26 protein-coding genes and 3 pseudogenes (1 of these 29 running past the window's edge) are annotated in these 57671 nt (G+C 74.7%); 11 read left to right on the plus strand and 18 right to left on the minus strand.

The genetic code is table 11. The features are described 5' to 3' along the window. The first annotated feature begins 289 nt into the window (after positions 1 to 289). From ABZ495_RS18095 to ABZ495_RS18105, 3 genes are all read left to right on the plus strand, one after another. Positions 290 to 4585 (plus strand): HAMP domain-containing protein, encoded by a 4296-nt coding sequence (locus ABZ495_RS18095; RefSeq protein ID WP_359836779.1) that lies wholly within the window; start codon positions 290 to 292, stop codon positions 4583 to 4585. A 59-nt stretch (positions 4586 to 4644) separates the two neighbouring features. Continuing rightward, positions 4645 to 7095: a SpoIIE family protein phosphatase gene (locus ABZ495_RS18100; protein ID WP_359810079.1), complete on the plus strand. Its 2451-nt coding sequence runs from the start codon at positions 4645 to 4647 to the stop codon at positions 7093 to 7095. Between the two features lie 145 nt (positions 7096 to 7240). Then, complete coding sequence (locus tag ABZ495_RS18105) at positions 7241 to 7420, plus strand: hypothetical protein (RefSeq protein WP_359810076.1); 180 nt, start codon at positions 7241 to 7243, stop codon at positions 7418 to 7420. A 268-nt stretch (positions 7421 to 7688) separates the two neighbouring features. On the opposite strand, the gene ABZ495_RS18110 is transcribed toward ABZ495_RS18105, so the two are convergent. Beyond that, on the minus strand, positions 7689 to 8684 hold the full coding sequence (locus ABZ495_RS18110; RefSeq protein ID WP_359836780.1) for an iron-containing redox enzyme family protein: 996 nt from the start codon (positions 8682 to 8684) through the stop codon (positions 7689 to 7691). A 205-nt stretch (positions 8685 to 8889) separates the two neighbouring features. After that, complete coding sequence (locus tag ABZ495_RS18115) at positions 8890 to 9057, minus strand: hypothetical protein (RefSeq protein ID WP_359810071.1); 168 nt, start codon at positions 9055 to 9057, stop codon at positions 8890 to 8892. 339 nt (positions 9058 to 9396) lie between these two features. Here ABZ495_RS18115 and ddaH point away from each other — a divergent pair, with 339 nt between their 5' ends. Continuing rightward, a complete protein-coding gene (gene ddaH / locus ABZ495_RS18120; protein ID WP_359810069.1) occupies positions 9397 to 10284 on the plus strand; it encodes a dimethylargininase in 888 nt (295 codons plus the stop codon). A gap of 75 nt (positions 10285 to 10359) precedes the next feature. Here ddaH and ABZ495_RS18125 read toward each other — a convergent pair whose 3' ends face one another. Continuing rightward, on the minus strand, positions 10360 to 11451 hold the full coding sequence (locus ABZ495_RS18125) for a glutamate--cysteine ligase (RefSeq protein ID WP_359810066.1): 1092 nt from the start codon (positions 11449 to 11451) through the stop codon (positions 10360 to 10362). Between the two features lie 164 nt (positions 11452 to 11615). Between ABZ495_RS18125 and ABZ495_RS18130 the strand changes: the two genes are divergently transcribed. After that, positions 11616 to 12005, plus strand: coding sequence for an STAS domain-containing protein (locus ABZ495_RS18130; RefSeq protein WP_359810063.1), 390 nt, complete (start codon positions 11616 to 11618; stop codon positions 12003 to 12005). A gap of 95 nt (positions 12006 to 12100) precedes the next feature. Here ABZ495_RS18130 and ABZ495_RS18135 read toward each other — a convergent pair whose 3' ends face one another. Next, positions 12101 to 13108 (minus strand): PHP domain-containing protein, encoded by a 1008-nt coding sequence (locus tag ABZ495_RS18135; protein WP_359810060.1) that lies wholly within the window; start codon positions 13106 to 13108, stop codon positions 12101 to 12103. 335 nt (positions 13109 to 13443) lie between these two features. Between ABZ495_RS18135 and ABZ495_RS18140 the strand changes: the two are divergent. Together ABZ495_RS18140 and ABZ495_RS18145 are read left to right on the plus strand one after the other, a co-directional pair. After that, positions 13444 to 13707 (plus strand): annotated as a pseudogene (locus tag ABZ495_RS18140) (2Fe-2S iron-sulfur cluster-binding protein); the annotation flags it as partial. Positions 13708 to 13964: 257 nt separating this feature from the next. Beyond that, a complete protein-coding gene (locus tag ABZ495_RS18145) occupies positions 13965 to 14486 on the plus strand; it encodes a TerD family protein (protein WP_359836782.1) in 522 nt (173 codons plus the stop codon). A gap of 923 nt (positions 14487 to 15409) precedes the next feature. Here the strand turns inward: ABZ495_RS18145 and ABZ495_RS18150 are convergent. The 10 genes and pseudogenes from ABZ495_RS18150 to ABZ495_RS18195 form a co-directional block, all read right to left on the minus strand. Next, positions 15410 to 15565 (minus strand): annotated as a pseudogene (locus ABZ495_RS18150) (DUF4345 domain-containing protein); the annotation flags it as partial. 37 nt (positions 15566 to 15602) lie between these two features. Next, complete coding sequence (locus tag ABZ495_RS18155) at positions 15603 to 18032, minus strand: arylsulfatase (RefSeq protein ID WP_359836785.1); 2430 nt, start codon at positions 18030 to 18032, stop codon at positions 15603 to 15605. Next, entirely contained in the window at positions 18029 to 19783 is a 1755-nt protein-coding gene (locus tag ABZ495_RS18160) for an ABC transporter ATP-binding protein (protein ID WP_359836787.1), read from the minus strand. The genes ABZ495_RS18155 and ABZ495_RS18160 overlap by 4 nt, the downstream gene beginning before the upstream one ends. Next, positions 19780 to 20637 (minus strand): ABC transporter permease, encoded by an 858-nt coding sequence (locus ABZ495_RS18165; protein WP_359808331.1) that lies wholly within the window; start codon positions 20635 to 20637, stop codon positions 19780 to 19782. The genes ABZ495_RS18160 and ABZ495_RS18165 overlap by 4 nt, the downstream gene beginning before the upstream one ends. Before the next feature lie 5 nt (positions 20638 to 20642). After that, entirely contained in the window at positions 20643 to 21587 is a 945-nt protein-coding gene (locus ABZ495_RS18170; protein WP_359836789.1) for an ABC transporter permease, read from the minus strand. A 3-nt stretch (positions 21588 to 21590) separates the two neighbouring features. Continuing rightward, positions 21591 to 23177 (minus strand): ABC transporter substrate-binding protein, encoded by a 1587-nt coding sequence (locus ABZ495_RS18175; protein WP_359836791.1) that lies wholly within the window; start codon positions 23175 to 23177, stop codon positions 21591 to 21593. Between the two features lie 107 nt (positions 23178 to 23284). After that, the gene (locus tag ABZ495_RS18180; protein WP_359836793.1) at positions 23285 to 24595 is read right to left on the minus strand and encodes an ROK family protein; all 1311 of its coding nucleotides are present in this window, start codon (positions 24593 to 24595) and stop codon (positions 23285 to 23287) included. A gap of 101 nt (positions 24596 to 24696) precedes the next feature. Beyond that, the gene (locus ABZ495_RS18185) at positions 24697 to 25653 is read right to left on the minus strand and encodes a TauD/TfdA family dioxygenase (RefSeq protein WP_352291314.1); all 957 of its coding nucleotides are present in this window, start codon (positions 25651 to 25653) and stop codon (positions 24697 to 24699) included. A gap of 1189 nt (positions 25654 to 26842) precedes the next feature. Further along, complete coding sequence (locus ABZ495_RS18190) at positions 26843 to 27040, minus strand: hypothetical protein (protein WP_359836795.1); 198 nt, start codon at positions 27038 to 27040, stop codon at positions 26843 to 26845. Between the two features lie 105 nt (positions 27041 to 27145). Continuing rightward, entirely contained in the window at positions 27146 to 27655 is a 510-nt protein-coding gene (locus ABZ495_RS18195) for an ArsI/CadI family heavy metal resistance metalloenzyme (protein WP_359836797.1), read from the minus strand. An 87-nt stretch (positions 27656 to 27742) separates the two neighbouring features. Here ABZ495_RS18195 and ABZ495_RS18200 point away from each other — a divergent pair, with 87 nt between their 5' ends. The 4 genes and pseudogenes from ABZ495_RS18200 to ABZ495_RS18215 form a co-directional block, all read left to right on the plus strand. After that, positions 27743 to 28135 carry a metalloregulator ArsR/SmtB family transcription factor gene (locus ABZ495_RS18200; protein WP_359836799.1) on the plus strand — a complete coding sequence of 131 codons (393 nt, stop codon included), beginning with the start codon at positions 27743 to 27745 and terminating at the stop codon, positions 28133 to 28135. Then, the gene (locus ABZ495_RS18205; protein ID WP_359836801.1) at positions 28132 to 28881 is read left to right on the plus strand and encodes an MIP/aquaporin family protein; all 750 of its coding nucleotides are present in this window, start codon (positions 28132 to 28134) and stop codon (positions 28879 to 28881) included. The genes ABZ495_RS18200 and ABZ495_RS18205 overlap by 4 nt, the downstream gene beginning before the upstream one ends. Positions 28882 to 28914: 33 nt before the next feature. Then, the gene (locus ABZ495_RS18210) at positions 28915 to 29334 is read left to right on the plus strand and encodes an arsenate reductase ArsC (protein WP_359836804.1); all 420 of its coding nucleotides are present in this window, start codon (positions 28915 to 28917) and stop codon (positions 29332 to 29334) included. Continuing rightward, positions 29331 to 29573 (plus strand): annotated as a pseudogene (locus ABZ495_RS18215) (N-acetyltransferase); the annotation flags it as partial. The gene ABZ495_RS18210 and the pseudogene ABZ495_RS18215, both read left to right, overlap by 4 nt. A gap of 29 nt (positions 29574 to 29602) precedes the next feature. On the opposite strand, the gene ABZ495_RS18220 reads toward ABZ495_RS18215, so the two are convergent. From ABZ495_RS18220 to ABZ495_RS18235, 4 genes are all read right to left on the minus strand, one after another. After that, complete coding sequence (locus ABZ495_RS18220; protein WP_359836805.1) at positions 29603 to 30115, minus strand: GNAT family N-acetyltransferase; 513 nt, start codon at positions 30113 to 30115, stop codon at positions 29603 to 29605. Positions 30116 to 30226: 111 nt separating this feature from the next. Continuing rightward, positions 30227 to 30430, minus strand: a complete 204-nt coding sequence (locus ABZ495_RS18225) for an MbtH family protein (protein WP_359836807.1) — start codon at positions 30428 to 30430, stop codon at positions 30227 to 30229. 92 nt (positions 30431 to 30522) lie between these two features. Then, positions 30523 to 50541, minus strand: a complete 20019-nt coding sequence (locus ABZ495_RS18230) for a non-ribosomal peptide synthase/polyketide synthase (protein ID WP_359836809.1) — start codon at positions 50539 to 50541, stop codon at positions 30523 to 30525. Between the two features lie 13 nt (positions 50542 to 50554). Beyond that, positions 50555 to 57671, minus strand: partial view of a non-ribosomal peptide synthase/polyketide synthase gene (locus ABZ495_RS18235; protein ID WP_359836812.1) — the 3' end only. The gene runs 10103 nt beyond the window's last position; only the last 7117 of its 17220 coding nucleotides appear in the window; the start codon falls outside the window, past its right edge; its stop codon occupies positions 50555 to 50557.

Below are 57671 nucleotides of genomic sequence, written 5' to 3' on the forward strand. Positions count from 1 at the left end.
GGCGACGGTCTGCCGCCGACCGGCCTGCCCGAACTCCGGCTGGCCGGGCTCGCCGAGCCCGCCGCCGCCCTGCTGCCCGTGGGGGCGGGGGGCCCGACGTGAGCGGGGTCACGGCCCCGTCCCGACGGGGGAGTTCACCCTGGCGGAACAGGTGGAGTACCGTCCCTGACGGTACGGACTGGTGCCTTGCGCGGCCGTGTGGCCCGGCCCTCGGCCGGGTCCGAGGCCGGAGCGGGCGGTGACTGTGGCGGGCCTTCGGCCCGGCACCTGACGAGGAAGCGACGTCCCGATGGCGGGCACGACGAAGTCCCAGGCACAGCGCACGACGAGCGACACCGCGCAGGTCGGGGAACCGGACCTGCGGCGGCTGCTGGCCGGGCTGACCGCCGTACGCGACGGCGACTTCGGCACCCGGCTGCCCGACGATGCCGACGGGCTGCTGGGCGAGATCGCCACCGTGTTCAACGGCATGGTCGACCAGCTCTCCCTGTTCACCTCCGAGGTGACCAGGGTCGCCCGCGAGGTCGGCACCGACGGCCGGCTCGGCGGCCAGGCCAAGGTGCCCGGCGTGTCGGGGACGTGGAAGGACCTGACCGACTCCGTCAACGCGATGGCCGGCAACCTCACCACCCAGGTCCGCGACATCGCCCAGGTGGCCACCGCCGTCGCCAAGGGCGACCTGTCGCAGACCATCACCGTCGACGCCCGCGGCGAGATCCTCGAACTCAAGAACACCGTCAACACGATGGTCGACCAGCTGTCCGCCTTCGCCGGCGAGGTGACCCGGGTGGCCCGCGAGGTCGGCACCGACGGCCGGCTCGGCGGCCAGGCCGACGTCAAGGGTGTCTCCGGCACCTGGCGCGACCTCACCGACTCGGTCAACTTCATGGCCGGCAACCTCACCGCCCAGGTCCGCTCCATCGCCCAGGTGGCCACCGCCGTCGCCAAGGGCGACCTGTCCCAGAAGATCAACGTCGACGCGCGCGGCGAGATCCTGGAGCTGAAGGAGACCATCAACACGATGGTCGACCAGCTGAGCGCCTTCGCCGGCGAGGTGACCCGGGTGGCCCGCGAGGTCGGCACCGAGGGACGCCTGGGCGGCCAGGCCGACGTCCGGGACGTCTCCGGCACCTGGCGGGACCTCACCGAGTCGGTCAACGTCATGGCCGACAACCTCACCGCCCAGGTCCGCTCCATCGCCCAGGTGACCACCGCCGTCGCCCAGGGCGACCTCTCCCAGAAGATCCGGGTGGACGCGCGCGGCGAGATCCTGGAGCTGAAGGAGACCATCAACACGATGGTCGACCAGCTGAGCGCCTTCGCGGACGAGGTGACCCGGGTGGCCCGCGAGGTCGGCACCGAGGGCAACCTCGGCGGCCAGGCCACCGTCCGTGGTGCCTCCGGCACCTGGAAGGACCTCACCGACAACGTCAACGTGATGGCCGGCAACCTCACCGGCCAGGTCCGCTCGATCGCCCAGGTGGCCACCGCCGTCGCCAAGGGCGACCTCTCGCAGAAGATCACCGTCGAGGCCAAGGGCGAGGTCGCCGCGCTGGCCGGCGTCATCAACACCATGGTCGACACGCTCTCCGCGTTCGCGGACGAGGTGACCCGGGTGGCCCGCGAGGTCGGCACCGAGGGCACCCTGGGCGGCCAGGCCCGGGTCCCGAACGTGGCCGGCACCTGGAAGGACCTCACCGACAACGTCAACTTCATGGCGCACAACCTCACCAGCCAGGTCCGCAACATCGCCCAGGTCACCACCGCCGTCGCCAAGGGCGACCTCACCCGCAAGATCGACGTGGACGCGCGGGGCGAGATCCTGGAGCTCAAGACCACCATCAACACCATGGTCGACCAGCTGAGCGCCTTCGCCGCGGAGGTCACCCGGGTGGCCCGCGAGGTCGGCAGCGAGGGCCGGCTCGGCGGCCAGGCCGAGGTCGAGGGCGTCTCCGGCACCTGGAAGCGGCTCACCGAGAACGTCAACGAGCTGGCCGGCAACCTCACCCGCCAGGTCCGCGCGATCGCCGAGGTCACCAGCGCGGTCGCCGAGGGCGACCTGACCCGCTCGATCACCGTGGACGCCTCCGGCGAGGTCGCCGACCTCAAGGACAACATCAACTTCATGGTGGAGTCCCTGCGTGAGACCACCCGGGCCAACGAGGAGCAGGACTGGCTCAAGTCCAACCTCGCCCGGATCTCCGCCCTGATGCAGGGCCGGCGCGACCTGCCCGTCGTCGCCGAGCTGATCATGGACGAGATCACCCCGCTCGTCGCCGCCCAGTACGGCGCCTTCTACCTGGCCGAGGACACCGGCGGCGCCACCTTCCTCAACCTGATCGGGTCCTACGCCTTCCCCGCCGGCGCGAGCCCCACCCGGTTCAGGCTCGGCGAGTCCTTCGTCGGCCAGGCCGCCCGCAGCCGGCGCACGATCGCCGTCGACCGGCTGCCGGCCGGCTACGTGAGCGTCTCCTCGGGCCTGGGCCGGGCCGAGCCGACCTCGCTGATCGTGCTGCCGATCGTCGTCGAGGAGCAGGTGCTCGGCGTCATCGAGCTCGCCGCGCTCCAGGACTTCACCCCGGTGCACCAGGCCTTCCTGGAACAGCTGATGGAGACCATCGGCGTCAACGTGAACACCATCGTCGCCAACGCCAGGACGGACGAGCTGCTCGGCGAGTCCCAGCGCCTCACCTCCGAACTGCAGGTCCGATCCGCGGAGTTGCAGGCCCGCCAGGAGGAGCTGCAGTCCTCCAACGCGGAACTGGAGGACAAGGCCGCCCTGCTCGCCGCCCAGAACCGGGACATCGAGACCAAGAACCTGGAGATCGAGCAGGCCCGCCAGGAGCTGGAGGACCGCGCACACCAGCTCTCGCTGGCCTCCACCTACAAGTCGGAGTTCCTGGCCAACATGAGCCACGAGCTGCGCACGCCGCTCAACAGCCTGCTGATCCTCGCTCAGCTGCTCGCCCAGAACCCGACCCGCAATCTGACGGCCAAGCAGGTCGAGTACGCCGGGATCATCCACTCCGCCGGCTCCGACCTGCTGCAGCTCATCAACGACATCCTCGACCTCTCGAAGGTCGAGGCCGGGAAGATGGACGTCTCCCCGGAGCGCATCCCGCTGCGCCAGCTGCTCGACTACGTCGAGGCCACGTTCCGGCCGCTGACCAGCCAGAAGAGCCTGGCCTTCCAGGTCACCACCGCCGCCGGAGTACCCGCCGAACTGCTCACCGACGACTACCGGCTGCGGCAGGTCCTGCGCAACCTGCTGTCCAACGCGGTGAAGTTCACCGAGCGGGGCAGCGTCGACCTGCGCATCGAGCTCGCGGACGGCGCGCAGCTGCCCGAGGTCGCCCGCCGCGACGACGGTCCGGTGGTCGCCTTCCACGTCGTGGACACCGGCATCGGGATCGACCCCCAGCACCTGGAGAGCGTCTTCGGCGCGTTCCAGCAGGCCGACGGCACCACCAGCCGCAAGTACGGCGGTACCGGCCTGGGTCTGTCCATCAGCCGGGAGATCGCCTTCCTCCTCGGCGGCGCCATCACCGCGCAGAGCACCCCGGGTCAGGGCAGCACCTTCTCGCTCTACCTGCCCGCGGCCAGGGCGGAGTTCGTCGAACTGAGCGGCCAGGCCCCGCGGGAGGCCCTGGAGCCCGGCCCGGCCGAGTCGGCCCGGCCGGGCCAGGACGAGCAGGCCGGGCAGCCGGGCACGCCGGAGGTCGCCCAGCCCAAGCGGCTGCTGGTCATCGAGGAGCGGCAGCGCGGCCTGCTCTCCCTCGTCGCGGAGAGCGCCGTCGCCGACCTGACCGGGCACGCCGACCTCGGCGGACCGCGCGGGGCGGTCGAGGTCATCACCACGGTAGGGGCCCAGGAGGCGGCGGAGACCCTCGCCGCGACGCCGTGCCACTGCGTGGTCCTCGAACTGGACCTGCCGAACGGCGCGGCGCTGGACTTCCTGGAGGAGATGGCACGGGACGCCGCGCTGCACAGCGTGCCCGTCCTGGCGCACAACAACCGGCGCCTGGGGGCCGAGCAGGAGCGGCTCCTGCAACAGCGCGCCACCGTGCAGCCGCTCGAACTCCTCTCCAGCCTGGACGAGTTGCGCGAGCGCATCGCCCTGCACCTGAGCGCGGAGCAGCCCGGCGACGTGCTGCCGCTGGTCCGTGCCGAGGACCCGGCCACCCCGCTCGCCCAGGACGTCGACGGCTCGCTCGCCGGACGGACCGTCCTGGTGGTCGACGATGACGACCGCAACCTGTACGCACTGACCGGGATCCTGGAACTGCACGGCATGCGGGTGCTGCAGGCCGAGAACGGCCGCGCCGCGATCGACACCCTCACCCGCAACGCCGGTGTCGACCTGATCCTGATGGACGTCATGATGCCGGAGATGGACGGCTACGCCGCCACCACCGCGATCCGCGCCATGCCCGCGTACACCGATCTGCCGATCATCGCCGTCACCGCGAAGGCGATGATGGGTGACCGGGAGAAGAGTCTCGCCTCCGGGGCCAGCGACTACGTCACCAAGCCGGTCGACGCGCGCGACCTGATCACCTGCATCGAGCGGTGGCTGAGGCCGTAGCGCGACCCCCACCGGACCAGGCCACTCGACCCGACACCGTGCAACCCGAGGAGATACCGATGCGCGACCGCCAACCGCCTCGGGACGCAGACGACCGCCCCAACCCCGCGCCGCACCACGGCGACGTGGTGAACCGGATGCCCGCCCAGTCCGTCGTCGCCCAGCGGTCGCCGGTCGGCCGGCCTCCGGACAAGCCGGCCGACTCCGGTGTCATCGGCCGGCTGACCACCACCGTCGAACGCCTGCGCCGCGAACTCACCCTGGCGCGGGCCGAGGCGGACGGCCGGGCCTTGATCGAACTCGCCAAGGGGATCCTGGTCGAGCGCCTGGGCTACGGCCCCGCCGACGCCCTCCGGCAGCTCGAAGACCTGGCGGGCCAGTCCAACGTGTCCGTCCTGGAGCTGGCGGCCGACCTGGTCAACCAGGCCTCGCACGACCGGATCGCGGACCTCGCCCGCGAGTTCCTGGCCTCCACCGGCGAGCCGTCGGTGGGCGTTCGGCTGCGCAGCGCGGAGACCGGCATGCTCGGGGCCGACGACGTCCAGGCCGTCGCGCAGTCCGCCCTCGAACACGCGCTGCGGCCGCTCGGAGCGCAGGCGGTGGCGATCTGGGCGGCCAACTCCGACCAGTCCCTGACACTGGCCGGCAGTGCCGGTTTCGCGGAGGAGGAGGCGAGGCGCTGGCGCCATGTCCCGCCCGGGGTGCCCGTCCCCGCGCGCCGCGCGCTGACCGAGCGGGCCACCGCGACCTACCAGTCGCTGGCCGCCGCGGGCCTCCCCTCGATCGGGCAGCGGGAGTTCGGCGGCGGACGGCTGGCGGTACCGGCGGGCGCGGGCGGCCGGATCACCGGCGTCCTGGAGGTCTGCTGGAGCGGCGGCCTGCCTCCGCAGTCCCAGTCGCTGCAACGGCAGTTCGAGGCCCTGGCGGAACTGTGCGTCACCGCCCTGGAGTCCCGCCCGGCCGTCGTCGACACCAACGGCGGCACCGACCCGGAGACCACCGACCTGCTGGAACTGGTCCACGGCCTGAACGACCCCTGCCTGATCATGCACCCGGACGTCGACGCGTCCGGCCGGGCCACCGACTACCTGATCAAGCACCTCAACCCGAGCTTCGAGGACTTCGCCGGGCGGCCGCGCAGCGCCATCGTCGGCGCCCGGCTGCTGGAGGCCTACCCGCTGGCCGCCGAGCCGGGCGGCCTCTTCGAGATGATCGAACACGTCCTCGCGACCGGCGAGTCCTTCCGCTCGCCGGGGATGATCCTGTCCGCGCTGGTGGACGGCGTCCGGCTGACCACCCGGGCCCGGGTGAGCATCAGCCGCCACGGGGCCTACGCGGTCGTCGTGTGGCGGACCGAGGACGGTACCGCCCGGGTCGCCAACCTGCTCCAGCACGCCCAGCGCCTCGGGCGCATCGGCGGCTTCGAGGAGAACCTGCACACCGGCGAGATCGCCTGGAACGAGACCCTGTTCGACCTCCACGGCCTCCCCCCGCACGCCGAACCCGTCCCGCTGGAGCAGTTGCCGACCCATGCGCACCCCGACGACGGGCATGCCATCGGCCGGTTCCTGCGCACCCTGCTACACCACCAGCGGCCCGCCTCGACGGCCTTCCGCCTCCAGCGCGCCGACGGGATCGCCCGGCACATCCGGGTGGTCGCCGAGCCCGTCCTCGACGCCGACGCCCGCATCGTCGCCGTCCGCGGCGCCTACCAGGACGTCTCCGCCCAGCACTGGACCGAGGTCGCCCTCGCCGCCACCCGCGACCAGCTCGCCCACACCGAACAGCAGGCCGCCGAACGCAACCGGCTGGCCCTGCAGCTGCAGCACGCCATCATGCCGCCCAGCCGCGGCCCGTTGGACCTGCACGACCTGCGCGTGGCGGTGCGCTACCGGCCCGCCGAGAAGGACCACCTGGTCGGCGGCGACTGGTACGACGCCCTCGCCCTGCCCACCGGCCAGGTGCTGCTGTGCGTGGGCGACGTCGCCGGACACGGCATCGAAGCGGCGACCGGGATGGTCGCGCTGCGCAACGCCCTGCGCGGGCTGGCCGCCACCGGTGCCGGCCCTGGCCAGCTCCTGGGCTGGCTGAACACCGTGACCCACCACCTCACCGACAACGTCACCGCGACGACCGTCTGCGCCCTCTACGATCCGCGGACCCGGGCCCTTCGGTGGGCCAGGGCGGGTCACCTCCCGCCCATCCTGGTGCGGGACGGCCGCGCGACCGAGCTGCCCACCGTCGCCGGCATCCTGCTCGGTGCGATCGACCAGGCCGACTACGACGAGGGGGAGATCCGGCTGGAGGCCGGGGACACCCTGATGATGTACACCGACGGCCTGATCGAGCGCCGGGACCGCTCCCTGGAGCAGTCGCTCGCCGACCTGCTGAGCACCGCCGGGGACGCGGACGGCGTCGCGGAGCTCGACCGCCGGCTCGACCACCTCCTGCGGTACAGCAGCTCCGACACCGACGACGACACCTGTCTGATCGGGATCACGGTCCGCTGAGCCGTCGGGCCCCGCCGGAGCTTCGCGGAGTCCGCCGGCCGGGTGCCTACGCGACCCCGGCTCCGTGCGGGACAGAGGGAGCGGGGAAGCCGCCTGGCGCCCCGCTCCCCCGGCGGGGGAAGCGGCGCAGCGAGAGGAACACGCCATGAGCACCCCGGACGACGAGCAGGTACAGGTACGGGACGGTGAGCAGGCACGGGACCGCTCCGCGGAGGAGAGGTCCGTCACGGCCCCCACCCCGGCGGACGTGCGGGCCAAGGCCGAGGGCTCGGAGGAGGACGACGACGAGCCGGAGGCTCCCGGGGCGGACGTCCGGGCGCCCTGACGCCGGAGCCGCCCGGCGCCGGATCCTCCCGACGCCGGGCGGCTCGGGCCGGCCGAGCGGGCGGCCGGGCCGTTTCGGGCGGTTTCCAGCGGTCGTCGCACCACCTGACCGGTGGGCCAAGGCCGCGAGCAGCGCGCAGAGACGCTCGGCCGGGGCTTTCCCGGCCGAGCGTCCGGCGTGCGTGGGCGGCGGTCGGGCTGGTCGGCGACGGCGCCCCGGCCCTCCGGCCCGTCAGGGAGCCGCCCGGTCGGGTCGGGTCGGGCCGGGCTCAGGCGGGCCCGTCCGGCAGGGGTGAGCGCAGCGAACTGCGGCCGGCCTTCCAGTGCTCCAGCAGGTGGGCGGCGAACCGGTCGTCCACCACCTCGGCCGCCGCGATGCCGAACGCGATGTCGGGCTCCAGCTCCGCCTCGCTCGCGAGCAGCTCTCCGATGACACCGCGCCGCATCAGCTGTTCGTGAACGGCGTCCGCCTCGATGTGCTCGCGGTAGAAGAGCGTGCCGTCCGGCCCCGCGCCCAGCCGTTCCAGGGCGGCCGCCAGCCGGGCGGAACCCGGCGAGGAGGTGACCTCGACGACGGCGAACAGGCCGACCGCCGCGCCCCGCAGGGACCGGTGCAGGCCGAACAGGGTCATCAGGTTGACCACCGCCAGCGCGGGGGCCGGAACGCGGTCCAGGTAGTGCCCGTAGCCGGGGTCGAGGCCCAGGTCCGCCATCATCCGGGCGAAGAGCAGGGCGTGGGCGCGGTCCGGCCGGCCCGCGCCGTACTCGTCGAACGCGACCGCCATCAGGGCCGCCTGCGCCGGACCGTGCACCCGGGGGATCATCCACAGCTGCGGGTCGGCCTCCTTGAGGTGGTAGACCGAGCGGTGCACCAGGTACTCCCGGGCCTGCCAGCGCTCGCCCTCGGCGAGCAGGTAGTGCGACGGCCCGGAGCCGTCGACGGGCTCGGTCAGCAGCTGTTCCAGGGCGTCACCGACCCGCTCCGCCGGCTTCGCCTGATCCCGGACGGCGGCGAGGAACGGCACTTCGAGCTCCCGCCGGAACGCCAGCAGGGCGGGATCCCACTCCCAGTCGGGGTCCACGCCCGCCAGACCGCGGTCGTGCAGGTCGTAGCACAGGTGGAGGGCGAGCTGGTGGTCCTCCCCCCACGGGTCCGAGGGCGGCCCCGGTGCCACGACCGGCCGGCCGGAGCCCGGCGGGCCGGCCGCGACGGCTTCGAGTACGGCGCCGGAGAGCGGGCCCCGGGCCTCGGGCAGGGCGTTCACCGCCCGCTCCGAAGGCCGTCCGGGGCCCCTCGCCGGGCTGCCCGGCGCTCCTCGGTCCCGGTGAACGCCGTCCGGCCCCGCTGTCGCATCATGCCCGTCTCCTGTCGTCGGACGTCCCTGTCCGTCCGAGCGGCTGCCCGGCATCCGCCCGGACTAACCTGCGGTCCGTCCGAGTGAGCAGCTGGCCCGGCCCCGCCGGACCGGGTCAGCGCATCGGCCGCCGACCGGCTCGCCGGACCCGGAACGCGGCCACCGCGAGTGCCACGAGGAACACCACGACGCCGATGACCAGCAGGTACGCCAGACCTTCGGCGACCGCGCCGATCAGTCCGAGCACGATCGCCGCGATCACCAGCAACAGAACCCAGACCATGGTCCGACCGCCTTCCGTCGATTGCCGAGCACCGCCCGGGGGCCGGCCGGGGTGCACCGCTCCCGACCGTCCGGGCGGCGGACCGCGCTCGGACGGCACGGTGCCACTGTGACCGGGGCCGGTGTGACTGGGGCCGGTCCGTCCGGCGTCGGTGTGGACGGGATCGGTGTGAGCGGGATCGGCACCCTGGCGGCTGCCCAGTCGCGGCCGCTCCCAAGCGGCGCCCGGACGCGCCGTTTCGGCCCGGGCCCGCTCGGGCACACGCCCGAGCGGCCGGCTCAGCGGCCCTCGGGGACGGGCGCCGATCCCGGCGCGTCGCCACGACCACAGGGGGCGTCGATGTCACCAGCTCTGCGAACCGCACGGAAGCGCCACTACCTGATGTGCCGGCCGACGTACTTCGCCGTCGACTACGCGATCAACCCCTGGATGGATCCCGCCCGGCCGGTCGACTCGGCCCGGGCGGTCCGCCAGTGGGAACGCCTGGTGAGCCTGTACCGCGACCTGGGGCACAGCGTGAGCCTGGTGGAGCCGCGCCCGGGTCTGCCGGACATGGTCTTCGCGGCGAACGCGGCGAGCGTCGTCGACCAGCGCGTGCTGGTCTCCAGGTTCCGGCACCCGGAGCGCGCGGCGGAGGCGGACGCCTACCGGCAGTGGTTCACCGAGCGGACCTTCCGCCGGGTCGCCACGGCCGGCCACGTCAACGAGGGCCAGGGCGACATCCTGCCGGCCGCCGGCCTGCTCCTGGCCGGGACCGGATTCCGTACGGAACCGGCCGCCCACGCCGAGGTCCAGGCCCTCCTGGGACTCCCCGTGGTGACACTGACCCTGACCGACCCCCGCTTCTACCACCTGGACACCGCGCTGGCCGTACTCGGGGACACCGAGGCCATGTACTACCCCGGCGCCTTCGACCCGGCGGCCCGCGCCACGCTGGAGGCCCTGTTCCCGGACGCCCTGCTCGCCGAACGCGCCGAGGCGGAGGCCTTCGCCCTCAACGCCGTCTCCGACGGCCGCCACGTCGTCCTGCCCCCGTCCGCCGTCCGGCTGGCCGCGCAGTTGGAGGAGCGGGGGTTCCAGCCGATCGGCGTCGGGATGGGCGAGTTCCTCAAGGCCGGCGGCGCCGCCAAGTGCTGCACGCTCGACCTGCACGGTTGCGCCGAGGGCGAGCCCATCCGGCTGCGCCGGGACGCCGAGGTGGCCGAGGACACCCGGGAGGCCGCCTGAAGCCTCCCCCGCTGCGGCCGAACACGCCCTGTGAGGCGGCGGCCCCGCGCGGGCCGGACGCGGCCCGGCGGGGGCTCAGGCCCCCGTGGTCTGGTCGGCGATCATGCGGACCAGACCCTCGCGGCCGGCGCGGCGCAGTTCGCCGAGCTGGCGGACCGCTCCGTTGCCCTCGCGCAGGGCCCGCTCCAGCACCGGGGTGATGTGCCTGCCGTCGTCCCCCATCGCGGGGGCGGTGAACTCCACCAGGGCGGCGACCGCGTCGCCGAACGCCCGCAGCCCGCCGTGGAGCGGGTCGAAGACCTCATCGGCGCAACCGTGGCGGGCGCCGCGCCACAGGGCCGCGTCCAGGGTCTCCGGCCGGAACGCGGCGGCCGGCGGGCCGGGTATCTCCTCGCCGAGCAGCCGGGTGGCGAGGGCACGGACGGTACCGGCGAGCATCACCGCCTCGTCCGGGCGCAGCTGGACGTCCATGGCGCGGATCTCGACGGTCGGGTAGCGCTCCGAGAGCCTGATGTGCCAGTAGATCTGGCCGGTGTCCGGGATCAACCGGTCCTCCACGAGGGCCCGGATCCGCCGGTCGTACTCCTCGGGGCCGTCGATGAACGGCGGCAGACCGCTGACGGGCCAGCGGTTGAAGACCACCGTGCGCCAACTGGCGAAGCCGGTGTCGGTGCCCTGGGACAGCGGCGAGTTCGCGGCCAGCGCGACCAGCAGGGGAAGCCACGGCCGCAGTCGGTTCTGCAGCGCGACGCCGGTGGCCCGGTCGGGGATGCCCAGGTGGATGTGCATGCCGCAGATGAGCTGCTCGTCGGTGAGGCGCCGAGCGTCGCTGTGGATGGCCCGGTAACGGGCGGTGTCGGTCACCGGCACGGGCAGCCGGTCGGTGAACGGCGCACTCGCGCAGGCCGCGAGGAGGCAACCGTCCTGGCGCGCCGCCTCGCCCAGCGCGTGCCGCATCCGGACGAGGTGTCCGCCGATCTCGTCGAGTTCCCGGCAGACGGGCGTCGCTACCTCCAACTGCGCCTGCAGCAGCTCGCGTTGCACCTCGCCGTGGTCCATCGCGGGCTGCAGGTCGGCCGCCCGGCGCACCTGTGCGGCACGTGCGACGGGGGTGCCGGCCGAACGGTCGAGCAGGAGGTACTCCTCCTCCACTCCAAGGGTGATCATGTCTCGCGCATACCCGCCGCTCCGGCGTCCACTCCTGGTGGCCGTGGCACCCCCTGCGCCCCGGCTGCTCCCCGCCGGCCCGGCCGGCGGGGAGCAGCCGGAGGGCGGCGGCCGCGGTTCGGATGGGCCCGCAAGGGTAGACGTCGCGGCTGGAGGTGTTCACCATGACCGGAAGGGCTTCCACGGGAGGACTGCTCGCGGTCTCGTGCTCCGAGGAACGCGACGGCGTGGTCGTGTGCACCGTGAACGGCGCACTGGACATCCAGACCGCCGAGACGCTCCAGGGCGCACTGCGACAACGGCTGGCCGCGACCCCGCCGCCCGAGGTACTCGCGGTCGATCTGCGGGGCGTGGGCTTCTGCGACTCCACCGGGCTCAACGCCCTCCTGCTCCTGCGGTCGGAGGCCGAGCGTGCGGGTACGTCACTGCGCCTGGCCGGAGTACGGCCGAGGGTGTGGCGGGTCCTGGACACGACCGGGACGGCGACGGTGTTCGCCGTCCACCCGGGGGCGGCGGACATCCGCCCGGCGCGGACGCGCAGCGGCGCGGGGTGAGCAGCCGGCCCCTCCGGCCGCGGCCCGCGGCGACGGCAGGCACGCCCCCGGCAGGCCGGTGACGGTCGTCCGACCCGCTCGGCCGGTCAGGGCTCTCAGGCCCGGGCGCGGGACCGGCCGGTCCACTCCAGCAGCCGCTCGCGCGGCCAGGTCGTCACCAGCCGGTCCCGCCCCAGGCCGATGCGTGCGGCGCGCGCGTAGCCGGAGCTCTGCCAGTGCAACTGCTCCGGCGCGTGGGCGTCGGTGTCCACGGCGAACAGGCAGCCCGCCTCTGCCGCCAGCAGCAGCAGGTCGTCGGGCGGGTCCCGCCGCTCGGGCCGGCAGTTGATCTCCACCGCCGTGTCGGCCTCGGCGCAGGCCCGGAAGACGGCAGCGGCGTCGAAACGCGACTGCGGCCGGCCCCGGCCGGTGACGATCCGACCGGTGCAGTGCCCGAGCACGTCGGTGTAGGGGTTGCCCACCGCCGCCACCATCCGGGCGGTCATCGGGCCCGGTTCGGCGCGCAGCTTCGAGTGCACCGACGCCACGACCACGTCGAGGCGGCCGAGCAGTTCCTCCGTCTGGTCCAGCGAGCCGTCGTCCAGGATGTCGCACTCGATCCCGGAGAGCAGCCGCAGCGCCCCCGGGCGGCTGTCGACGGCCGCCACCGCTTCCAGTTGGAGCCGCAGCCGCTCCGGGCCGAGGCCGTGCGCGACGGTGAGCCTCGGCGAGTGGTCGGTGAGCACGGCCCAGCGGTGCCCCAGCGCGCGGGCGGCATCCGCCATCTCCTCGATCGGGCTGCCGCCGTCGGACCAGTCGGAGTGCATGTGGCAGTCCCCGGCGCTCGCGGTCACCAGCTCCCAGCCGGACCGGGCGGCCAGGCCGACGTCCGACTCCAGCCGCGCGAGGTAGGCGGGTGTCCCGCCCGCCGAAGCCTGGGCGATCACCTCCGCGGTCACCGGGCCGACGCCGCGCAGTCGACCCGCCGCCGCCGCGTCGACCGGGCCGACGGGCAGTGCTCCGACCGCGTCGGCCGCCGTGTGGAAGGCCCGGACCCGGTAAGGGGAGGCGCCGCGCCATTCGAGCAGGAAGGCGATCCGCCGGAGTGCTTCGGTCGGGTCCATGGCACCACGGGTCCTCTCCTCGGGCCGGCGCCACCCGGCCCGGATCTCGGCGCGCCCCCAGGTGTCCCGGATCCCGCCGCGCCGGACACGGCCCTCTCCTCGCCGGCGGGAGCACCGCACGGCGCCTACCCGGGACGGGGGCCCCGACACGGTCGGTCCCCAGGCCGTGCGGACACCGGACGGCGGACCAGGGCCACCGGCCACCACCGGGTGCCGACGGGAGACGGGTGCCCGCGGGTGCCGGATGCCCCTGAAGGGGGACGGAACGTGCGGCGAAGCGGTGGTCGCGAGGATCCACAGTTGTCCTCCCGGACACCCGGTGGAATGCGTGGCCCATGGACCCCACCCACACGCTGCCGACCGGCAGCGAGATCACCCTGACCGCGAACGGCCGGGCGCACACGCTCGTGGTCGACCACCGGGCCACGCTCCTCGACGTGCTCCGCGAGCGGCTCGTACTGACCGGCGCGAAGCAGGGCTGCGACCACGGCCAGTGGGGCGCCTGCACCGTGCTGCTGGACGGACGGCGGGTCAACCGCTGCCTGCTGCCGGCCGTCGCCCAGGACGGCGCCGCCGTCACGACCGTGGAGGGTCTGGCCGGTCCGGACGGGCCGCACCCCGCCGGTCAGCCAGCGGCCGCTGGCGGGGCGGCGAAGGTCTCGCGGGGCCCGAAGTCTGGGTAGGTCAGAGGGCGGATCTGGGGTTCGATGATGAGCACGGTCACGCCCGTGTCGGCCCGAGGCGCCGACTGCTATTGATAGTATGTCAATTACATATTATGGCAATGCTGTTAACCGCCAAGGACTGGTACGCAACAGCGCAGATCCGGTCGGTGCGACGACGAAGGGACAGTCCGGTGAGCAGTCTCAACAAGGGTCTGGAACGGATCGAAGTAGGCCTGTTGTGGGATCCGAGTCCCGCAGGCTCGGCCCGCCACGATCTGGACCTCGTCGCCGCGACATACACCGCCGCCGCCCCGTCCGGCGCCCCCGCCTACCTGGTTCACTTCGACCACCGCGCTCCCGACGGCACGATCACCCTCACCCGCGACAGCCTTGACGGCAAGGGCCTCGGCGTCGACGAACGCCTCGTCCTGGAGCTCGACCGTCTGGCCGACCGCTACGTCCGGGTGGTCGTGGGCGTCGCCATCCAACAGAACGCCGGCCGACTGACGTTCGGGGACATAGCGAACCCCGTGGTGAAGATCCGGAACGGGCGCGATGAGTTCGCGGCTGTGGACTTCGCCGGCGCCGGTGAGGCAACAGCGGCGAGGGTCGCGGAGTTCGTCCGGGACAGCTCGGGGGCCTGGGGATTCCAGCCCGGCGTCTACGGCTTCGATGCCGATCCGGCGACTTTCGCGAGGATCATGGGCACCTGAGACCTGTTGCAGAAGGTCGGGCAGGAGTAGGCCGGGATGCCTTGAACAACTCCTGCCGACACCATGCGGTGCGGGCCGTCTCCCCCGTGGTTCGGATCTTGTCACGGTGCGACAGTGGGCTGGTCTCTCCGGTCGGCCCCGGGGCTGTGAAGCGTTCTGACGTGACGGATGCCGAATGCTTCTGGAACAGTCCGGGGCCCCGAACCCCCGGTCCACCGCGCCGATGGCTCGATCGGTCAGCGGCGTCCTCCAGCAGCTCCCCGGTGAGGGTGAGGACCGTCGCCCCCGACGGATGGGTGTGGACGGCCATGGCCAACACTGCCTGTTCGGCGGCGTACCCGGGAACGGACAGCACCACCGCCTGGCGGCGGCCGCTGCGGTAGTACTCATCGGGTGCCGAGTCGGGAACGGCCGGGCCGATCTGCGGGAACTGGGCGAGGTAGGCGAGGTTCCTCGTCCCCCGGCCGGGTCAGTGGCCAGTCGCGTACCAGGAGCAGTGCGCCACCGCAAGGACGGCCCCGAGGTGGCCCTCGACCTGCCGGAGAAGATCACCTCCCGGCACGCCCTCGCCCTGACTCCCACCCAGGTGGGCCTCAACGGCCGCGCCACCCGCAGCGCGACGGAGGTGACCCGCACCGCGCCGGGCCCCGGACGCCATCGTCGAAGCGGGTGCCGGTGCGAACCGGGGGGACCAGGTGAGCGCCGGTGATTGCGCGCCATCGACCGGTGCGGACTCGACGAGCTTGAACACCGTCGGGAGGGCCGCGGTCGGGTTGCCGGTACGCCAGGAGACCATGGTGCGGAGGTTGACCGTGGAGAACGTCGACCCGATCGGACTCGTACTCGGTGGCCCGGGTGAAGATCACGACCCGCCGGCCGGAGCCGTCCCCCACCGCTGCCGCACCCCCGGCTCCAGCTCCCGCCCCGGCCGGCCCGCGCACGGCCGTCGCCGGGATCGGCCGCTGCCGGGCGACCCACAACCAGGCCAGTCCGTACCCGGCGAAGATCACCCCGAAGAAGCGCCCCAGGCTGCCGCTCGTCGGCACGGCGGCGCCCGCACCGGGGAGGGAGGCGTTGCCCGTTCTTCAGTCGCTGAGGCCGGCCGGGCCGGGCGGTCTACTCGAAGGCGGCCGCCGCCTCCCGCAGCGCCCGGACGACCGTCTCGGGGTCGTACGGCGCCGGCTCACCGGGCAGGTAGGTGACGGCGTGCAGTCCGCCGGTGTAGCGGAAGGAGCGGTGCCGTTCGTGCACCGGCCAGGAGACCGGGGACTTGCGGTCGATCCCGACGCTGATGCCCTGGAACGGTGCCATGCCGATCAGTTGGTGCACCGGGCCGAGCCGGCCGCCCTCCGCGCCGTCCACCAGGATGCGGAACTCCCACTTGAGGTCGGCCACGGCCGTGGCCTCCAGGGTGATCCGGCGGGCGCCCGGCGCGAGCGGGCCGCCGTCGGCCTCGAAGAGCTCGCCGTACTGGTTGTAGGCGAAGTGCAGCCGGCCGTCCTCGACGTAGAGGCTGTAGCCGCCGCCCTGGTCGCCGTGCGAGACCAGGACGCCCCGGTCGTCCGCGCCGTGGGCGGTCAGCTCGACCTCGACGGCGAAGGAGCGGAAGGAGATCAGGCGGGAGGAGCGGTAGCGCTCCAGCTCGGGGGTGCCGGCCAGCAGGGTGACCGGCCGGCGGAGGCGGTCGGCCTCGGGGCCGCGCAGGGCGAGGGCGCCGCTGCCGTCGGCCAGCGGGAACACGCCGTTGCGCCAGGCGGCGGCCTCCCACGCGGCGGCCAACTCCTCGACCAGTTCCGGGTGGTCGGCGGCGACATCGTGGATCTCGGTCGGGTCGGTGCGCAGGTCGTACAGGGCCCACTCGCTGTCGTCGTACGGCGCGCCGAACCGGTGCAGGGTGACCAGCTTCCAGCCGTCGCGGTAGTAGCTGCGGTTGCCGGTCATCTCGCAGTACTGCTCGGGGTGGGTGGACGGCGCGCCGGGCGTGCGCAGCACGGGGGCGAAGCTGATGCCGTCGAGCGACTGCACCGGTTGCCCGCGGCGCTCCGACGGCCTTTCGACACCAGCGAGTTCGAGCAGGGTGGGCAGGATGTCGGTGACGTACTGGTACTGCGCGCGGACCCCGCCGTCAGCTTCGGCGCGGGGCAGCCCGGCCGGCCAGGAGAGCACGAACGGCACCCGGACGCCGCCCGCGTAGGTCTGGCCCTTGTAGAAGCGGAACGGCGTGTTGGAGGCCATGCCCCAGCCGCGCGGGTAGTGGACGAGGGACTGCGGGCCGCCGATCAGCTCGATCTCCCGCTCCACGTCGGGGTTCCAGTCCTCGGGCAGGTTCGGGTGGTGGACGAAGCGGCTGAAGTAGCTGCGGGTGCCCTCCGCGCCTCCCTCGCCGGTGCCGCCGTTGTCCGAGGTGAACACGATGATGGTGTTGTCGAGTTCGCCGAGCGCGGCGAGGGTGTCGGTGAGCCGGCCGAGGTTCTGGTCGACGTTGTCGACCATGGCGGCGTACACCTCCATGTAGCGGGCGTACACCTTCTTCTGGACGTCGGTGAGTTCGTCCCACGGGCCGACATCGTGACCGGCTTCGCCGTTGCGCTCGGGCAGCTCGGTGCCGGGCGGGAAGTGACCGCCGGCGAGCTGGCGGGCGAACCGGGCGGCGCGCAGCTCGTCCCAGCCGCCGTCGTACCGGCCCTTGTGCCGGGCGAGGTCGGCCGGCTTGGCCTGGAGCGGGCCGTGCACCGCGTTGTGCGCCAGGTAGAGCAGGAACGGCTTCTCGGCGTCGTGCGCCCGCAGCGACTTCACCATGGCGATCGCCTGGTCGGTGATGTCGTCGGTGTAGTAGTAGCCCTCGGGGAACTCGTCGATGTCCAGCGGGCTGTTGTCGCGGACGAGTTGGTGCGGGTGGAACAGGCTGGTGAGGCCCTCCAGCACGCCGTAGTACTGGTCGAAGCCTTTCTGCAGCGGCCAGTTGGCGCGGTTGTCGGCCGCGTTGGAGGCGGAGTCCCGGGTGAGGTGCCACTTGCCGACGGCGTAGGTGGCGTAGCCCCGGTCGTGCAGCAGCTCGGCGAGGGTGGGGATGTCCCCGGCGACCTCCATGCCGTAGCCGGGGAACCCGGGGTCGGCGTTGGCGACGAAGGAGTAGCCGACCCGGTGCGGGTTGAGGCCGGTGAGGAGGGCGGCGCGGGCGGGAGAGCAGAGCGGCATGGTGTGGTAGTTGGCCAGCTTGACGCCGGTCGCCGCGAGCCCGTCCAGGGTGGGCGTGGGGATCTCGGAGCCGAACGGGCCGATGTCGCTGTACCCCATGTCGTCGATCAGGACGACGACGATGTTGGGCGCGCCCTCGCGCGGGCGGACCGGCTCCGGCCAGGCGGGGGTGGAGGCGCCGAAGGTGCGGCCGACGGTGCCGGGGAACCCGGCGTAGGGGTCGCGGCGGTGCGGGTCGGCGGCGGTGTCGGCGGCGGTGTCGGCGGCGGTGCCGGTGCCGGTGCCGGTGCCGACCGCGTCGGGGCGGGCGTCCGCGTCGGGGCGGTGCGGGTCCGGGGTGCTGGTCATACGGGGCTCCGGGTGGTGAGGTGCGGGGCGAGCTGCGGGGCGGACTCCAGCCGGGGGACGGCGGCCAGGAGTTCGGCGGTGTACGGGTGTTCGGGCGCGGTGACGACGCGGTCGGCCGGGCCGGTCTCGACGATCCGGCCGCGGTGCATCACCGCGATCCGGTGGCTCACCTGCCGGACCACCGCGAGGTCGTGGGCGATGAAGAGGATGGCGAGCCCGAGCTCGCGCTGGAGCCGGGCGAGCAGCTCGATCACCTGCGCCTGCACCGAGACGTCCAGCGCGGAGACCGGCTCGTCGCAGATCAGCACGCTCGGCTCGGGCGCCAGCGCCCGGGCGATGCCGATCCGCTGGCGCTGGCCGCCGGAGAAGGCGCGCGGGTGCCGGTCGGCCGCGGCCGGATCCAGCCCGACCTGCCGGAGCAGTTCGGCGACCCGCTTCTCCCGGGTCGCCCGGTCGCCGAGCCCGTGGGCGATCAGCGGTTCGGCGATGATCTGCCCGGCCGTCATCCGGGGGTTGAGCGAGGCGTACGGGTCCTGGAAGACCATCTGCACCTCGCGGCGGGCGGCGGCACCGCCGCCGCGGCCGAACTCCTCGCCGCGGAACCGGATGGTGCCGGCCGAGGGGGCGTGCACCTGGACCAGCGCGCGGGCCAGCGTCGACTTGCCGGAGCCGGACTCGCCGACCAGCCCGAGCGTCTCGCCGGGGTGCAGGACGAGGTCGACGCCGTCCAGCGCGGTGACGGCCCGTCGGCGCGGCCCGTACGTCTTGCCCACCCCGCTGACGGTGAGCAGCGGTTCGGGGCCCGGGGTGCTGTTGGCGGCGGCCTCGGAGGGGGCATCCAGCCGTGGCACGGCGGCCAGCAGCTCCTTGGTGTACGGGTGCCGGGGCGCCGCGAGCACCTCGGCCGTCCGGCCCTGCTCGACCACCCGGCCTTCCCGCATCACCAGGATCCGGCGGCACGTCCGGGCGATCACGCCGAGGTCGTGGCTGATCACCACGAGGGCGGTGCCGGTCTCCCGGTTGATCCGGGCCAGCAGCCGGAGGATCTGCTGCTGGACGGTCGGGTCGAGTGCGGTGGTCGGTTCGTCGGCGACGAGCACCTCGGCTTCGTGGGCGAGGGCGAGCGCGATCATGATCCGCTGGCGCTGGCCGCCGGAGAACTGGTGCGGGTGGTCGCGCAGCCGGCCGGCGGCGTCGGGGATGCCGACCAGGCCGAGCAGCTCGACCGCCCGGGCGGCCCGCGCGGTGCGGTCCGCCGTGCCGTGCGCCCGCAGGGCCTCGTCCAGCTGCTTGCCCACGGTGAGCACCGGGTTCAGCGAGGACATCGGATCCTGGAAGATCATCGCGATCCGCCGTCCGCGCAGCTCGCGCAGGGCCGGCTCGGGCAGCACGGCGAGGTCCTGGCCGTCGAGCTCGACCGAACCGCCGGTGATCCGGCCGCCCGGCGGCAGCATCCGCAGCAGGGCCAGCGCGGTGGTCGACTTGCCGGAGCCGGACTCGCCGACCAGCCCGAGCGTCTCCCCGGCCGCCAGCTCGAAGCCGACCCCGTCGACGGCGCGGACCCCGGGGGCGGCGCTGACCCCCCGGCCGGTGGCGGCTCCGGCTCCCTCCCCCGCGCCGCCGAACTCGACGGTGAGGTCGCGGACCCGGAGCACCGGGCTCCTCTCGGGACTGCTCCCCGGGCGGCTGGCGGGGCCGTGCTCCGGGTGGCTGTCGGGGCCGTGCTCCGTGCGGCTCGCCGGGCGGCTCATCGGCGCACTCCCTTGTTCAGCGCCTCGGCGATCAGGGTGAAGCCGAGGACCAGGGCGGTCGTGGCGGCCAGCGGGGCGGCCGCGAACGTGGGCTGGGTGGAGAGGTAGGCGACGGACTGGCTGAGGATCGAGCCGAGGGTGGGCTCCGGCGGCCGGACGCCGAGGCCGAGGAAGCTCATCGCGCCCTCGATGAAGACGCCGATGGAGAGCGCGACGGCGGTCTGCACGATCAGCGGGTCGGCCGCGTTGGGGACGACGTGGCGCAGCAGCACCCGGAGCCGGGAGGCTCCGCCGACCCGGGCGGCCAGGGCGTACTCGCGCTCCCGCTGGACGAGGATGCCGGCCCGCAACTGGCGGCCGAAGCCCGGGATCTCGGCGAGCGCGATGACGATCAGGACCGGCCAGCGGCCGGGGCCGAGGACGGCCGTGACAGCCAGGGCCAGGATGATCCCGGGGAAGGCGAGCAGCAGGTCGAAGACGCGCTGGACGGCGAGGTCGGCCACCCGGGACGAGGCCGCGAGCAGGGCGAAGGAGCAGCCCAGCAGGGCGCCGGCCGGCACCGCGGCGAAGGTGATCGCGAGGTCGGTGCCGGTGCCGTGCAGCACCCGGCTGAAGAGGTCGCGGCCCAGGTCGTCGGTGCCGAAGGGGTGGGCGGCGCTCGGCCCGGCCAGGGCCAGCGCGCTCTGGGCGTTCGGGTCGAGGTCGGTGAGCAGCGGCGCGGTGAGGGCGGCCAGGGCGATCACGCCGACCAGGACCAGGCCGGTGAGGCCGCGCCCGGTCAGCAGCCCGGCCAGGTAGCGGTTGTGGCGGCGGGCGCCGGGGGACTTCGGCCGGTCGGCCGTGAGGACGGTCATCGGTTTCACTCCCACCGGATCCGGGGGTCCAGCCACGCGTACACCAGGTCGGTGAGCAGCTGGACGGTGACGTAGACGGCGACGATCAGTAGCAGGAGGTCCTGCACGACGGGGTAGTCGCGGCGGATCACGCCCTGTTCGATCAGCTGGCCGAGGCCGGGCCAGGCGAAGATCCGCTCCACCAGGACGGCGCCGGCGATGAGTTGGCCGATCTGCAGGCCGAGCACGGTGATCGCGGGCGGCAGCGCGTTGGGCAGGGCGTGCTGCCAGACGATCCGCCGGCGGGAGACGCCGAGTGCGGTGGCGGTGCGGACGTAGTCCTCGGCGAGCGCGCGCTCCATGCCGTCCTTGAGGTAGCGGGCGAGCACGGCGGCGCTCGGCAGGGCCAGGCAGACGGCCGGCATCAACAGGTACTGGACGGCGAGGTCGGGCTGGTCGAGCAGCGACTCGTGGCCGCCGGCCGGCAGCAGCCCGAGGGTGACCGCGAGGAGCAGCACCAGCAGGACGCCGGTGACGAACGGGGGCACGGCGAGGACCGCGGTGGTGAAGGCGCGGACGGCGGCGGCGACCGGCCGGCGCCGGGTGGTCGCGCCGAGCACCCCCAGCGGGAGGGCGATCAGGATCACCAGCAGCAGGGCGCCGAGGGTGAGTTGGACGGTGGCACCGAGGCCGTTGCCGATCAGGTCGGCGACCTGCCCGCCGATCGCGTAGCTGGGCCCGAGATCCCCGGTGACGAGGTGGCCGAGCCAGCTGACGTACTGGGTGGGCAGCGGTCGGTCGAGGCCGAGCCGGCCGCGGACGGCGGCGACGGCCTCCGGCCCGGCGTCGGGCCCGGCCAGCGAGGTGGCCGGGTCGCCGGGGATCAGCCGGAGGATGAGGAAGACCAGGAAGGAGGCGAGGACGAGGACGAGCAGCCCCGAGGGCAGCCGTTTGACGAGGAAGGTGCGCATCGGTCAGGCCGTCAGGTAGGCGTCGTCGAGGTTGAGGTAGCCGAACTTGTTGAGGTCGGCGCCGCGGGCCTTGCCGCCGGCGACCTCGACCAGGCCGGCGATGGCGAGGTCGATGACGAACTCCTCGTCCAGCAGCACGTCGGTGATCTGCTGGTAGAGCGCCTTGGCCTCGGCGCCGTCGCTGTCCGGCCGGTTCCAGGCCTTCTGGACGACGCCCGTGTAGGCGGGCGAGCTGAAGCGCGAGCTGTTCTTCGCCTCGTTGAACGGGTAGGCGCTGACCGCCAGGGTGGCCGGGTGCAGCTGGGCGAAGCCGTGGCTGAGCGTCCAGAGGGCGGGCATGGTCTGGGAGATGAGCTGCTTCTGCATGGTGGGGGAATCGGTGGGCTGGAGCACCGTCTCGATGCCGACCTGCTTGAGGTCGTACTGCAGGATCTGGGCGACGGCGGTGGAGCCGGGCTCGTTGGAGTGCGCGAACGGCAGGGTGATGCTGTCGAGGCCCGCGTCCTTGAGCAGCGCCCGCGCCTTGTCCGGGTTGTGGCTGTAGCGGGTGGCGTTGGCCTCGCTGTAAGCGGGCGAGGACTTGGGCCAGGGGGCGGAGGAGACGGTGCCGTACCCGCCGAGGGCCTGCTGGACGAGCCGCTCGCGGTCCACCGCCCAGGCGATGGCCTGCCGGACGCGCTTGTCGCCCACGTGCTCGCCGGTGAGGTTGGCGCCGATGTAGTAGGCGCCGGCGCCGGTGTCGTACTGCTTGATGTGGAACTGCGGGTCGTCCTTGAGGGTGGCCACGTCCTTGCCGCGCACGGAGTAGGACAGCTGGGTCTGGCCGGTCCTGAGCGAGGACAGCAGGGACTCCGCCTGCGGGACGATCCGGATCTCCACGCCGTCCAGGTAGGGCCGGCCGGGGTTCCAGTACTTCTCGTTGCGGGCGAAGGTGATGGAGCTGCCGGGCTTTCGGTCGGTGAGCGTGAACGGGCCGGTGCCGATCAGTTTGGTGCCGGCGACGGCCTCCTCGACGCTGACCGAATCCGGGATGATCATGAACTCGAAGAGGTCGAAGAGGTTGCTCACCGGGTGGGCGAGGACGAGGGTCAGCTCGAAGTCGCCGTTCTTCCGGAAGTCCGTGACGGCCGCGGCGGTGGACCGCAACTGGGCCGAGCGGGCCGGGTTCTGGAGGTTCTTGACGGCGAACACCACGTCGTCCGCGGTGAACTTGCGGCCGCTGTGGAAGAGCACGTCCTCGCGCAGCTTCAGCGTGACCCCGGTACCGTCCGCCGCCACCTGCCAGGAGGTGGCCAGCTCGGGCTGCGGCTGGAGCCGGTCGTCGTACCTGGTCAGGGTGTTGAAGACCAGGCGCTGGACGAGGGTGTTGGCACTCTGGGCGAAGAGCAGGCTCGGGGTGAAGTCGACACCGGCGCCCACCGTGAGGACGCCGCCCCGGCGCGGGCCCGCCGATCCGCTCGCGGCGGAGGTGGCGGTGTCCGCGGCCGAACGGCAGGCCGCCAGCGTCAGCAGGCCGGCGCCGGCGAGGCCTCCGCGGAGCAGGGCCCGGCGGGAGACGCCGGGGGCGGAGGAAGTGGTGAACGCGGTCATAACGGGTCCTTCGACGGGGTGGTCGGGCGGGCGGGCGAGTGGGAGGGGTGGGGCTGGGGTACTGGGCGGCGGGGGGTGCCGGGTCGTGGGGTGGCGGGGTCGTCCGGTCAGAGCAGCCGGCCGGGGCCGGCGGGCGGCGCCGGGGCGGACGCCGTCGCCTGGAGCGGCCGGGCGTACAGCACGCCCAGGACGGCGGCGCCGGCCGCCACAGCGAGCGCGTCGGCCCCGCGCCGCTGGGCGATCAGCAGGTCCGCGTCCCGGTGCAGGTGCGAGCGGAGCGCGAACTCGGCCCGGACCACGTCCAGGTAGACCGGGTCGAGTACCGCGAAGGTCTCGGTGAGCACCAGCAGGTCGGGGTTGACCACGTCCGCCAGCAGGGCGAGGGCCCGACCGACGATCGCGGCCCGGCGGCGGACCAGGAGGCCGGCCCGCCGGTCCCCGGCCTGCACGGCGGCGATCAGCTCGGCCCGGTCGGGCCGGGAGGTGATCCCGTCCGCGGCCGCCGCCTCGAAGAGCGTGGTGTCCGAGGCGGCGGCCGCCAGACAGCCGGTCCGGCCGCAGTGGCAGAGCGTGTCGTCGCCCGGCACCGGCAGGTGGGCGACGTCGCCGGTGGCCGAGGCGGGGCCCAGGTGCACCACGCCGGCCACCGCGAGCGCCGCGTCCACCACGTGCCCGACGAAGAGGTGCACCATGGAGCGGCGGGCGGCCGGGTGCCCGAAGAGGATCTCCGCCTGGGTGAGCGCCCGGGCGTGGTTGTCCACCCGCACCGGCAGTCCGGAGGCCCGGGAGAGCAGCTCGCCGAGCGGCATGTCCTTCCATCGGAGCGGATCATGCCGGACAGTCATGCCGCGGTCCGGATCGACCGTGCCACCGGTGACGGCGCCCAGCCCGACCACCGTCCGGCCACCCGGCACCTGGGCGAGCAGCCGGGGCAGCCGCTCCAGCAGTGGCCCCAGCACGGCGTGCCCGGTACGGCCGCGGTTGCTCAACTCCTGTCGGCGGAGCACGTTTCCGCGCAGGTCCAGCAGGGAGAAGGTGGTGTACGGCACCCCGATGTGCAGCCCCGCCACCGCCAGTCGGCCGGTGTCGATGTCCACCGGCAGCTGCGGCCGCCCGACCGTGCCCGCCCCGCCGCCGGTCAACTCGGGCCGCTCGCAGAGCAGTCCGATCCGGGTGAGGTCCACCACCTGCCGGGACACCGCGGAGGCGCTCAGCCCGGTGAGTGCGGCGACCCGGCTGCGGGCGATCGGCCCGCGGTCGAGCACGGTCCGCAGCACGGTGGCGGCGTTGACATCCCGCCGGTCGTCCCCGATACGGCGCTCGTCGCCGGTCCGCCGCTCGTCCCCGATACGGCGGTCGTCGCCGGTCCGCCGGTCGTCCGCGGGGCGGAGGGCGGGGTGCGGGAGCGTGTCGGACATCGCGGGTGCCTTTCGGGCTGCGGGGCTACGGGGTTGCGGGGCGCCGGCCTGCGGGTGGTGGCCCGGGCCCCGGGGGACGGCCCGGGCCCGGGCCGGTCGGCTCATGCCGGGAGGGAGGCCTCCAGCTCCTCGGCCGGGACGAGACCGGCCACCTTGGGCGGCTCGGTCGGCTCCAGCAGACGGCTCGGGGTGCCGTCCACGCCCACCGGCAGGTCGCCGTCCAGGGTGATCCGGCGGACCAGGCGCGGCTCGTCGCCGTAGTCGTTGACGGCGTAGTGCTGGGTGGCGCGGTTGTCCCAGACCGCCACGTCGCCGACCTGCCACTCCCAGCGCACGGTGTTCTCCAGCCGCTCGACGTACCGCTGGAAGAGGTCGATCAGGGCGCGGCTGTCGGCCCCCGACACGCCCACGATGCGCTGCGCGAACGCGCCGAGCAGCAGCGTCTTCTCGCCGGTCACCGGGTGCACGCGGACCAGCGGGTGCTCGGTCTTGAACGCGGTCGAGACGAACACCTGGCGGAACAGCTTGGCGATCTCCGCGTTGTCGGCCAGCTCGGGCCGCAGGGCCAGGCTCGCCGCGTAGTCGTAGTCGTTGGTGTGAACCGCCCGCAGGCTCTCCGCCAGCACCTTCAGCGGCTCCGGCAGGTCCTGGTAGGCGGCGACGGTGTTGGCCCAGACGGTGGAGCCGCCGGCCGGCGGGAGTTCCAGCGAGCGGAGGATCGAGGCCTTCGGGTAGGACGGGACGAAGGTGACGTCGGTGTGCCAGTTGTTGGCGCGCACCCCCTTGGTGGCATCCAGCTCGAAGATGTACCGGCCGTCCGCGCTGGGCACCGTCGGGTGGCCGACCGGCTGGCCCAACAGGCGGGCGAACGCCTCGTGTTCGGCGTCGTCCAGGTGGTTCTGGCCGCGGAAGAACAGCACCTTGTGCTCGTACAGCGCGGCCTCGACGGCAGCGACGGTCTCGGCGGGCAGGTCGCCGCCGAGCCGGACGTCGTGCACGATCGCGCCGATCCGGCCGGCGGCCGGGGTGATGCGGAGCTCGGTGAGGGCGGTGGTCATGGCGGAACCTCGGCTTTCGCGGGGAGGGGGGGGACGGGACGGCGAAGGAACGAACCGGCAAGGAGATGCCGGCCGGCCGCGCCGGTGTGGGGCAGGGCGGGCGTGCGGCAGGACCGGCCGGCGTGGCGCGGACCGGATACGGAACGCGGCGCAGGAGGGACGGCACAGGGCGGCGCGGCGCACGCAGGTGCAGCGCGGTGCCGTGCGGTGCCGTACAGGGAGTGCGGGCGGCGCCGGGTGTGCGGCCGTGGCGGACGGCTGTCCGACGGGCGCACGGTCGGTGGGCGCCTTGCCTGGGGGCGGGCGCCGGGCTCTACCGGATCAGCGGTACGGGCTCAGCACGGCCCCGGGCGGGAGCGGGCGTTCAGCGACAACAGCGGCTGCGGCCGTGGCCACGGCAGGGGCGGGGACAGGCAGGGCACGGGACCCGGAGTACGTCGGTCATCGGCCCTCCTTCCGGCGTGCTGCGAGTGGGCTCGGCGCTCATCGTGCTGAACGCCGAGGCCTGCTGTCAATCGCCGTTCTGCCTGCTGGTCAGCGGAGTTGCGGCGGTGTTGCGTCCCGTTGCGGCCGGTGTCCGAGCGATGGCGGGCGTGCGTCACGAGGGCATTCGGCCTTGTCGGGGGGCCTGGCGGAGTTATTAGCTCTCGGAGCGGAAGAAACTCCGACGGTCTCCGCAGGCCCGCTGCGGCCGCTCGCGGGCGCTGGTCGGTGCCGCCGCGCAGGCCTGCGGGCGCGGCGGCGTCGGCGCGGACGGCGAGGCGGGATCCTGGGATGGCGGCGAGGTCGGCGGCGGGGCTGAGAGTCCATCCGGCACTCATCAGGTGGAGAAGATCGCGAGGATCCCCAGGAGCTTCCTCGAAGAGCGGCCTCGCCTGGGAGAAGGCCCGCGCGTTCGTCGGCAACGGCCTCGTCCTCGCCCACCTCACCAGCCGGTGGCAATTCCACCCCGAACCCGGACACCAGATCACCGCAAAACCCCGCATGGCCCTGGGCATCGGGCCCCTCCCGATGCGGCTGACGTCTCCCGTCGCCACTCCGGCCGTTACAGGCCCGCGAGGGTCCGGAGGTCCAGCCGAGGCAGGAGCGAGAGCCGCGAGCTCCTACGCGACACATGCATACCCGAGCTCACGCCAATCAGGACCGATGGCGACCCGCCCTGTTCGGTCAGCGGTTCGCGGTGGAAGCTTCACGCGTGGCCGGCGGTCGGCGAGGGCGGGGCAGGCGTCCTGATTCCGGTGAAGTAGGCGAGGTAGCGGTCGATGACGGCTCGGCCGATCGGGGGGCAGGCGATGTCGGAGCCCGCCAGTGCGCGGGTGGCGTGGGTCCGGTCGAAGTGAACGCCGGTGGGCCGCCCCCGCCCGCAGGCGGCCTGCGCACTGTCCAAGGATCTGGGGAAGGTTGGCGAGCATGTCGGCGGGTCCGCCGACCCCTGGTCGGCGGACGCAATGACCGCAGCAGATCAATCACCGAACAGCTGGGGCGGGGCCGGTCAGCCGCCGCACGCGCAGCCTGCGGCGGTCTTCGCCTCGGCCGGGCTCTGGGTGGGGTCGACGGCCTGTTCGACGGGGGTGCCGCAGGCGGTGGTGCCGCAGCAAGCCTCCGGCGCACTGTCGGCGCTCTTGCCAAGGGTGTCCGCGTCGGCCTTCACGACGTAGACCTCCCACGGCTCCTTGCCGGGGCCGTGCACCCACGTCTTGTCCTGGAGCGCGTAGCAGCAGGAGGTGTCGTTCTCCTCGAAGGTGGCCAGGCCCGCGTCCTTGAGCCGGCTGGTCGCCGCGGCCACCTGCTCGGTGGACTCGACCTCGACCCCGAGGTGGTCCAGGCGGGTGTCCTCGCCGGCCTCGCCCTCGATGAGGACGAGCTTGAGCGGGGGCTCGGTGATGGCGAAGTTCGCGTAGCCGGGGCGGCGCTTGGCCGGCTCGGTGCCGAAGAGCCTGGAGTAGAAGGCGATGGAGCCTTCGAGGTCGGCGACGCGCAGGGCGAGCTGAACACGGGACATGGCGGTTCCCCGATCCGAGGTCTTGTTTCGACGTCTGTCGATACAGTGAGCTTGCCTCTCCGGATAGATGGCTGTCAACATAGACGTATGTCGAATCTGGAACTGCCGGTGCTCGGCCAGGACGACGCGGCGGCGTGCTGCTCGCCGATGGTCCGCGAGCCCCTGGGTGAGGAAGCCGCCATGGACCTGGCGAAGATGTTCAAGGCCCTGTCGGACCCGGTGCGGCTACGGCTGCTGTCCCTGATCGCCTCGCACGAGGGCGGAGAGGCCTGCGTCTGCGACCTGACCGGCCCCTTCGACGTCTCCCAGCCCACCATCTCCCACCACCTGAAGGTGCTGCGTGAGGCCGGGCTGGTCGGCTCCGAGCGGCGTGGGACCTGGGTCTACTACTGGGTGCTGCCCGCCGCGCTGGCCAAGCTGTCCGCCCTGCTCCGGACTCCGGCAGGCGCGGCCGCCCAGACGGCAGGAGGCGCGAGATGACCGAGGTGGCTCCGCTCGGGCGCCGGGCCGCGGTCGAGTTCGTCGGCACCGGCGCCCTGGTCGCGGTCGTGGTCGGCTCCGGCGTCCAGGCCACCCAGCTGTCCCAGGACGTGGGCGTGCGGCTGCTGGCCAACTCGCTGGCCACCGTGTTCGGTCTCGGCGTGCTGATCGCCCTGCTCGGCCCCGTCTCCGGGGCCCACTTCAACCCTGCTGTCACCCTGGCCGCCTGGTGGACCGGACGCCGCGACGGGGAGGGCCCGGGCCTGCGCGAGGTCGCCGCCTACCTGCCCGCGCAGATCGCCGGGGCGATCTGCGGGGCGGTGCTGGCGGACGCGATGTTCGCGCAGCCGCTGGTGCGCTGGTCCACCCACGACCGCTGGGCCCCGCATCTGTGGCTGGGCGAGGTCGTGGCGACCGCCGGCCTCATCCTGCTGGTCTTCGGTCTGGCCCGGGCCGGCCGGGCGCCCTTCGCCCCGGTCGCGGTCGCCTCCTACGTCGGCGCCGCGTACTGGTTCACCTCCAGCACGTCGTTCGCCAACCCGGCCGTCACGGTCGGCCGGGCGTTCACCGAGACCTTCGCCGGGATCGCCCCGCCCTCGGTGCTGCCGTTCGTCGCCGCCCAGCTCGTCGGCCTGGTGGTCGGCGTCGCCTTGGCCGCCGTGCTGTTCGGCCGCCCCGTCGCGGCTGCCGCAGAGGACGTCGTGGTCCCGTACGACGTGCACCACCCGGCCGCCGCCGGCCGCTGAACCCCGCCCCACCGTCGCCCGAAGGAAGAACCCGTGAGCTCTCCTGCCGTCCCGTCCGTGCTGTTCGTCTGCGTCCACAACGCCGGCCGCTCGCAGATGGCCGCCGCGTTCCTCACCCGCCTCGGCGGCCGGCGCGTCGAGGTCCGCTCCGCCGGATCCGCCCCTGCCGACACGGTGAACCCGGCCGTGGTCGAGGCGCTGGCGGAGGTCGGCATCGACATCTCCGCCGAAGTGCCGAAGGTGCTGACCGCCGAAGCGGTGCAGGCCTCCGACGTGGTGATCACCATGGGCTGCGGCGACGCCTGCCCGTACTTCCCCGGCACGCGGTACCTGGACTGGAAGCTGGATGACCCGGCAGGCCAGGGCGTCGACGCCGTGCGCCCGATCCGCGATCAGATCGAGCAGCGCATCCGCGGCCTGCTCGCCGAGCTCGGCATCGAGGCCGCAGCATGAACGCCGCCGTGACCATCACGGCGATGCTGCCCGAGCACGCTGATCAGGTGCTGACGATCTACCAGCACGGGATCGACGGCGGCGACGCCACCTTCGAGACCACCGCCCCCAGCTGGGAGGCGTTCGACGCCTCCCGGCTCACCGAACACCGCCTGGTCGCCCTCGATGCCACCGGCCAGGTGCTCGGCTGGGCAGCCGCCGTGCCGGTCTCCGACCGATGCGCCTACGCCGGCGTGGTCGTGGACGGCGTCCCGGGTGACCGGTGGCGTCACGTCGGTTCCTCCGTGGAGACGGCCAGGAGCTTCGTCACCGAGCCGTCCTCGCCGACGACGTCGCGCAGGTGCCGGAAACCCAGACGGCGGCACATCTCCAGACTCGCGGTGTTCTCCGCGCCCACCATCCCGTAGGCCTCCTTGAGTCCGAGGTGGTCCGCGGCGTGGCGCAGCAGGCCGCGGACGGCCTCGCTGCCCAGTCCCCGGCCCCAGAACTCGGGGGCGAGGGCGGTGATCAGTTCGTGGCCGTCGACGTTTCCGGTCTTCTTCAGCTCCGCGTGGCCCGCGTATCTCCCGTCGTGCCACAGGCCCCACACGTCGAACAGGTCCTTGGGGTACACGTCCGTCTGGATCGCGCGGAACAGCACGCGCAGCTCCGACTCGGGGGCGCGTTCCTGGCCCATCCAGTGGCACACCTCCTCGATGCGCAGCAGTGCGACGAAGGCGTCCTCGTCCTCGGGCCGGTAGGGGATGAAGTCGAGGCGCTCGGTGCGCAGGGCGGGGGTCATGGCGGGCTCCGATCGGGGTGGGCGCCGTGGCGCTGGCAGGGAGCGGGGGGCAAGAGGGGGCGGGGCGCCGGGCCGGCGTTGTGCGGCCGGCGCCCCCGGTCGGGCGGCGGGTCAGGACTCGCTGGCGGCCATGCGCTCGCGCAGGCTGCGCGGGCGCATGTCGGTCCAGACCTCGTCGACGTAGGCCATGCACTCGGCCTCGGTGCCCTCCTTGCCGACGCTCTGCCAGCCCGCGGGTACCTCGATGTCGGCCGGCCAGAGCGAGTACTGCTCCTCGTCGTTGCGCAGCACCTGGTAGCGGGTGTTCTCGTCCATGTCACGTTCCTCGGTGGTAGCTGGGGTGCGGTCGGCGGTGATGGTCGGGCGGGCGCGCGGGGGGCCGCGGCCCGCCGGCGGGTACGGCGCGGTCATCGGCTTCCTCGGGCGTGCCGGGCGATGTGGCGCAGCGCCTCGCCGAACTCCTCGGCGACCCCGCGCACACTGGCCGTGTCGTGGACGGCGGGGCGGTGGTGCCAGGTGAAGGCGAGGCGGCCGTCCTGGACCGCGCCCACCACCTCCAGCGGGTGGGAGCCGCCGTCGCGGGGGTCGTGGTCCTGCCCGAACGAGCCGCGCTCGACGCGCACCAGGCCGCGGCCGGCGTTCTCCGGGCGGGAGTCCCACTGGCCGAGGTAGTTGAAGACCACCTCGCCCCGGGTGCCCGCGGCGAGCCGCTCGCGGACCTCGGGCGGGCCGAAGGTGCGCAGCGCGCCGAAGCCGAGCCCGTTGCCCGGCACCGCGCGCAGCTGGCGGCGCACCGACTTCACCAGGGACCGCCAGTCGCGGTCGGGTCCGAACTCGCCGGGTGCGGGCACCTGGAAGGCGACCGGGTAGACGGTGGTGAACCAGCCGACCGTCCGGGAGAGGTCGACGCCGTCGAGCACGTCCTCGCGGCCGTGTCCCTCCAGGTCCAGCCGGACCTGTTCGCTTCCGGTCCAGCGGGCCAGCGCCAGGGCGAGCGCGGCCAGCAGGACGTCGTTGACCCGGGTGCGGTAGGCCGTCGGCGCGGCCCGCAGCAGAGCCGCGGTGTCCGCCTCGTCCAGTTCCACGCTCACCGTCGCCCGCTCGCCCGCCCCGGCGTCGGCGTCGGCGTCGGCGGGGCGGGCCGCCCGGGCGGGGCCGGCGGACACCGCCTGTTCCCAGTGGGGCAGTTGGTCGTCCAGGGCGCCCGCGGCAACGTGGGCGGCGAGTCCGAGCGCCCAGTCCCGGAAGGACGTGCCGCGTTCGCCGAGGGTGACCGGTTCGCCCTGCTCGGCCTGTCGGTAGGCGCTCTCCAGGTCGTCACCCAGGATGCGCCAGGAGACGGCGTCGACGACCAGGTGGTGGGCGACCAGGAGCAGCAGGACCGGTTGGCCGGGGTCACCGGTGAACAGCGCCGCCCGCAGGAGCGGGCCGCGGGCCAGGTCGAATCCGGCGTGCAGGTCGTCGGCGGCCCGTGCTACGGCGGCGGCGGCCTGTTCGGATGTCTGCCCGGTCAGGTCGTGGTGCTCCAGAACGTCGTCGGCGGGGGCCGGCGGCGGGTTGAACTGGTGCCAGCCCGCCTCGTCCCGGGTGAAGCGCATGCGCAGCGCGTCGTGGTGCTCCAGCAGGGCGTGCAGGGCCGTGCGCAGCGCCCGCGGGTCGGGGGCTGCGCCGAGTTCGAGGAGCGTCGACTGGTTGAAGTGGTGGTGGGCGGCGCGCGGGGTGCCGAGGAACCATTCCTGGATGGGCGTGAGCGGCACCTCGCCGGTCACCGGTGCGTCGCCGGCGCGCTGCGGGGCGTCGCGCACGACGGTGGCCAGCTGTGCGACGGTCTGGTGGCTGAACAGGTCCCGGGTCGCCAGGTGCAGGCCGTCCCGGCGCAGCCGCGAAACCACCTGCATGCTCAGGATGGAGTCGCCGCCGAGGACGAAGAAGTTGTCGTCGGCGCCGATCTCCTCGATGCCCAGTACGTCGGACCAGATCCGGGCGATCCGGCGTTCGGTGTCGGTGCGCGGAGCGACCCGTGGCCCGGCGGCGGCCTGGGCGGGTCCGGGGTCGGGCAGCGCCCGGCGGTCGGTCTTGCCGCTCGGGGTGAGCGGCAGCCGCTCCAGTGGCACGAAGAGGGAGGGGACCATGTGCGGGGGCAGCAGCTCGGCCAGGTGCGCGCGCAGCTCGGCGACGGGCACCTGGTCCGCCAGGGGACCGGCGCAGCTGTCGGCGAGGACGAGGTAGGCGACCAGCCGGGCGGGCCCGGCTCCCGGGCCGTCCCCGGCTTCGCCGGTACGCACGGTGACGACCGCGTCCCGCACCAGGGCGCTACGGCGCAGCGCACTCTCCACCTCGCCGGGCTCGATCCGGAAGCCGCGCAGCTTGACCTGGTCGTCCATCCGACCCACGAAGCGCAGCTCTCCGTCGCCGTGGCGGCGCGCGAGGTCTCCGGTGCGGTACATCCGGTCCCCCGGCGCGCCGAAGGGGTCGGCCACGAAGCGGGCGGCGGTCAGGCCCGGGCGGTTCAGGTAGCCGCGGGCCAGGGCGGGCCCGGCGACGTACAGCTCCCCGGTCACGCCGGGCGGGACCGGCCGTAGGGCGGCGTCCAGCAGGTAGACGCTGGTGGGTCCGGCGGGGCGGCCGATCGGTGGGGTTCCCGCGCCCGCCGCCAGCGGGCCGGTCCAGCTGGCGACCACGGTGGCCTCGGTGGGGCCGTACGAGTTGACCATCCGCCGTCCGGGGGCCCAGGTGTCGACCAGGTCGGCCGGGCAGGCCTCGGCACCGACGATGAGGGTGCGCAGGGCGGGCAGCGCGCCGGCCGCGGCCGGGTCCACGGTGGCCAGGGCCGCCGGCGGGATCAGCGTGTGGCTGATCCGCCGGTCGGCGAGCACCTCGGCCAGCCGCTCGCCGACCAGCGGGCCCTCTTCGCCGGTGACCAGGGTGGCCCCGCTGAGCAGCGAGACGCACAGCTCCAGCACCGAGGCGTCGAAGCTGGGCGAGGCGAACTGGAGTACCCGGTCGCCGGGGCCGGCCGCGTACTGCTCGGCGGCGGCCGCGGCGAAGCCGGCCAGTCCGCGGTGGGTGACCACCACGCCCTTGGGTGTCCCGGTCGATCCCGAGGTGTAGATGACGTAGGCGGGGTGGCCGGTGCTGAGCGCGGTGGCGCGGTCGGCGTCGGTGGGCGGTGTCGGCGCTCCGTCGGCGGTCCACACCTCGGCCGGGTCGTCGAGCAGCAGGAAGGCGCCCGCGTCGCGCACCATGAACTCCCGTCGTTGGGCCGGGTAGCCGGGGTCGACCGGGAGGAAGGCGCCGCCGGCCTTGCTCACGGCGAGCTGCGCCACCACCGTCTCGGCCGCGCGCGGCAGCGCCAGGGCCACCACCCGCTCCGGCCCCACGCCCTGGCGGATCAGCCGGTGGGACAGCCGGTTGGCCGCCCGGTCCAGCTGCGCGTAGGTCAGTTCGCGTTCGCCGTCCAGCAGCGCCACCGCGTGGGGAGTGCGGGCCGCCTGCTGTTCGAACAGCTCGGGCAGGGTCGCCTCGGGCACCGGCCGGAACGTCCCCCGGGCCTGGTCGAGCAGGGCCTTCAGCTCGTCGTCGGAGGCCAGCGGCAGGGCGCCGATGGGGCGTCCGGGGTTCTCGGCGACGGCGGCGAGCAGGGTGGCGAGCTGGTCGGCGATGCGCTCGGCGGTGACCGCGTCGAACAGGTCGGTGTTGTAGCTGATCAGGGCGCGCAGCGCTCCGGAGTCCGTCTCGGCGAACTCCAGGGTGAGGTCGAACGGCGCCTGTTCCAGCTCGGTCTCGACGTCGGTGACGGCGAGGCCGGGAAGTTCCAGGTCGGCGGCCGGGGTGTTCTGCAGGACGACCATGACCTGGAAGAGCGGACTGCGGCTGGTGTCGCGGACCGGCTGCACCTCGTCGACCACCCGTTCGAACGGCACCTCCTGGTGCGCGAAGGCGTCCAGCACCGTGTGCCGCACGCCGCCGAGGAACTCGGTGAAGGGCTGCCCCGCCTCGACCCGGGAGCGCAGGACCAGGGTGTTGACGAAGAACCCGACGAGGTTCCGCGTCTCGGCCCGGTCGCGGCCGGAGGTGACGGTGCCGACCGCGACGTCCGCGTCCCCGGTGAGCCGGGCGAGGTAGGCCTGGGTGGCGGCGACCAGCGTGGTGAACAGGGTGGCGCCCTGCTCCCGGCCGACCCGGGCCAGCCGGCGGGCGGTCGGGGCGGGCACCTCCAGGCGGGCGGTGGCTCCGTTGCTGGTGCGCACCGCGGGGCGCGGCCGGTCGGTGGGCAGGTGGAGCGGCTCGGCGTCCGCCAGCTGCTTCCTCCAGTAGTCGAGCTGATCGTCGGCGCCGGCGGCGCCGGCCGTGCGCTGCCAGTGCGCGTAGTCGGCGTACTGCACCGGCAGGGGCGGCAACTGGTCTTCGCCGGAGCCCAGTTCGGCGCGGTAGAGGTGGGCCAGGTCGGTGAGCAGGACGGAGGTCGACCAGCCGTCGGTGACGATGTGGTGCAGGGTGATGGCCAGCACGTGGTCGCCGTCGGCCAGCCGGATCAGGGCGACCCGCAGCAGCGGACCCCGACGCAGGTCGAAGGGTCGGCCCCGCTCGTCGGCGAGCAGCCCGCGCAGCGCCGACTGCCGTTCCGGCTCAGGCAGTTCGGACAGGTCGTGGAGCGCGAGCGGCACCTCCCGCGGCTGATGGACGAGCTGGACGCCACGCCCGTCGACGCTGTCGAAGGTGGTGCGCAGCGACTCGTGGCGGGCCACCAGCGCGTTCAGGGCCGCGCCGAGGGCGCCGAGGTCCAGGGCGCCGTGCAGGCGCAGCGCGAGCGCGGTGACGTACTCGGTGCCGCCGGGCGCGAACTCCTCCAGGAACCAGAGGCGTTGCTGGGCGTAGGACATCGGCGGCGCCGCTTCGCGGGCGACCGGGACGACGGCGGGGTCCGCGCCGCAGGGTTGCCGCTCCTGCGTGAGCAGCCGGGCCAGTCCGGCCGGGGTGGGGTGGAGGAAGACCGCGCGGGGCGTCAGGTCGGTGCCGAACGCCTCGGCCAGCCGGGCGGCGAGCCGGATGCTGAGGATGGAGTCCCCGCCCAGCTCGAAGAAGCCGTCTTCCACACCGGGCGGCGCTGTGCCCAGCACCTCCCCGAAGACCTCCGCCGTGCGGCGTTCGGCCTCGGTGCGCGGCGCGAGGCGCTCGCGGGGCCCGGCGTCGCGGTCGGCGTCCGGCGCCGGAAGTGCCGCGCGGTCGAGCTTGCCGTTGCGGTTCAGCGGAAGGGCGGCGAGCGGGACGAAGGCGGTGGGCACGAGGTAGTCGGGCAGCTGGCGGGCGGCGAAGTCCCGCAGCTGCGCCAGGTCGGCGCCCGCGGGGCCGACGACGTACGCCACCAGCTGTCGGGCGCCGGGGCGGTCCTCGCGGACGACCACGGCGGTGTCGGCGACCCCCGGGTGCGCGGCCAGCGCGGCCGCCACCTCGCCGGGCTCGACCCGGAAGCCGCGGATCTTCACCTGGTCGTCGGTGCGGCCCAGGAACTCCACGGCGCCGTCCGGCCGCCGCCTGGCCAGGTCGCCGGTGCGGTACATCCGCTCCCCCGGCGCGCCGAACGGGTCGGCCAGGAAGCGTGCCGCGCTCTCGCCGGGCCGGCCCAGGTAGCCGCGCGCCAGGCCCTCACCGGCGACGAACAGCTCGCCCGCGCAGCCGGGCGGCACGGGCCGCAGGCGGCGGTCGAGGACGTACACCCGCTTGTCGTCCAGGGGGTGGCCGACGGGCACGGTGTCGGGCACCGCCGCCGGGTCGGCGAGGGCGAAGGAGGTCGCGAAGACGGTGGTCTCGGTGGGTCCGTAGCCGTCCACCACGCACAGGCCGGGGCAGGCGGCGAGGACCCGGCGCACGGCGGCGGCGGGCACCACGTCGCCGCCGGTCCACAGCCGGCGCAGACCCGTGAAGCAGTCCGGCGCGTCCTGGGCCAGCAGGCGGAAGAGCCCGGCGGTGAGCCACAGCGCCGTCAGCCCGCCGGACGTCAGCCGCCGCAGCAGCGCCGCGTCCACCGGCCCGTCGGGGGCGACGACCACCCGGCCGCCGTTGAGCAGCGGTGCCCAGACCTCGAAGGTGCTCGCGTCGAAGGCCACCGGGGAGTGCAGCAGCACCTGTTCGCAACCGCCGTCGGTGAAGCGGCTGTCGGTGGCCAGCGAGGCCACGTCGCGGTGCCGGACCGCCACCGCCTTGGGCTCGCCGGTGGATCCGGAGGTGAACATCACGTAGGCCAGCCGGTCGGGGTCGGCCGGCGGCGCGGACAGCACGGGCTGCCCGGCCGCCTCGGTACGGACGGCGGCGACCTGGTCGGTGGTGAGCCGGACGGTGGCGCCGGCCCGGGCGAGCAGCGCGCGGCGGCGTTCCTCGGACGCCCGGACGTCCACCGGGACGTAGGCACCGCCCGCCTTGAGGACGGCGAGCTGGGCGACGACGAGCTCGACCGAGCGGTCCATCGCCAGCGCCACCCGCCCCTCGACGGCCAGGCCGTCGGCCAGCAGCCGGGCGGCCAGCCGGTCCGACCACCGGTCGAGCCGGCGGTAGGTCAGGTCGTCCTCGCCGTGCCGCACCGCGACCGCCTCGGGTGTGCGGCGGGCCTGCTCGGCGAAGAGCGCCACCGGGCTCTGCGCCGTCGCCGGGCGGGCGGTGCTCTGCCAGGACGCCAGCAGCTCCCGGTCGGCCGCGGTCAGCGGCTCCAGCTCGCCCACCTCACCGTCCAGACCGTCGGCGAGGGCGGCGAGCAGCACGGTTAGGCGCCGGGCCGCGCGCTCCACCGTGGACCGGTCGAACAGCGCGGGGTCGTAGGCCAGGTCGAGGCCGAGCCGCTCGGTCAGGTAGGCACGCAGGCACCACGGGAAGGTGGTGGCGTCGTCGGCCCGTACCTCCGTCACCCGCACACCGGTCCTGGCCGCGACGGACTCGTCGACGGGGTAGTTCTCGAACACCACCATGCTGTCGAAGAGCGCCTCGCCGGCCGGTACCTCGCTCAGCGCCTGGATCCGGGTCAGGGCCAGGTGGTCGAAGGGGCGCCCGTCGCTCTGGCGCGCCTGGAGCTCGCGCAGCCAGGGCAGCACGCCGCCGGTGGCGGGTATCCGGACCCGGGTCGGCACGGTGTTGATGAACATGCCGATCATCGACTCGACGCCGGGCAGCTCCGCCGGCCGGCCCGAGACGGTGGTGCCGAAGACCACGTCGTCGCTGCCGCCGTAGCGCGCCAGCAGCAGTGCCCAGGCCCCCTCGACCACGGTGTTGACGGTCAGTCCGGCGCACCGCGCCCGCTCCCGCAGCCGCTGGGAGAGGTCCTGGTCCAGCTCGCGGTGGACGGTGGCGGCGGAGCGGGCGCGGTGCGCCTGGCCGGGCACCCGGTCATACGGCAGCGGGTTGCGCGCGGTGAAGCCGGCCAGGGCGTCGGCCCAGTAGTGCTCGGCCGCCTGCCCGTCCTGCTCGGCCAGCCAGCGCAGGAAGTCCGCGAACGGACGCCTCGACGGGCGGGGCCCCCGCGCAGCGCCGCCGGTCAGCGCGGCGTACTGGTCGCAGACCTCGGTCAGCAACTGCCCGCTGCTCCAGCCGTCCAGGATCAGGTGGTGGGTGGACCAGAGCAGCAGCACCTCGTCACCGGGGAGCGCGGCCAGCGTGAGCCGGGTGAGCGGCGCGGCGGTGAGGTCCATGCCCGCCGCGCGATCCGCGGCGAGCAGCCGCTCGGTCTGCGCTTCCTGCCGGTCCGCCGGCAGCTGCCGCCAGTCCAGCAGGGTGACGGGCACCTCGGCGCGCTGGAGCACCAGTTGAACGGGATGCGGCAGGCCCCGCCAGTGCACGCCGGTGCGCAGCGCGGGCGTGCGGTCGGCCAGCAGCTGCCAGGCCTCGGCGAACACGCGCGGGTCGGCCACGCCGGCCAGCCGCACCACGATCCGGTCGAAGTAGGCGCCCTCGGTGTCGACCAGCCCGTGGAAGAGCATCCCGGACTGGAGCGGCGTCAGCGGCAGCACGTCGGCGACCTGGCGCCCGTCGCCGACGAGCCGGTCCAGCTGGTCCTGGGTCAGGCCGGCGAGCGGGAAGTCGGAGGGGGTGCGGCCGCCGGCCCCGGGGCGGGCGCAGTGCGCCGCGATCTCGCGCAGGGCGGTGCGCATCTCCTCGGCCAGTGCGCGGACCTCGGCCTCGTCGTAGACGGCCGCCGGGTAGGTCCAGCCCAGTTCCAGGCGCCCGTGCTGGACCACCCCCGTGACGTCCAGGAGGTAGGGGCGGGCTTCGTCCGGGTCGGTGTCGCGGCCGGCCGGGGGCAGCGACGCGCGGTAGAGGCCGTCGGCGCCGGCGCTCTCGGCGTCCCACCGGCCGTGGTAGTTGAAGCCGATCCGCGGAGCCGGCGTACCCGCCGGCGCACCGCCCGGCAGCAGGTGGCGCAGCGCACCGTGGCTCAGCCCGCGCAGCGGGACGGCGCGCAGCTGCTCCTTGACCGAGCGCAGCGTCTCGTGCCATCCGGCGTCGGGGTCGACGCTCAGGGCGAGCGGGAACTCGGCGGTGAACCAGCCCACCGTCCGGGACAGGTCGAGGTCGTCGAAGAGGTCCTCCCGGCCGTGCCCCTCCACGCCCACCAGCACGCTCTCGCGACCGCACCAGCGCGCCAGGGTGCGCCCCAGGGCGCTGAGCAGCACGTCGTTGACCTGGGTGCGGTAGACCTCGGGGACCTGGCGCAGCAGGGCCTCGGTCGTCTCCGCGTCCAGCGTCACGGTGACGGTGGCGGCGCCGCCGTGGGTGTTGGGACCGGGCCGGCCGGCGGGCAGGTCGGCCGGGGCCGTGGCGGTCCGCGCCCAGTACGCGGCGTCGGCGGCCAGCGCGCCGGAGCGGGTGTGCTGCTCCAGCCGGGTCGCCCAGTGGCCGTAGGAGGTGCCCGCCGGGGGCAGTTCGGCGCCGCGGCCGGCACCGACCGCCTGGTAGGCCGCTTCGAGGTCGGCCAACAGGATGCGCCAGGAGACGCCGTCCACGGCCAGATGGTGCACGGTGACGACGAGCTGGCCCGGCTCCCGGGCGCCGCGGTCGAAGAAGAGCACGCGGACCATCCGGCCCTCGGTCGGGTCCAGTTCGGCCTGGGCCGAGGCCGTGGTGTCCTGCACCGCCGCTTCCAGGGCCGCGGGGTCGAGGCCGGCCGCCTCGTACCGGGTGAAGACGCTCCGGGGCGCCTCGGCGAGCACCTCCTGGCGCCAGCCGGTGCCGGTGTGGCGCAGCCGGGTGCGCAGGGCCGCATGGCAGCGCACCAGGGCCGCGGCTGCCTGGTCCAGGGCCGACGGGTCCGCGCCGGGGGCCAGTTCCACCCGCTGGGTCATCGTGAAGCGCATCGGGTCGCCGGGGCGGCGGCCGTCGAGGTACCAGTGCTGGATCGGGGTGAGCGGCGCTTCGGTGGGCGAGGGGTCGCCCCCGGTGTCCGGGCGCGCGCCCGCCGCACCGACCACCAGTGCGAGTTCGGCGACGCTCTGGTGCCGGAAGACGTCCTTGGTGGTCAGCGCGAGCCCGCCGGCCCGGGCCCGGGAGACGATCTGGATGCTGAGGATGGAGTCCCCGCCGAGCGCGAAGAAGTTGTCGTGCGCGCCCACCCGGGCCACACCCAGCACCTCGGCCCAGATCGCGGCCAGCCGCTCCTCGGTGCCGGGCCGCGGCGCCACGAACGCGTTGCCGCTGTCGGGCTGCGCGGGCGGCGCGGGCAGGGCGCGGCGGTCGGTCTTGCCGCTGGAGTTGCGCGGGATCCGCTCCAGCGGGACGAAGGCGGCGGGCACCATGTGGTCGGGCAGCGTCCGCCGCAGCCGGACCCGCAGTTCATCGGCGGGCGGGATCCGGTCCCCGGCCGGGACCAGGTAGCCGACGAGCATCAGCCGGCCGGCGTGCTCGCGGGCGGTGACGACCGCCTCGGCGACGTCCGGGTGGTCGAGCAGGGCGGCCTCCACCTCGCCGGGCTCGATCCGGAACCCCCGGATCTTGACCTGCTCGTCGGCCCGGCCGAGGAACTCCAGCGGGCCCTGGGCGTCCCAGCGGGCCCGGTCGCCGGTGCGGTACATGCGCTCCCCCGGCGCGCCGAACGGGTCGGCCACGAAGCGGGCGGCGGTCAGGCCCGGGCGGTTCAGGTAGCCGCGGGCCACCTGCGCCCCGGCCAGGTACAGCTCCCCCGCCATGCCCGGCGGCACCGGCCGCAGGACCTCGTCGAGCACGTAGGCCCGCAGGTTGCGGCCGGGGCGGCCGACGACCGGGCGCTCGGGGCGGTCCGCGCACCGGCCGTAGAGGGCGTCGACGGTGCACTCGGTGGGCCCGTAGACGTTGTAGGCGGTGACGCCGAGGTCGTGCTGCGCCGCGCACAGCTCCTGCCAGGCGGCGGGCGAGATCGCCTCGCCGCCGACCAGCAGCAGGCCCGGGTGGTGGCGGCCCGCCGCGAACAGCCCGGCGGCCGAGAGTTCACGCAGGTAGGAGGGGGTGACGTTGACCACGTCCAAGCGGCGTTCGGCGATCTGGGCGCAGAAGGCCTCCGGGTCGAGCCGGACGTCCTCGTCGATGAGGTGCACCTCCTGGCCGAACGTGAGCAGCAGCGGGCCCTCCCAGCTGGTGTCGAAGGAGAACGAGGCGCTGAGCGCCATCCGCAGTGGACGCCCGTCCGTCAGGTGCGGCGCGAACAGCCCCGCGCGGTGGTCCTGGCACAGGTTGACCAGCTGGCGGTGCTCCACGGCGACGCCCTTGGGTCGGCCGGTGGAACCGGAGGTGTAGATGAGGTAGGCCGTGTGCCGCGGCAGCAGCGGATGGCGCCGGTCGGCGTCGGTGAGGTCGTGGGCGGGCAGCCGGTCCCACGGCACCTCGTGCAGCTCCCGCTCCGTCAGCAGCGTCCGCGGACGGGCGTCGGCGAGCAGGAAGGCGGCCCGTTCCTCGGGGAGTTCGGGGTCCAGGCAGAGGAGGGTGGCACCCGCCTTGAGCACCGCGAGCAGGGCCACCAGCAGGTCCGAGGTGCGCGGCAGCCGGACCGCGACCACCTGTTCCGGGCCGGCGCCACGGGAGACGAGGTGGCGGGCGAGCCGGTTGGCCCGCCCGTTGAGGGCGGCGTAGTCGAGGGTGGCGTCCCTGGCCACCAGGGCGGTGGCGTGCGGGGTACGGGCGGCCTGCGCCTCGAACAGGGCGGGAAAGGTGGTGTCCGGCACTGCCATCGGCTCGCCCTGCCCCGTCCGGAGCACCCGGCGGCGTTCGTCGGCGGTCATCAACGGCAGGGTGGCGACGGCGCTGCCCGGGTCCTCGGCCACCGCCTCCAGCAGGGTCCGCAGCCAGCCGGCCAGCCGCTCGGCGGTGGCCTCGTCGAACAGGCCGGTGCTGTACTCCAGGTAGCCGGTCAGGCCGCCGTCGCGCTCGACGAAGTCGAAGGCGAGGTCGAAGGTGGCGCTGCGGACCGGCGGTGCCAGCGGTGCCACCTCCAGGCCCGGCAGACGGGGTGCCTCGGTGCCCAGGTTGTGCAGGGCCACCATCACCTGGAACAGCGGCGTGCGGCTGGTGTCGCGCTCCGGCTGGAGGGTGTCCACCAGCCGCTCGAACGGCACCTCCTGGTGGGCGAACGCCGCCAGGACGGTGTCCCGCGACCGGCCCAGCAGCTCGTGGAACGACAGCTCCGGGCGCACCTGGGCGCGCAGCACCAGGGTGTTGACGAAGATGCCCACCACGTCGTGGAGTTCGGGCCGCTCCCGGCCCGAGGCGACGGTGCCCACGGCGACGTCCTGCTGGCCGGCCCAGCGGGCGAGCAGCACCTGGCAGGCCGTCAGCAGGGTCATGTAGAGGGTGGCGTCGGCCTCCCGCCCGCGCTCGCGCAGCCGTCCGGTCAGCGCGGCGGGCAGGGTGAAGGTCAGCAGGGCGCCGTCCCGGGTGCGGACGGCGGGGCGCGGACGGTCGGTGGGCAGGTCCAGCGGCTCCAGGCCGTCCAGGGCCTGGCGCCAGTGGGCGAGGTCCGCCTCGGCGCGGTCGGTGCGGGCGCGCTGCCAGACGGCGTAGTCGGTGTACCGCACGGGCAGCTCGGGCAGCTCGGGGCGGCGCCGTTCGAGGGCGGCCGCGTACAGCTCGCCCAGGTCGCGGCCGAGGACGGCCACCGACCAGCCGTCGGTGGCGATGTGGTGCACGGCCAGCACGAGCACGTGCTCGTCCTCGGCCGTCCGCACCAGCCGGGCCCGCAGCAACGGCCCGGCGGCCAGGTCGAACGGGGTGGCGGCGACGCGTTCCAGCAGTGCCTCCAGGAGCGCCGGGGGCTGCCCGCGGAGGTCGTCCACCGGCAGCTCGACCGGCTGCGCCGGGCGCACGCTCTGCCGGGCGCGCCCGTCCTGTTCGGTGAACGTGGTGCGCAGCGCCTCGTGCCGGGCCACCAGGGCGTCCAGCGCGGCGCGCAGGGCGCTCTCGTCGAGCGCTCCGCGCAGGCGCAGCACGGACAGGGTGGTGTACTCGGTGCCGTCCGGCTCGAAGCGGTCGAGGAACCAGAGCCGCTGCTGGGCGTAGGACAGCGGCGGCTCGACGGCCGGGTCGGCGGCGGGGATCGCGTCGGCCGACGGGCTCCCCCCGGCGGCCGGCTCGCCGAGGGCGGCGGCCAGGTCGGCCAGTCTGCCGTGGCTGAACAGCAGCCGGGGCGAGACGTCCGTGCCGAACGCCGCGCGCAGCCGGGAGGTGACCCGGATCGCGAGGATGGAGTCGCCGCCGAGGGCGAAGAAGTCGTCGTCCACGCCGACCTCGTCGGTGTCCAGGACGTCGGCCCAGGCCTCGGCGACCAGCCGTTCGGCCCGGGTGCGGGGGGCGGTGCGGTCGTGGCCGGCCGCGAAACCGTCCGGGCCCGGCGCGGGCAGCGCCCGCCGGTCGAGCTTGCCGTTGACGGTGAGCGGCAGGGCCGCCATCGGGACGTAGGCGGCGGGCACCATGTAGGGGGGCAGCAGCCGCTCCAGGTGCGCGCGCAGCTCGGCGGCGGACGGCGGGGCTTCGGCGCGCTCACCGCCGCCGACCACGTGGGCCACCAGGCGGCGGGTGCCGGCGGTGTCCTCGTACACGCCCACGGCGGCGGCGCCCACACCCGGATGGGCGTGCAGGGCGGCCTCGATCTCGCCGGGCTCGATCCGGTAGCCGCGGATCTTCACCTGCTGGTCGGCGCGGCCCAGGTACTCCAGGGTGGCGTCGGCCCGTCGGCGGGCCCGGTCGCCGGTGCGGTACATCCGGGAGCCGGGACGCCCGAACGGGTCGGCGACGAAGCGGGCGGCGGTCAGGCCCGGGCGGTTCAGGTAGCCGCGGGCGAGGCCCTCCCCCGCGACGAACAACTCGCCCACCGCACCGGGGGGGACCGGCGCCAGGTCGGCGTCCAGCACGTACACCCGCAGGTCGGGGATGCCGGTGCCGATCGGTCCGGGGCCGCCGGCGCGGGCCGTGGCGCGGTCCAGCGGGGCATGGGTGACGTGCACGGTCGTCTCGGTGATGCCGTACATGTTGACCAGGCGCGGCGCGCCGTCCGGGTGGCGGTCGTACCAGTCGGCCAGCGTCGTCACGTCCAGCGCCTCGCCGCCGAAGACCACCGTGCGCAGCGCCAACCGGTCCGCCAGGGCCGGGTTCTCGGCGTCGGCGCGGATCAACGGGTAGAACGCGGACGGGGTCTGGTTGAGGACGGTGACCCGCTCGTCGGCCAGCAGGCGCAGGAAGTCCTCCGGGGAGCGGGCGGTGTCCTCGGGAACCACGACGAGCCGGCCGCCGTGCAGCAGCGGGCCCCAGAGCTCCCACACCGAGAAGTCGAAGGTGTAGGAGTGGAAGAGCGTCCAGACGTCCTCGGCGCCGAAGCCGAACCACTCGGCGGTGCGGTCGAAGAGCCGCACCACGTTGGCGTGCGGGATCACGACTCCCTTCGGGCGCCCGGTGGATCCCGAGGTGAAGATGGCGTAGGCCGGGCTCTCGGGCAGCGGGCGGCGGCGCGGGGCGAGCTTGCCGGCCGGGCGCCGGGCGAGGTCGGCGCGCACGTCGGCGTCGCCCAGCGCCAGCACGGGCACGTCGGTGGGCCCCGGCGCGGCGGCGTCCCCGGTGAGCGTCACCAGCGCCACCGGCCGGACGTCGCGCAGCAGCTGGGCCAGGCGCTCGGGCGGCAGCGCCGGGTCGAGCGGCAGGTAGGCCGCGCCGGTCTTGAGGACGGCGAGGACCGCCACCACCAGGTCGGTCGAGCGGGGCAGCGCGAGGGCCACGAACTGCTCGGTCGAGGCGTGGAGTTCGGCCAGTCGGTGGGCGAGCCGGTCGGCCCGCGCGTCAAGCGTGGCGTAGTCGAGGCGCTCGTCGCCGTAGCTCACGGCTTCGGCGTGCGGGGTCCTGGCGGCCTGCGCCTCGAAGAGGTCCACCAGGGTCCGGTCCGGCCGGCCCTGCGCGGCGCCGTTCCAGTCGACCAGCATCCGCCGCCGCTCCTCGGCGGTGGTCCAGGCCAGGGCGCGCAGCGGGCGGTCCAGGCCGCCGGCCAGCTCGGTGAGCAGCAGGCAGAGACGGTCGGCCAGGGTGTGCGCGGTCCCGGCGTCGAACAGCTCCGGGTCGTAGGCGAGGTCGAAACCGAACCGCTCGCCCTGGTAGGCCCGCAGCACCAGCGGGAAGTTGGTGGCGTCCCGGGAGGAGACGTCGGCCAGTCGCACGCCGGAGCCCGCCGAGCGCGCCTCGTCGAAGGGATAGTTCTCGAAGGCGACCATGCTGTCGAAGAGCGGGCTGCCGGAGGGCACCTCACTCATGCCGGTCAGCTCGGCCAGCGAGACCGCGGCGAAGCGCCGGGCCTCGGCCTGCGCCTCCTGGAGGTCCCGGAGCCACGCCGCGGCGGTGCGCCCGCCGTCCACCCGGACCCGGGTGGGCAGGGTGTTGATGAACATCCCGATCATCGACTCGACACCGGGCAGGTCATCGGGGCGTCCGGAGACGGTGGTCCCGAACAGCACGTCCCGCTCGGCGCTGTAGCGCGACAGCAGCAGCGCCCAGGCGCCCTGGACCACGGTGCCCATGGTCAGCCCGGCCTGCCGGGCGGTCCGGGCCAGCCGCTGCGACACCTCCGCGGACAGCCCGGCCGGGTGCACGCCCGCCGACCGGGCCTGGTGGAGCCCGCGCCGGACCCGGTCGACGGGCAGCGGGGTCGGGGTGGCGAACCCCTCCAGGACGCCCCGCCAGTGGGCCCTGGCGGCCTCGGCGTCCTGCCCGGCCAGCCAGCGCACGTAGTCGCCGAAGGGCCGGCGTGCGGCCGGTCGCGGTTCGGCGCCGGTGCTGAGCGCCGCGTACTCCTCGAACACGTCGGTGAGCACCTGGGCCAGGCTCCAGCCGTCCAGGATCAGGTGGTGGGAGGTCCAGAGCAGGTGCAGGCGCGCGTCGGGCAGCCGGATCAGGGTGAGCCGCATCAGCGGCGCCGCGGCGATGTCCACGCCCCGCGCGAGGTCCTCCGCGCGCACGGCGGCGACCCGCTCGGCCCGCTCCTGCGGGCCCGCCGCGCGCAGGTCAAGCTGGGTGACCGGTATCCGGGCGCGGCGGTGCACGACCTGGAGCGGGACGGGGACGCCCTCCCACACCACCGAGGTGCGCAGGGCGGGCGTGCGGTCGGCCACCCGCTGCCAGGCGGCGGCGAAGGTGTCGGGGTCGCTCACGCCGTCCAGGAGCAGCGCGGCCTGGTCGACGTACACGTCGTCGGGGCCGCCGACCAGGCGGTGGAAGAGCATGCCCTCCTGGAGCGGGGTGAGGGGCAGCAGGTCCTCCACCGCCCGGCCGTCGCCGACCAGCCGGTCCACGCCGGCCTGGTCCAGCCGGGCGAACGGGAAGTCGGACGGGGTGCGGCCGCCGGCGCCGGGGCGGGCGCAGTGCGCGGCGACGGCGGTCAGCGCGGCGGTCAGCGCGGCCGCCAGGTGCTGGACGGTGGCAGCCTTGTGCACCTGGTCGCTGTAGTGCCAGGTGATCTCCAGCTCGCCGTCGGCCACCACGGCGGAGATGTCGAGCAGGTGGTCCAGCGGCGCGTCGGGGGCGATGTCCCGGCCGGGAGCCTCGCCGGCCGGGGCGAAGTCGCCGCCCTCGGCGGCCGCCCACTGGCCGTGGTAGTTGAAGGACACCTGGGGCAGCGGCACCGCCCGCAGGGCGGCCGCGGCCGGGTCGGGCGAGCCGAGGCGGGCCAGCGCCTCGTAGCTCAGGCCCCGCCGGGGGACGGCCCGCAGCCGCTCCTTGACCGCCTTCAGAGTGGCGGCCCAGTCCGGGGCGCCGGCCGTTCCGACCGGGGTGAGGGTGACGGGGTACTGGGTGGTGAACCAGCCGACCGTGCGGGAGAGGTCGGGCTCGTGGCCGGCCGGCCCGCCGAGTTCCTCGCGGCCGTGCCCCTCCAGGGCGACGGCCACCCGCCCGGCGCCCGTCCAGTCGGCGAGCACCCGGCCCAGCGCGCTGAGCAGCACGTCGTTGACCTGGGTGCGGTAGACCGCGGGGACCTGGCGCAGCAGCGCCTCGGTGGTGGCCCGGTCCACCCTGGTCCGAACGGTGCGGACCGAGCCGGCCAGCGGGCTGCCGGGAAGGTCGACGGGCAGCGGGGCCGGCGCGGCCGAGACCTCGTCCAGCCAGTACGGCAGGTCACCGTCGAGGTCCCCGGCCCGAACGCGCTCGGCGACGTGGTGCGCCCAGTCGGTGAACGGGGTCTGCTCGGGGTCCAGCCGAACCGGCTCGCCGGCGGCCGCCTGCCGGTAGGCCAGGGCGAGGTCGGCCAGCAGCACCCGCCAGGAGACGCTGTCCACGGCCAGGTGGTGGGCCGTCACGAACAGCTGGGGCCGGGCGCCGTCGGCGGCCCGCAGCAGGGCCGCGCGCAGCAGCGCGCCGCCGGCCGGGTCGAGGGCCGCGCGGGCCGCGTCGGCCGCGCGGCGCCGGGCGGCGTCCTCGGCCTCGGCGTCGGCGGCGAGGGCCGCCGGGTCGTGGCAGGTCAGCAACGCGCCGACCGGACCGGCTCCGGGGCTCTGGTGCCAGCCGTCGCCGGTGCGGGTGAACCGGGTGCGCAGCGCCGGGTGCGCGGCCGCCACCGCTTCGAGCGCCAGCTCCAGCGCCCGCTCGTCCAGGTCGCACGGCAGGTCGAGCAGCATCGACATGCTGAAGTGGCGCAGCGGGCCGTGGGTGGCGAAGAACCACTCCTGCACCGGGGTCAGCGGCGCGGGTCCGTCGTCCCGCGGTCGCCGCGCCGTCGCCGCCGGGGCGAGCCGGCGGCGGGCCGCCGCGGCGGCGAGGTCGGCGACGCTCTGGTGGCGGAAGACGTCGCTCGAACCGAGCCGCAGGCCTGCGGCTCGGGCCCGGGAGACGGCCTGGATGCTGAGGATCGAATCGCCGCCCAGCTCGAAGAAGTTGTCCGTGACGCCCACCCTGGCGACGCCGAGCACCTCGGCCCAGATGCCGGCCAGCACCTCCTCGTCCGGGGTCCGCGGGGCGACGAACTCCTTCTGCTGCCGGTCCACTTCGAGGTCGGGGGCGGGCAGGGCCCGGCGGTCGAGCTTGCCGCTGGTGGTGAGCGGCAGCGCGTCGAGCGCGGTGAAGGAGGACGGCACCAGGTGGTCGGGCAGCACCTGCCGCAGCGCCGCCCGCAGGTCGGCGGCGGGCGGCACGGCGTATCCGGTGGCGGGCACCAGATAGGCCGCCAGCCGGGCGCGGCCGTGTGCGTCGGGCGCGGCCACCACCGCGGCCGCGCCGACGGCGGGCAGCTCCAGCAGCGCCGCCTCGACCTCGCCCGGTTCGACGCGGTGGCCGCGCACCTTGACCTGGTCGTCGGCCCGCCCGAGGTAGTCCAGGCGCCCGTCGGCGGTCCAGCGGGCCAGGTCTCCGGTGCGGTACATCCGGGCGCCGGGCGGCCCGAACGGGTCGGCCGTGAACCGCGCCGCGGTCAGCCCGGGACGGTCGGCGTAGCCGCGGGCGAGCTGCTCGCCCGCCAGGTACAGCTCGCCGCCGACGCCGGGCGGCACCGGCCGGCGCCGGTCGTCCAGCACGTACGCCCGCACGTTCGGCAGCGGGCGGCCCACCAGCGCCCGGTCGCCGTCCGCGATCCGGCAGGCCAGTGCGTCGACCGTGCACTCCGTCGGGCCGTAGAAGTTGTAGGCGGCCACCCCGGGGTGCGCGGCCAGCTCGCGCCAGAGGGCGGCGCCGACCGCCTCGCCGCCGAGCATCAGCACCCGAGGGCGGTGCCGCGGATCGGTGAGCAGCCCGGCGGGCAGCAGCTGACCGAGGTAGGAGGGGGTCACGTCGAGGAAGTCGACGCGGTGCTGGACCACGTACTCGACCAGCGCGGCCGGATCCATCCGGGTCACCTCGTCGACCACGTGCAGCGGGTGGCCGTCGGCCATCAGCAGCACGCCCTCCAAGGAGGTGTCGAAGGAGAACGAGGCGGTGAGCGCCACCCGCAGCGGGCCGCCGCCCGCCTCGGCGACGAAGCCCGCCCGGTGGGCGGCCAGCAGGTGCGTCACCGCGCGGTGCGCCACCACGACGCCCTTGGGGCGGCCGGTGGAGCCCGAGGTGTAGATGACGTAGGCGGTGTTCGCCGGGCGCAGCGGGGCGATCCGGTCGGCGTCGACGGGGTCGGTGTCCCGGCCGGTGGCCGGGGCGGCCCGCAACGCGTCCTCGTCCAGGACCAACGCCGGCCGGGCGTCCTCCAGCAGGTAACGCACGCGCTCCGCGGGCAGGGCGGGGTCGATCGGCAGGTAGCCGGCGCCGGCCTTCCAGACGGCGAGGATCGCCACGATCATGTCGGCGGTGCGCGGCAGCGTCAGCGCGACCAGCCGTTCGGGGCCCGCTCCGAGGGATATCAGGTGGTGCGCGAGCCGGTTGGCCCGGCGGTTGAGCGTCGCGTAGTCCAGCCGCTCGCCCCCGGCGATCAGGGCGAGGGCCGCCGGGGTCAGGGCGGCCCGGCGCTCCAGGAGTTCGGGGTAGCAGGCGTCGTCGACGGGCAGCCGGGTGCCGTTCCACTCCCGCGTCACCCGGCGGACCTCCTCGGCGGAGAGCAGCGGCAGGGTGCCCAGCGGCCGGTCCGGTTCGGCGGCGACACCCTCCAGGAGCCGCAGCAGCTGGTCGGCCATCCGCCGCGCGGTGGACTCGTCGAACAGGTCGCTGCGGTACTCCAGCAGGCCGGTCAGCCCCTCCCCGTCCGGGACGAACTCCACGCTGAGGTCGAAGGTGGCCGCCTGCCGGGGCACGTCGACCAGGGAGACGTCCAGCCCGTGCGCGGCGGCGGGCGCGGGCGGGGCGGGGTGCAGCAGGACCATCACGTCGAAGAGCGGGTTGCGGCCCGCCTCGCGGGGGGCGCCGACCGTCTCCACCAGTCGCTCGAAGGGCGTGTCACCGTGCACGAAGGAGTCGTTGACGGTGGTGGTGGCGGCCGACAGCAGGTCGCGGAAGGACCAGGACCGCTCCACCGGGGTGCGCAGCACCACCGTGTTGACGAAGCAGCCGACGGCCCGTTCCAGGTCGGTGCGGGAGCGCCCGGAGGTCAGGGAGCCCACGGTGATGTCGTCCTGGCCGGACCAGCGGGCCAGCAGCGCCTGGGTGGCGGCGACCAGGGCGGTGTAGAGCGTGCTGTGCTGCTCGGTCACCAGGTCGCGCAGCCGGGCCGTCAGCCGCGCGGAGACGGGGAAGGTGTGGATCGCGCCCGCGCCGGCCTCCTCGCCGCGCCGGGGCCGGTCCAGCGGCAGCTCGGGGGCCACCGCGCCGGCCAGCTGCCCCTTCCAGTAGGCGAGGTGCTTCTCGAGTCGGGTGCCGGAGAGCTGCTCGCGCTGCCACACCGCGAAGTCGGGGTACTGCGTGGCCACCGGGGGCAGCTGGGGGGCCGCGCCCCGGACCAGGGCGGCGTAGGCGGTGCACAGCTCGTCCAGGACCACGCCCATGGACCAGCCGTCGGTGACGATGTGGTGCGCGGTCAGCAGCAGGACGTGCGCGGCATCCGACTCGCGCACCAGCAGCGCCCGCAGCGGTGGGCCCTGGCGCAGGTCGAACGGGCGGGAGTACTCCGCCAGCAGGATCGCGTCGAGGGTTTCCGTCGGGGTCGGCTCGCGAACCGGCAGCGGCACCGGCTCGGCCGGCCGCACGGTCTGCGCCAGGTGGCCGTCGGTCTCCTCGAAGGTGGTCCGCAGTCCCTCGTGGCGTGCCACCACGGCGGCCAGCGCCCGGGCCAGCGCCTCGCGCTCCAGCGGCCCGGTGAAGCGCACGGCGAGGGCGCTGTTGTAGCGGTGGTCGCCGGGCCGCAGCCGGTCCAGGAACCACAGGCGCTGCTGGACGAAGGAGAGGGGCAGCGGGCGGCCGCGGTCGGCGCGCGGGACGGTCCGCCCGGCGCCGGGCCCCTCGCCGCCGGCCTGTCCGGCCTGTCCGGCCAGCCTGCGGCGCAGCGCTTCCCGCAGGTCCGCGGGCAGGGCGGCGGCGCGGTCTCGCTTCGAAGGCGTCATGGTCGTCGGGTCCTCACCGTTCGTCGTCGTCGTCGGGGCCGCCGTACGCGGCGTCTTCGAGCTCGCTCAGCACCTGCTCCTCCACCAGCTCCGCCAGGGCGGCCACGGTGCGGGAGACCAGGATGTCGCGGGGGGTGAGCGTGACGCCGAAGGCGTCGTTGGCGCGGGAGGCGATCAGCAGGGCGCGCATCGAGTCGCCGCCCAGCAGGAAGTAGTCGTCCTCCACGCCCACGGCCGTCCGCAGGCTCTCCTCCCAGATGGCCGCCACCGCCTCCTCCGTGGGCGTGCGGGGCGCCACGTGGCCGGCCTGCCCCCACTCGACGGGGGCGGGCACGGGCAGGGCCGTCCGGTCGGTCTTGCCGCTCTCGGTGAGCGGGAAGGCGTCCAGGACCGCGAACGCCGAGGGGACCATGTAGCCCGGCAGGGAGCGGGCGGCCAGCGCGCGCAGCTCGGCGCCGGACGGCGCGTCGCCGCCGGGGCCCGCGAGCAGGTGGGCGACCAGGCGAGGCTGCCCCGGCTCGTCCTCCCGCACGCTCACCACGGCGTCCAGGACGGACGGGTGGCGCACCAGGACCGCCTCGACCTCGCCCGCCTCGATCCGGTGTCCGCGCAGCTTGAGCTGGTGGTCCGTGCGGCCCAGGTAGTGCAGCTCGCCTCGGGAGTCGCGGCGCACCCGGTCGCCGGTGCGGTACATCCGGGTGCCGGGCGGACCGAACGGGTCGGCCGTGAACCGCGCCGCGGTCAGCCCCGGCCGGCCCAGGTAGCCGCGGGCCAGGGCCGGTCCGCTCAGCCACAGTTCGCCGGGCACGCCGTCGGCCACCGGCCGCAGCCGCGCGTCCAGGACGTAGGCCCCGGTGGCGGGCAGCGGGCGGCCGATGGGCGGCGCGGCGCCGTCCGGCTCCAGCGGCGCGGACCAGGTGGCGACGACGGTGGCCTCGGTGGGCCCGTAGGAGTTGACCATGCGGTGCCGCGGGGCCCACCGGGCCACCAGGTCGGCGCTGCACGCGTCGGCGCCGACCACCAGCGTCTTGAGGTCCGGCAGCGTGCCGGGGGTGCCGGGCGGCAGGGTGGCCAGGGCGGCCGGGGGCAGCAGGGTATGGGTGATCCGCTCCTCCCGCAGCACCTGGGCCAGCGAGGTGCCGAGCAGCGGACCGGGAGCGGGGACCACCAGCCGGGCTCCGTGCGGGAGGGACATGCACAGTTCGAGCACGGAGGCGTCGAAGCTGGGGGTGGCGAAGGCCAGCACCCGGTCACCCGGGGCCACTTGGTAGTGCTCGGCCTCGGCCGCGGCGAACACCGCGAGCCCGCGGTGGGTGAGGACGACGCCCTTGGGGGTACCGGTGGAGCCGGAGGTGTAGATCACGTAGGCCGGGTCGTCCAGGTCCAGCGGGCGGCTGCGGTCGGCGTCGGTGGGCCGGCGGTCGGGCGTGCCGTCCGCCGGCGCGGCCAGCAGGCCGGCCACCTCCTTGGCATCGAGGGTGAGCGCGGGAGCCGCGTCGCGCAGCATCAGCTCGACCCGTTCGTCCGGATAGGTGGGGTCGACCGGCAGGAACGCGGCGCCGGTCTTCGCCACCGCCAGCTGGGCCAGCACCATGTCCGCCGAGCGCGGCAGCAGCAGCGCCACCAGCTCGCCGGGACCGGCGCCGCGCGCGATGAGCCGGTGCGCCAGCCGGTTGGCGTGCGCCTCGACCTCGGCGAAGGACAGCTCCAGGCCCGGGGCGGCCAGCGCCGGTGCGTCCGGCCGGCGGTCCACGGCGGCCTCCACCAGGGCGGGCAGCGTGGCCCGGGGCGCCGGGTCGAGCGGCGGTCGCACCGGCCCGTGCAGCAGCCGGGTCCGCTCCCCGGGCGGCAGCACGTCGATGTCGTCCAGCCGGCCGGCGCCGTCCGAGGCGGCCAGCGCGGACAGCGTGTGCAGCAGCTGGGCGGCCAGCGAGCCGGCCGTGCCGGGATCGAAGTACCGCGGGTCGTAGCCGAGTTCCACACTGAGCCGGTCACCGGGTGAAACCACGACCGTGAGCGGGTAGTTGGTGGCCTCCCGGGCCTCCAGGTCGCGGATCAGCAGTCCGTGCGCGCCGGCCGTCGCATCGCCCACCGGGTAGTTCTCGAAGACGATCAGACTGTCGAACATCGCTGTGCCGGGCGGCAGTTCGCTGAGGGCCTGGATCTCGCTCAGCGGCAGGTGGTCGAACCGGCGGTCCTCGGCCCGGGCCTCCTGCACCGCGCGCAGCCACCCGTCGCAGCTCGCGCCGCCGTCGACGGTGACACGGGCGGGCAGCGTGGTGATGAAGAGGCCGATGATGGTGTCCGCGCCGACCAGGTCGGCCGGCCGCCCGGAGACGGTGGTGCCGAAGCACACCTGCGACTGGCCGCTCCAGCGCGAGAGCAGCAACGCCCAGGCCCCCTGGACCAGGGTGTTCAGGGTGAGGCGGTGGCGACGGGCGAACTCCTGGAGGCGGTGGGTCTCGGCCGCGCCGAGCCGCTGCGACAGCCAGACCCCGGAGCAGGCCGTCGCGTCCTGACCGGGCCTGCGGTCGTAGGGCAGCGTGGTGGGCGTAACGAGGTCCGCCAGGGCGCCCCGCCAGTGGTCCGCCGCCCGGCCGGTGTCGCGGCCGGCCAGCCAGCCCGCGTAGTCCGCGAAGGGCCGGCGCTCGGGCAGACTCGGCCGCTCGCCGCGGGCGAGCGCCGCGTGGGCGGCCAGCACGTCCGACAGGACCTGGAAGACGCTCCACCCGTCCAGCAGGACGTGGTGGAAGGTCCACACCACGCGCACCGCGTCCGGGCCGAGCCGGACCAGGTCGAGCCGCAGCAGCGGGGCCCGGTCCAGGCCCAGCGGGCGGCCCCGCCGCTCGGCGAGGAACAGTTCCAGCTCCGTCCCGAGCCGCTCGGGCGCCACGGCGCTCCAGTCGTGCTCGGTGACGGGCAGGGTCGCCTGCCGGTGCACCACCTGAAGGGGTACGGGCACGTCGTGCAGCACCACGGAGGTGCGCAGCACCGGTGTGCGGTCGACCACGTGCTGCCAGGCGGCGGCCAGCAGTCGCGGGTCGCGGGCGCCGTCCAGCACGAAGGTGAGCTGCTCGACGTAGAGGCCGCTCCCCGCCTCGTCGAGGCCGTGCACGACCATGCCGGTCTGGGTCGGCGTGAGCGGGTAGATCTCCACCACCTCCCGCCCGGTGCCCGCCAGCCGGTCGACGGCCGGCTGGTCCAGCGGAGCGAGCGGGAAGTCGGAGGGCGTGCGGCCCCCGGCGCCGGGCTCGGCGCAGTGGCGGATGATCGCCCGCAGCTCGTCGGCCAGTTCGGCCGCCAGCCGGGCGACGGTCTCCCGCCGGTGCACCTCCCGGGAGTACGACCAGGTGAACCCCAGCCGCCCCTCGCTCACCTGCCCGAGGACGTCGAGGAGGTGCGGCCGCTCGGCCGAGGGGTCCATACCGCCGCCGAGCGGGCCGGACGGCGCGTGCAGCAGACCGCCCGGTGGGTGGTTCCGGTCCTGGCGCCCCAGGTAGTTGAAGCCGATCCGCGGCAGCTCCGGCAGCGGCGGTCCCCCGGCGGGCCGCAGGTGGCGAAGCGCGCCGTAGCCGAGTCCGCCGCGCGGCACCGCGCGCAGGCTCTCCTTGACCGCCTTCAGCGCGCCACCGGTGTCCGCGTCCCGGGGCACCTCCAGGGCGACGGGGTACATCGTGGTGAACCAGCCGACGGTCCGGGCGAGGTCGACGTCGTCGAACAGCTCCTCCCGGCCGTGGCCCTCCAGGGTCACCACCACCCGGTCCCGGCCGGTCCAGCGGGACAGCACGCGGCCCAGGGCGCAGAGCAGGACGTCGTTGACCCGGGTCCGGTAGACGTCCGGCACGTCCTGGAGCAGCCGGCGGGTCTCCTCGGCGTCCAGGCCGACGGTCAGCGCCTCCTCGACGGCCGCCGTGTTGGCGCCGTCGAGGTCCCTCGGCAGCACGATCGCGCCGTCCCCGTCGTCGAGGCTCTGCCAGTGGACGAGTTCGTCGTCGAAGCCGCCGGCCGCGGTGTGCGCGGCGAGCCGGCGGGCCCAGGCCTGGAACGAGGTGCTCTTGGCCCCGAGGTCGGGCGTCCGACCTTCGCCCAGGGCGCGATAGGCGCGCTCCAGGTCCTCCAGGATCAGCCACCAGGAGACGGCGTCCACCACCAGGTGGTGCGCGGCCAGCAGCAGGACCGGGTGCGCCGCGCCGTCGAAGCGGCACAGCGCGGCGCGCAGCAGTGGCCCGCTGCCCAGATCGAAGCCGTCCGCCAGGTCGGCGGCGGCCTCCCGCAGCGCCGCCGCGAGGACCCGCGGCTCACCGCCGGGCAGGTCGTGCACCCGCAGGCTGACCGGCGCGCCGCCGGGGGCGGCTCCGTACTGGCGCCACTGACCGGGGCCGGTCGGCTCGAACCGGAGGCTCAGCGCGTCGTGGTGGGCCAGCACGGCGGTCAGGGCCGCGCGCAGCAGGGTCTCGTCGGCGTCCGCCGCGAGCTGGTAGGAGACCCCCTGGGTGAAGCGGGCGTCACCGCCCAGGGTGTCGAACAGCCAGTGCTGGACGGGGGTGAGCGGAACCTCGCCCACCACCGCGCCCTGCTCGGCGACGACCGCCGCGACCGGCGCCTCCTCGGCGGCCAGGGCGAGTTCGGCCAGTGTCTGGTGCGAGAACAGGTGCCGGGGGGTCAGCGCGAGCCCGGCCCGGCGGGCGGCCGAGACGATCTGGATCCCCAGGATCGAGTCGCCGCCGAGCGCGAAGTAGTTGTCGTCCGGGCCCACGTCGGGCACACCGAGGACCTCGGACCAGATCGCGGCGAGCAGCCGCTCGGTGCCGGTGCGCGAGGGCCGGTCGCCGGCCGCGGCCGGGGTGGCCCGCGGCGGCTCGGACAGGGTTCCCCCCGGCGCCGGGGCCACCGCCGCCGCGAGCCGTTCGAGGGCCGCGCGTCCGCGCGGCGGGTCCGGCAGCGGCACGTCGGCCGGCGACTGTTCGAGGTCCGCCGCGATCGCCGCGAGCAGCGTCGCCAGGCCCGCCCCGAGCGCCTCGACGGTCGCCGCGTCGAAGGCGGCCGGGTCGTACTCGAGGCTGACCGACAGCGCCTCGCCGGGCACCACCACCACGCACAGCGGGTAGTTGGTGGGCTCCACGTCGCGTTCGGCCTCGACGGCCAGGCCGTAACGGTTCACCGCGTCCTCGTCGAACGGGTAGTTCTCGAAGACCACGATGCTGTCGAACAGGCTGGTCCCGCCGGGCACCTCGCTCCAGGTCTGCAGCTGCGCCAGCGAGACGAAGCCGTGGCGCCGGTCCTCCGACTGGGCGGCCTGCAGAGCACGCAGCCACTCCCGCAGCGGGCGCTGTCCCTCGATCCGCACCCGGGTGGGCAGCGTGTTGATGAACAGCCCCACCATCGAGGTCACGCCGGGGAGTTCGGCAGGCCGACCGGAGACGATGGTGCCGAACACCACGTCGTCGCCGCCGCCGCAGCGCGCGAGCAGCAGCGCCCAGGCGCCCTGCAGCACCGTGTTGACGGTCAGCCCCGCCTGTTGCGCCGTCTCGCGCAGCCGCGGCGACAGGTCGTCGTCGAGCGCCACGCGCACCGACGCGCCGGAGGAGGCACGGTGGGCCTCGACGGGCCACCGGTCCCGGGGCAGCGGGGTGGCGGCCGGGAATCCGGCGAGGGCCTCGCGCCAGTGCCGCTCGGCCCGGGCGGGGTCCTGCCCGGCCAGCCAGCCCAGGTAGTGGCCGAAGGGAGCCCGCTCGGGCGCCGCCGGCGGGCGCCCGGTGGTGAGGGCGTCGTACCGCTCGCACACCTCGTCGAAGACCTGGGCCGCGCTCCACCCGTCCAGCAGGACGTGGTGGAAGGTCCACACCATCCGCACCCGGGTCGGTGACAGCCGGATCAGGGCGAGCCGCATCAGCGGCGCCGTGCGCAGGTCGAGGCCGGCCTGCCGGTCCTCGGCGACCAGACGGGCCGTCTCGCGCTCGATCCGGTCGGCCGGCCACTGCGACCAGTCGTGGTGGGCCACCGGCACGGCGGCCCACTGCTGGACGACCTGGTGCGGCTCGGCACTCTCCTCCCAGGTCAGCCGGGTGCGCAGGATCGAGTTGGCGTCCGCGGTCCGCTGCCACGCCTCGGCCAGGGCGTGCGGGTCGGTGACCCCGGACAGCACCAGCTGCACCTGGTTGAGGTAGGTGCGGCCGTCCGGTTCGAGCAGGCTGTGGAAGAGCATGCCGGCCTGCATCGGCGTCAGCGGGTAGACGTCCGCCACGTCGCGCCCGTCCCCCACGATCCGGTCGACGGCCGCCTGGTCCAGGCGGGCCAGCGGGAAGTCGGCGGGGGTGCGGCCGCCGGCGTCCGGGTCGGCGCAGTGGGCGACGATGCCTTCCAGTGCGGTCACCATGCCGTCCGCCAGCGAGGCCACGGTCCGCTCGTGGTGGCGGCCGGCGCTGTAGTACCAGCTGATCTCCAGGTGGTCGTCCTGGACGCGGGCCACTACGTCGAGCAGGTGCGGGCGCGCCGCGCCGGGCGCCTGCGCGCCGTCGAGCCCGCCGGGGACCGCGCGCACCAGGGCGGCGCCCTCGTCCGACCAGTCGAACCGGCCCAGGTAGTTGAAGCTGATGCCGGGAGTCGCCGCACCGACCAGCTGGGCGTCCTGGGCGAGGTGGCGCAGCGCGCCGTAGCCCAGACCCCGGTCGGGCACCGCGCGCAGTTGCTCCTTCACGGACTTGAGCGCGGTGCCCCAGTCCCCCTCGGGCACCCGGAGGGCGACGGGGAAGAGCGTGGTGAACCAGCCGACCGTGCGGGACAGATCGATGTCCTCGAAGAACTGGTCCTCGCGCCCGTGCCCCTCCAGCCCGACGGCGACGGTGTCCCGCCCGGTCCATCGGGCGACGACCCGGCCGAGCGCGGTGAGCAGGACGTCGTCGATCCGGGTCCGGTAGACCCCGGGGACCTTGCGCAGCAGTTCGTCGGTGCGTTCCCGGTCCAGCCGGACCGTCACCGCGCGCACGTCGGCCGCGGTGTTGCCGCCCTCGCGGTCCACCGGCAGCGGCGCCGCGCTGTGCCGGGCGACCGCCGTCCAGTGGGCACGCCGGCCGGCGAACCCGCCGCTCGCCGTGTGCTCGCGCAACCGGCGCGTCCATTCCTGGAACGAG

The sequence above is a fragment of the Kitasatospora sp. NPDC005748 genome (assembly GCF_040630735.1).
GTDB lineage: Bacteria > Actinomycetota > Actinomycetes > Streptomycetales > Streptomycetaceae > Kitasatospora.

Coding starts and splice junctions, on each gene's coding strand:
- ABZ495_RS18095 (WP_359836779.1), top strand. CDS start 290: ATGGCGGGCACGACGAAGTCCCAGGCACAGCGCACGACGAGCGACACC.
- ABZ495_RS18100 (WP_359810079.1), top strand. CDS start 4,645: ATGCGCGACCGCCAACCGCCTCGGGACGCAGACGACCGCCCCAACCCC.
- ABZ495_RS18105 (WP_359810076.1), top strand. CDS start 7,241: ATGAGCACCCCGGACGACGAGCAGGTACAGGTACGGGACGGTGAGCAG.
- ABZ495_RS18115 (WP_359810071.1), bottom strand. CDS start 9,057: ATGGTCTGGGTTCTGTTGCTGGTGATCGCGGCGATCGTGCTCGGACTG.
- ddaH (WP_359810069.1), top strand. CDS start 9,397: ATGTCACCAGCTCTGCGAACCGCACGGAAGCGCCACTACCTGATGTGC.
- ABZ495_RS18125 (WP_359810066.1), bottom strand. CDS start 11,451: ATGATCACCCTTGGAGTGGAGGAGGAGTACCTCCTGCTCGACCGTTCG.
- ABZ495_RS18130 (WP_359810063.1), top strand. CDS start 11,616: ATGACCGGAAGGGCTTCCACGGGAGGACTGCTCGCGGTCTCGTGCTCC.
- ABZ495_RS18135 (WP_359810060.1), bottom strand. CDS start 13,108: ATGGACCCGACCGAAGCACTCCGGCGGATCGCCTTCCTGCTCGAATGG.
- ABZ495_RS18155 (WP_359836785.1), bottom strand. CDS start 18,032: ATGACCAGCACCCCGGACCCGCACCGCCCCGACGCGGACGCCCGCCCC.
- ABZ495_RS18160 (WP_359836787.1), bottom strand. CDS start 19,783: ATGAGCCGCCCGGCGAGCCGCACGGAGCACGGCCCCGACAGCCACCCG.
- ABZ495_RS18165 (WP_359808331.1), bottom strand. CDS start 20,637: ATGACCGTCCTCACGGCCGACCGGCCGAAGTCCCCCGGCGCCCGCCGC.
- ABZ495_RS18170 (WP_359836789.1), bottom strand. CDS start 21,587: ATGCGCACCTTCCTCGTCAAACGGCTGCCCTCGGGGCTGCTCGTCCTC.
- ABZ495_RS18175 (WP_359836791.1), bottom strand. CDS start 23,177: ATGACCGCGTTCACCACTTCCTCCGCCCCCGGCGTCTCCCGCCGGGCC.
- ABZ495_RS18180 (WP_359836793.1), bottom strand. CDS start 24,595: ATGTCCGACACGCTCCCGCACCCCGCCCTCCGCCCCGCGGACGACCGG.
- ABZ495_RS18185 (WP_352291314.1), bottom strand. CDS start 25,653: ATGACCACCGCCCTCACCGAGCTCCGCATCACCCCGGCCGCCGGCCGG.
- ABZ495_RS18195 (WP_359836797.1), bottom strand. CDS start 27,655: ATGTCCCGTGTTCAGCTCGCCCTGCGCGTCGCCGACCTCGAAGGCTCC.
- ABZ495_RS18200 (WP_359836799.1), top strand. CDS start 27,743: ATGTCGAATCTGGAACTGCCGGTGCTCGGCCAGGACGACGCGGCGGCG.
- ABZ495_RS18205 (WP_359836801.1), top strand. CDS start 28,132: ATGACCGAGGTGGCTCCGCTCGGGCGCCGGGCCGCGGTCGAGTTCGTC.
- ABZ495_RS18220 (WP_359836805.1), bottom strand. CDS start 30,115: ATGACCCCCGCCCTGCGCACCGAGCGCCTCGACTTCATCCCCTACCGG.
- ABZ495_RS18225 (WP_359836807.1), bottom strand. CDS start 30,430: ATGGACGAGAACACCCGCTACCAGGTGCTGCGCAACGACGAGGAGCAG.
- ABZ495_RS18230 (WP_359836809.1), bottom strand. CDS start 50,541: ATGACGCCTTCGAAGCGAGACCGCGCCGCCGCCCTGCCCGCGGACCTG.